53 protein-coding genes and 1 pseudogene (2 of these 54 only partly in view) are annotated in these 55322 nt (G+C 72.7%); 22 read left to right on the top strand and 32 right to left on the bottom strand.

The genetic code is table 11. From position 1 onward, the window contains the following. The 3 genes from AB0G20_RS18095 to AB0G20_RS18085 all read right to left on the bottom strand — a co-directional run. Positions 1-369 carry the 5' portion of a hypothetical protein gene (locus AB0G20_RS18095; protein WP_361303020.1) on the bottom strand. 231 nt of this gene lie to the left of the window's left edge, so the window shows 369 of its 600 coding nt (coding positions 1-369); it begins with the start codon at positions 367-369; its stop codon lies off the left edge, out of view. Positions 370-537: 168 nt separating this feature from the next. Beyond that, positions 538-2916, bottom strand: coding sequence for a serine/threonine-protein kinase (locus AB0G20_RS18090; protein WP_361303017.1), 2379 nt, complete (start codon positions 2914-2916; stop codon positions 538-540). Between the two features lie 192 nt (positions 2917-3108). After that, the gene (locus AB0G20_RS18085) at positions 3109-3831 is read right to left on the bottom strand and encodes a VOC family protein (RefSeq protein WP_248504193.1); all 723 of its coding nucleotides are present in this window, start codon (positions 3829-3831) and stop codon (positions 3109-3111) included. A 122-nt stretch (positions 3832-3953) separates the two neighbouring features. On the opposite strand from AB0G20_RS18085, the gene AB0G20_RS18080 reads away from it, so the two are divergent. After that, the gene (locus tag AB0G20_RS18080; protein WP_361303013.1) at positions 3954-4601 is read left to right on the top strand and encodes a TetR family transcriptional regulator; all 648 of its coding nucleotides are present in this window, start codon (positions 3954-3956) and stop codon (positions 4599-4601) included. Between the two features lie 83 nt (positions 4602-4684). Here AB0G20_RS18080 and AB0G20_RS18075 read toward each other — a convergent pair whose 3' ends face one another. Continuing rightward, positions 4685-5155, bottom strand: a complete 471-nt coding sequence (locus AB0G20_RS18075; RefSeq protein ID WP_361303010.1) for a nitroreductase family deazaflavin-dependent oxidoreductase — start codon at positions 5153-5155, stop codon at positions 4685-4687. Further along, positions 5152-6351, bottom strand: coding sequence for an acyl-CoA dehydrogenase family protein (locus tag AB0G20_RS18070; RefSeq protein WP_361303007.1), 1200 nt, complete (start codon positions 6349-6351; stop codon positions 5152-5154). Before AB0G20_RS18070 ends, AB0G20_RS18075 begins: the two co-directional genes overlap by 4 nt. A gap of 106 nt (positions 6352-6457) precedes the next feature. Between AB0G20_RS18070 and AB0G20_RS18065 the strand changes: the two genes are divergently transcribed. The 3 genes from AB0G20_RS18065 (at position 6458) to AB0G20_RS18055 (ending at position 9176) form a co-directional block, all read left to right on the top strand. Then, positions 6458-7627, top strand: coding sequence for an acetyl-CoA acetyltransferase (locus tag AB0G20_RS18065; protein WP_361303004.1), 1170 nt, complete (start codon positions 6458-6460; stop codon positions 7625-7627). Between the two features lie 111 nt (positions 7628-7738). Continuing rightward, positions 7739-8416 (top strand): pyridoxal 5'-phosphate synthase, encoded by a 678-nt coding sequence (locus AB0G20_RS18060; RefSeq protein ID WP_361303001.1) that lies wholly within the window; start codon positions 7739-7741, stop codon positions 8414-8416. Between the two features lie 133 nt (positions 8417-8549). Beyond that, the gene (locus AB0G20_RS18055) at positions 8550-9176 is read left to right on the top strand and encodes an NAD(P)-binding domain-containing protein (protein WP_361302998.1); all 627 of its coding nucleotides are present in this window, start codon (positions 8550-8552) and stop codon (positions 9174-9176) included. Here AB0G20_RS18055 and AB0G20_RS18050 read toward each other — a convergent pair. The 5 genes from AB0G20_RS18050 to AB0G20_RS18030 all read right to left on the bottom strand — a co-directional run bounded on the left by AB0G20_RS18050 (position 9173) and on the right by AB0G20_RS18030 (position 12213). Then, positions 9173-10087, bottom strand: a complete 915-nt coding sequence (locus AB0G20_RS18050; protein ID WP_361302995.1) for a GNAT family N-acetyltransferase — start codon at positions 10085-10087, stop codon at positions 9173-9175. The two genes, AB0G20_RS18055 and AB0G20_RS18050, sit on opposite strands and share 4 nt — an antisense overlap. A gap of 65 nt (positions 10088-10152) precedes the next feature. Continuing rightward, positions 10153-10365 carry a DUF4287 domain-containing protein gene (locus tag AB0G20_RS18045; RefSeq protein WP_361302992.1) on the bottom strand — a complete coding sequence of 71 codons (213 nt, stop codon included), beginning with the start codon at positions 10363-10365 and terminating at the stop codon, positions 10153-10155. Between the two features lie 151 nt (positions 10366-10516). After that, complete coding sequence (locus AB0G20_RS18040) at positions 10517-11119, bottom strand: GNAT family N-acetyltransferase (protein ID WP_361302989.1); 603 nt, start codon at positions 11117-11119, stop codon at positions 10517-10519. A 219-nt stretch (positions 11120-11338) separates the two neighbouring features. Continuing rightward, positions 11339-11764, bottom strand: a complete 426-nt coding sequence (locus AB0G20_RS18035; RefSeq protein WP_361302986.1) for a Zn-ribbon domain-containing OB-fold protein — start codon at positions 11762-11764, stop codon at positions 11339-11341. Then, a complete protein-coding gene (locus AB0G20_RS18030; RefSeq protein WP_361302983.1) occupies positions 11764-12213 on the bottom strand; it encodes a DoxX family protein in 450 nt (149 codons plus the stop codon). Before AB0G20_RS18030 ends, AB0G20_RS18035 begins: the two co-directional genes overlap by 1 nt. A gap of 394 nt (positions 12214-12607) precedes the next feature. Here AB0G20_RS18030 and AB0G20_RS18025 point away from each other — a divergent pair, with 394 nt between their 5' ends. From AB0G20_RS18025 to AB0G20_RS18005, 5 genes are all read left to right on the top strand, one after another. After that, positions 12608-13813, top strand: coding sequence for an NAD(P)/FAD-dependent oxidoreductase (locus AB0G20_RS18025; protein ID WP_361302980.1), 1206 nt, complete (start codon positions 12608-12610; stop codon positions 13811-13813). 140 nt (positions 13814-13953) lie between these two features. Next, complete coding sequence (locus tag AB0G20_RS18020; RefSeq protein WP_361302977.1) at positions 13954-16179, top strand: acetate--CoA ligase family protein; 2226 nt, start codon at positions 13954-13956, stop codon at positions 16177-16179. Continuing rightward, positions 16179-16970 (top strand): enoyl-CoA hydratase-related protein, encoded by a 792-nt coding sequence (locus tag AB0G20_RS18015; protein WP_361302974.1) that lies wholly within the window; start codon positions 16179-16181, stop codon positions 16968-16970. Before AB0G20_RS18020 ends, AB0G20_RS18015 begins: the two co-directional genes overlap by 1 nt. Positions 16971-17022: 52 nt before the next feature. Continuing rightward, positions 17023-17640 carry a flavin reductase family protein gene (locus tag AB0G20_RS18010; RefSeq protein WP_361302971.1) on the top strand — a complete coding sequence of 206 codons (618 nt, stop codon included), beginning with the start codon at positions 17023-17025 and terminating at the stop codon, positions 17638-17640. A gap of 193 nt (positions 17641-17833) precedes the next feature. Next, positions 17834-18301: a hypothetical protein gene (locus tag AB0G20_RS18005; protein WP_361302968.1), complete on the top strand. Its 468-nt coding sequence runs from the start codon at positions 17834-17836 to the stop codon at positions 18299-18301. Positions 18302-18321: 20 nt separating this feature from the next. On the opposite strand, the gene AB0G20_RS18000 is transcribed toward AB0G20_RS18005, so the two are convergent. Then, complete coding sequence (locus AB0G20_RS18000; RefSeq protein ID WP_361302965.1) at positions 18322-19623, bottom strand: MFS transporter; 1302 nt, start codon at positions 19621-19623, stop codon at positions 18322-18324. Positions 19624-19694: 71 nt separating this feature from the next. On the opposite strand from AB0G20_RS18000, the gene AB0G20_RS17995 reads away from it, so the two are divergent. Beyond that, positions 19695-20708, top strand: a complete 1014-nt coding sequence (locus tag AB0G20_RS17995; RefSeq protein WP_361302962.1) for a helix-turn-helix domain-containing protein — start codon at positions 19695-19697, stop codon at positions 20706-20708. On the opposite strand, the gene AB0G20_RS17990 is transcribed toward AB0G20_RS17995, so the two are convergent. The 3 genes from AB0G20_RS17990 to AB0G20_RS17980 form a co-directional block, all read right to left on the bottom strand. Further along, positions 20698-21747, bottom strand: coding sequence for a Zn-dependent alcohol dehydrogenase (locus AB0G20_RS17990; RefSeq protein ID WP_361302959.1), 1050 nt, complete (start codon positions 21745-21747; stop codon positions 20698-20700). The two genes, AB0G20_RS17995 and AB0G20_RS17990, sit on opposite strands and share 11 nt — an antisense overlap. After that, positions 21747-22895 (bottom strand): acyl-CoA dehydrogenase family protein, encoded by a 1149-nt coding sequence (locus tag AB0G20_RS17985; protein ID WP_361303845.1) that lies wholly within the window; start codon positions 22893-22895, stop codon positions 21747-21749. The genes AB0G20_RS17990 and AB0G20_RS17985 overlap by 1 nt, the downstream gene beginning before the upstream one ends. Positions 22896-23017: 122 nt before the next feature. Beyond that, positions 23018-23932 (bottom strand): SDR family oxidoreductase, encoded by a 915-nt coding sequence (locus AB0G20_RS17980; RefSeq protein WP_361302956.1) that lies wholly within the window; start codon positions 23930-23932, stop codon positions 23018-23020. A gap of 104 nt (positions 23933-24036) precedes the next feature. Here AB0G20_RS17980 and AB0G20_RS17975 point away from each other — a divergent pair, with 104 nt between their 5' ends. After that, complete coding sequence (locus AB0G20_RS17975; protein ID WP_361302953.1) at positions 24037-24963, top strand: cyclase family protein; 927 nt, start codon at positions 24037-24039, stop codon at positions 24961-24963. A gap of 427 nt (positions 24964-25390) precedes the next feature. Here the strand turns inward: AB0G20_RS17975 and AB0G20_RS17970 are convergent, their stop codons facing one another. The 5 genes and pseudogenes from AB0G20_RS17970 to AB0G20_RS17950 form a co-directional block, all read right to left on the bottom strand. Then, the gene (locus AB0G20_RS17970; protein WP_361303842.1) at positions 25391-25870 is read right to left on the bottom strand and encodes an ATP-binding protein; all 480 of its coding nucleotides are present in this window, start codon (positions 25868-25870) and stop codon (positions 25391-25393) included. 443 nt (positions 25871-26313) lie between these two features. After that, positions 26314-27150, bottom strand: coding sequence for an acyl-CoA dehydrogenase (locus AB0G20_RS17965; protein ID WP_361303839.1), 837 nt, complete (start codon positions 27148-27150; stop codon positions 26314-26316). Between the two features lie 285 nt (positions 27151-27435). Continuing rightward, positions 27436-27537: pseudogene (locus tag AB0G20_RS17960) on the bottom strand (acyl-CoA dehydrogenase); the annotation flags it as partial. Between the two features lie 6 nt (positions 27538-27543). Further along, on the bottom strand, positions 27544-28677 hold the full coding sequence (locus tag AB0G20_RS17955) for an acyl-CoA dehydrogenase (RefSeq protein WP_361302950.1): 1134 nt from the start codon (positions 28675-28677) through the stop codon (positions 27544-27546). Continuing rightward, a complete protein-coding gene (locus AB0G20_RS17950; RefSeq protein ID WP_361302947.1) occupies positions 28677-29879 on the bottom strand; it encodes an amidohydrolase family protein in 1203 nt (400 codons plus the stop codon). The genes AB0G20_RS17955 and AB0G20_RS17950 overlap by 1 nt, the downstream gene beginning before the upstream one ends. Before the next feature lie 89 nt (positions 29880-29968). Here AB0G20_RS17950 and AB0G20_RS17945 point away from each other — a divergent pair, with 89 nt between their 5' ends. Continuing rightward, complete coding sequence (locus AB0G20_RS17945) at positions 29969-31477, top strand: AMP-binding protein (RefSeq protein ID WP_361302944.1); 1509 nt, start codon at positions 29969-29971, stop codon at positions 31475-31477. On the opposite strand, the gene AB0G20_RS17940 is transcribed toward AB0G20_RS17945, so the two are convergent. Further along, the gene (locus tag AB0G20_RS17940) at positions 31456-31968 is read right to left on the bottom strand and encodes an EF-hand domain-containing protein (protein WP_361302941.1); all 513 of its coding nucleotides are present in this window, start codon (positions 31966-31968) and stop codon (positions 31456-31458) included. The two genes, AB0G20_RS17945 and AB0G20_RS17940, sit on opposite strands and share 22 nt — an antisense overlap. 168 nt (positions 31969-32136) lie before the next feature. Beyond that, complete coding sequence (locus AB0G20_RS17935) at positions 32137-32517, bottom strand: STAS domain-containing protein (protein ID WP_361302938.1); 381 nt, start codon at positions 32515-32517, stop codon at positions 32137-32139. Positions 32518-32879: 362 nt separating this feature from the next. On the opposite strand from AB0G20_RS17935, the gene AB0G20_RS17930 reads away from it, so the two are divergent. Together AB0G20_RS17930 and AB0G20_RS17925 are read left to right on the top strand one after the other, a co-directional pair. Further along, a complete protein-coding gene (locus AB0G20_RS17930) occupies positions 32880-33461 on the top strand; it encodes a sigma-70 family RNA polymerase sigma factor (RefSeq protein WP_361302935.1) in 582 nt (193 codons plus the stop codon). After that, positions 33458-34825 (top strand): zf-HC2 domain-containing protein, encoded by a 1368-nt coding sequence (locus AB0G20_RS17925; RefSeq protein ID WP_361302932.1) that lies wholly within the window; start codon positions 33458-33460, stop codon positions 34823-34825. The genes AB0G20_RS17930 and AB0G20_RS17925 overlap by 4 nt, the downstream gene beginning before the upstream one ends. A gap of 28 nt (positions 34826-34853) precedes the next feature. Here the strand turns inward: AB0G20_RS17925 and purU are convergent, their stop codons facing one another. Both purU and AB0G20_RS17915 read right to left on the bottom strand, forming a co-directional pair. Further along, positions 34854-35735 (bottom strand): formyltetrahydrofolate deformylase, encoded by an 882-nt coding sequence (purU, locus tag AB0G20_RS17920; protein WP_361302929.1) that lies wholly within the window; start codon positions 35733-35735, stop codon positions 34854-34856. A gap of 69 nt (positions 35736-35804) precedes the next feature. Next, the gene (locus tag AB0G20_RS17915; protein ID WP_361302926.1) at positions 35805-36305 is read right to left on the bottom strand and encodes a hypothetical protein; all 501 of its coding nucleotides are present in this window, start codon (positions 36303-36305) and stop codon (positions 35805-35807) included. 117 nt (positions 36306-36422) lie between these two features. On the opposite strand from AB0G20_RS17915, the gene AB0G20_RS17910 reads away from it, so the two are divergent. Continuing rightward, entirely contained in the window at positions 36423-37733 is a 1311-nt protein-coding gene (locus AB0G20_RS17910) for an ABC transporter substrate-binding protein (protein ID WP_361302923.1), read from the top strand. 55 nt (positions 37734-37788) lie between these two features. Here the strand turns inward: AB0G20_RS17910 and AB0G20_RS17905 are convergent, their stop codons facing one another. Next, positions 37789-39795, bottom strand: coding sequence for a hypothetical protein (locus tag AB0G20_RS17905; RefSeq protein ID WP_361303837.1), 2007 nt, complete (start codon positions 39793-39795; stop codon positions 37789-37791). A gap of 258 nt (positions 39796-40053) precedes the next feature. Continuing rightward, the gene (locus tag AB0G20_RS17900) at positions 40054-41439 is read right to left on the bottom strand and encodes a transcriptional regulator (protein ID WP_361302920.1); all 1386 of its coding nucleotides are present in this window, start codon (positions 41437-41439) and stop codon (positions 40054-40056) included. Positions 41440-41745: 306 nt separating this feature from the next. Here AB0G20_RS17900 and AB0G20_RS17895 point away from each other — a divergent pair, with 306 nt between their 5' ends. The 3 genes from AB0G20_RS17895 to AB0G20_RS17885 all read left to right on the top strand — a co-directional run bounded on the left by AB0G20_RS17895 (position 41746) and on the right by AB0G20_RS17885 (position 44893). Next, complete coding sequence (locus AB0G20_RS17895) at positions 41746-42408, top strand: bifunctional DNA primase/polymerase (protein ID WP_311681827.1); 663 nt, start codon at positions 41746-41748, stop codon at positions 42406-42408. Between the two features lie 104 nt (positions 42409-42512). Further along, the gene (locus AB0G20_RS17890; protein WP_361302917.1) at positions 42513-43304 is read left to right on the top strand and encodes an ABC transporter ATP-binding protein; all 792 of its coding nucleotides are present in this window, start codon (positions 42513-42515) and stop codon (positions 43302-43304) included. Continuing rightward, positions 43301-44893 carry a transporter gene (locus tag AB0G20_RS17885; protein ID WP_361302914.1) on the top strand — a complete coding sequence of 531 codons (1593 nt, stop codon included), beginning with the start codon at positions 43301-43303 and terminating at the stop codon, positions 44891-44893. Before AB0G20_RS17890 ends, AB0G20_RS17885 begins: the two co-directional genes overlap by 4 nt. Positions 44894-44937: 44 nt before the next feature. Here the strand turns inward: AB0G20_RS17885 and AB0G20_RS17880 are convergent, their stop codons facing one another. Together AB0G20_RS17880 and AB0G20_RS17875 are read right to left on the bottom strand one after the other, a co-directional pair. Further along, positions 44938-45837, bottom strand: coding sequence for an alpha/beta hydrolase (locus AB0G20_RS17880; RefSeq protein WP_361302911.1), 900 nt, complete (start codon positions 45835-45837; stop codon positions 44938-44940). A 588-nt stretch (positions 45838-46425) separates the two neighbouring features. Further along, positions 46426-47118 carry a metal-dependent transcriptional regulator gene (locus AB0G20_RS17875; protein WP_010035781.1) on the bottom strand — a complete coding sequence of 231 codons (693 nt, stop codon included), beginning with the start codon at positions 47116-47118 and terminating at the stop codon, positions 46426-46428. 271 nt (positions 47119-47389) lie between these two features. Between AB0G20_RS17875 and AB0G20_RS17870 the strand changes: the two genes are divergently transcribed. Beyond that, the gene (locus AB0G20_RS17870) at positions 47390-48145 is read left to right on the top strand and encodes an SIS domain-containing protein (RefSeq protein ID WP_361302908.1); all 756 of its coding nucleotides are present in this window, start codon (positions 47390-47392) and stop codon (positions 48143-48145) included. A gap of 235 nt (positions 48146-48380) precedes the next feature. Here the strand turns inward: AB0G20_RS17870 and AB0G20_RS17865 are convergent, their stop codons facing one another. Together AB0G20_RS17865 and AB0G20_RS17860 are read right to left on the bottom strand one after the other, a co-directional pair. Then, positions 48381-49838 carry a PAS domain-containing protein gene (locus AB0G20_RS17865; RefSeq protein ID WP_361302905.1) on the bottom strand — a complete coding sequence of 486 codons (1458 nt, stop codon included), beginning with the start codon at positions 49836-49838 and terminating at the stop codon, positions 48381-48383. A gap of 128 nt (positions 49839-49966) precedes the next feature. Further along, a complete protein-coding gene (locus tag AB0G20_RS17860) occupies positions 49967-50383 on the bottom strand; it encodes a RidA family protein (protein WP_361302902.1) in 417 nt (138 codons plus the stop codon). Positions 50384-50456: 73 nt separating this feature from the next. Between AB0G20_RS17860 and AB0G20_RS17855 the strand changes: the two genes are divergently transcribed. Beyond that, entirely contained in the window at positions 50457-51362 is a 906-nt protein-coding gene (locus AB0G20_RS17855; protein ID WP_361302899.1) for a LysR substrate-binding domain-containing protein, read from the top strand. 381 nt (positions 51363-51743) lie between these two features. Then, entirely contained in the window at positions 51744-52154 is a 411-nt protein-coding gene (locus tag AB0G20_RS17850) for a diadenosine tetraphosphate hydrolase (protein WP_361303834.1), read from the top strand. Positions 52155-52205: 51 nt separating this feature from the next. Here AB0G20_RS17850 and AB0G20_RS17845 read toward each other — a convergent pair whose 3' ends face one another. Next, a complete protein-coding gene (locus AB0G20_RS17845; protein WP_361302896.1) occupies positions 52206-53306 on the bottom strand; it encodes a citrate synthase 2 in 1101 nt (366 codons plus the stop codon). A gap of 281 nt (positions 53307-53587) precedes the next feature. On the opposite strand from AB0G20_RS17845, the gene pdxH reads away from it, so the two are divergent. Further along, positions 53588-54256, top strand: coding sequence for a pyridoxamine 5'-phosphate oxidase (gene pdxH / locus AB0G20_RS17840; RefSeq protein ID WP_361302893.1), 669 nt, complete (start codon positions 53588-53590; stop codon positions 54254-54256). 13 nt (positions 54257-54269) lie between these two features. Here the strand turns inward: pdxH and AB0G20_RS17835 are convergent, their stop codons facing one another. Together AB0G20_RS17835 and AB0G20_RS17830 are read right to left on the bottom strand one after the other, a co-directional pair. Beyond that, positions 54270-54827: a hypothetical protein gene (locus AB0G20_RS17835; RefSeq protein WP_361302890.1), complete on the bottom strand. Its 558-nt coding sequence runs from the start codon at positions 54825-54827 to the stop codon at positions 54270-54272. Between the two features lie 2 nt (positions 54828-54829). Then, positions 54830-55322, bottom strand: partial view of a TetR/AcrR family transcriptional regulator gene (locus tag AB0G20_RS17830; RefSeq protein ID WP_361302887.1) — the 3' portion only. It continues 119 nt past the right edge of the window; only the last 493 of its 612 coding nucleotides appear in the window; its start codon lies beyond the right edge, outside the window — the gene reads right to left on this strand; it ends in the stop codon at positions 54830-54832.

Below are 55322 nucleotides of genomic sequence, written 5' to 3'. Positions count from 1 at the left end.
CGGGGTCGCGCAGCTCACCAGCTTCGCCGTGCCGTCCTTCAGGGCCCTGCCGGAGCCGGAGGAGGAGGTCGGCGTGGAGCCGTGGTTCGGCCGGCGGGTGTACGAGCTGCCGCCGCTGCTCGCGTGGTCATCGTCGTCGGAGCCGTAGGAGCCGCCGCTCGAGCTGGTGGAGCCGCCGGAGCCGTACGAGCCGCCGCTCGACGTCGACGACCTCGAACTGTCGTGGTCCTGGCCGGCGCTGCTGCACCCGCCGCCTCCGCCGTGACCGTGGCTGCCGCCGCGGCCCCGGCCGGACGAGAAGCCGGTCAGTGCCAGTACCACCAGGACCAGCACCGCCGTGAACCTGAGCCTGCGCCCCCGTATCTGCATGGCGGAGAGCCTAGTGAGCGCCTGTCACTGCCATGTCACCGCGTGGCGACCGGTGCGTACCCGGCGTAGCGTCGTGGGTGGGAACGGTGAACGGGCCGCTTCCCCAGAAGCGACGGCCGCCGTCTGGAGCCCCTTCCGTAGCCCGGGTCGACGGCCGTCCCGGGCCGGTCAGGCGGTGCGCGCCGTGCCCGTGCCCTTCTCCGCGTCCAGTGCGTACACGCAGCGGTCCTTGCTGCACGCGTACACCACCCCGTCCCGGACGACCGGGGAGCCGGTGATCTCGCCGCCGGTGGCGAGTTTCCAGCGCAGCCTGCCGTCGTCGGCCTTCAGGGTGTAGAGCAGGTGGTCGGTGGAGCCGAAGTGGATCCGGCCCTCGGCCACCGAGGGGGCGCCCACGATGTCGCCGCCCGCCTGGAAGCGCCACTTGGGCGTGCCGGTGACCGCGTCGAGGGTGTAGAGGCCCTTGCCGCTGCCCACGTGGACATGGCCGGCCGCGACCAGGACGGGATCGACGGAGGAGCGGGACTCGGTGGCGATGCGCCAGCGGTCGCGTCCGTCGGTGGCGTCGAGGGCGTAGACCGTGCCGAGGTAGTCGGCGAGGTAGATGCCGCCGCCGGTGACGGCCGGGCCGGGCACGAAGGTGGGCGGGCTGAGGAACACGGCCGGGGCCTCGAAGTGCCACTTCACATGCCCGGCGGCCACGTCCAGGGCGAGGACGCGGGTGCCGGCGCAGACGTAGACGTAGCCGTCGGTCGCCTGGGTGAGCCGGATCGGGACGCCGCCGCAGGAGGCCGCGTCGCCGATCGGGTACGACCAGCGCTCGTCGCCGGTGCGGGCGTCCAGGGCGCGCAGCCGGGCGTCCTGCCACACGTAGACCGTGCCGTCGTGCAGGACGGGTCCGGCCTCGGGGGACTCGAAGTCGGACTGGCAGCCGGTGATCTCCCAGAGCTTCTGGCCGCCCGACGCCTCCCAGCCCTGGACGCCGCCGCCGCGGGTGCCGGTGACGACGGTGCCGCGGCCGGCCTTGAGCGAGTAGACCCAGGCGTCCGTCTGCAGGCGCCACAGGTCGGCGCCCTCACGGGCGTCCAGGGCGAACAGGGTGGGCCCGTCGGAGGCGTGGATACGGCCGTCCGCGACCGCCATGGACCAGGCGACGTCCCGGGTCTTGAAGCGGCGGCGGCCGGTGGCGACGTCCAGGGCGTGCACCTCGAAGGAGGTGACGTAGACCAGGTCGTCGGCGACCGAGGGCGTGCCCCAGACGTCGTTGGACATGCGGAAACGCCAGGGCCGCCAGCCGCCGGCCTGCTCCGGCGGCGCGGCCGGGGCCGGGGGTGCGGCGACGGCGGGGCCCACGGCGGGGTCCGTGCCGTTGACGCCGGGGCGGGGCTTGGACCAGGAGGCGGCGAGGGCGGCCTCCGGTGCCGGCGCCTTCACGGCGGCGGCGCGTACGTCGGCGACGCGCGGGCCCGGGCCGATGGGCACCTGGGCGCCGGCCAGCCGGACGGGGCCGGTGTCGGGACCGCCGACGGGCGCGGGGGCGGGCGACGGGACGACCGGGTCGTGCGAGGGCGGGGGCGGGACGGGCGCGGGGGCCGGGGCGGGGCGACCGCCGCCGCTGCGGCCGGCGCCGGGGGCGGGCTTGCCGGCCGGGCGGCCGTTGCGGCGGGACTCGATCAGGCCCACGGCCCGCTCGGGCAGCCAGGCGGAGGCCGTGCCGCTGTCGTCGGAGCCGGAGCCGAAGAGGTGGGGGGCCAGCTGGGCCTGGAGGTCGGCCGGGTTGGGGCGGGCCGTCGGGTCCATCTGCATACAGGACTCGATGAGCGGCCGCAGTTCGTCCGGGAGCCCTTCGAGGTCCGGGCCCTCGCGCAGCAGCATGAAGACCGTCTCGACCGGGTTGGCGCCGTGGAAGGGCGGGTGCCCGGTGGCGGCGAAGACCAGCATCGAGCCCAGGGAGAAGACGTCGCTGGCGCCGGTGACGCTGCGGGAGTCCTTGGCCTGCTCGGGCGACATGTAGGCGGGGGTGCCGACGGCGACGTTCGTCATCGTCAAACGTGTGTTCGACACGCCCGAGGCGATGCCGAAGTCGATCACCCGGGGGCCGTCCTCCACGACGAGGACGTTCGACGGCTTGAGGTCCCGGTGCACCAGACCGGCGCCGTGGATGGACTGGAGCGCCTCGGCAACACCCGCCGCCAGCCAGCGCACCGCCTGGGCCGGCATCGGGCCGCAGTCGTTCACTATCTCCTCGAGGGAGGGCGCGGGGACGTACGCGGTGGCCAGCCACGGCACGGCGGCGCGCGGGTCGGCGTCCACGACCGCGGCCGTGTAGAAGCCGGAGACGGCGCGGGCCGCCTCCACCTCACGCGTGAAGCGGACCCGGAACAGCTGGTCCTCGGCCAGCTCCGTCCGGACGGTCTTGATCGCCACACGCCGGCCGGACGCCGAACGCGCGAGATAGACCAGCCCCATGCCGCCGGCACCCAGCCGTCCCAGCACCTCGAACGGCCCGATCCGCCGCGGATCGTGCTGCGTCAGCTGATCCACCACTCTGCCTGCCACCTCCCCGTACGAGCCGCGCCAAGCCACATGTTCCACGCGACCCCGTGCAGCGTCTCACCACCGCACCGCCATGGCGGCACGCACCCTGATTCTTCCTGGCCCGAGCCCTGGTTGCGAACCCGGTGACAATTGGGATGTCTCGGCATGTAAGTGATCAAACGATGACCAAACAATGCCTGCTCAGCGGTGCAGCAACGCGAAGGACGCCCCCTGATTGTCCGTGACGACGGCGACCTCGCCGTACGAGGTCTCGAAGGGCGGGGCCTGGACCCGGCCACCGAGCCGCTTCACGTCCTCCAGCGCGGCCGGTACGTCCTCGACGGCGAAGTGCACGAGGAAGTGGGGCGGCATCCGGTCGGAGAACACGTCGGAGACGGGGGCGCGGCCGACATCGGGCTCGGCGTCCGGCCCGAACAGGGCCTCCTGGAAGAGTTCGCCGTAGAAGGCGTTGGCCGCCTCGGTGTCGCGGGCGTACAGCTCGGCCCAGGCGAAGGTGCCCGGCTCGTGCCGCTTGCCGAAGCCGGGGTGCTCCTCCGGCTGCCACAGGGCGAAGACGGCGCCCTCGGGGTCGGTGACGAGCGCGGTGACGCCCAGTTCCCCGGCCGGAACCGGGGCCGAGACGATCTGCCCGCCCGCGTCCCGGATGCGCCGGGCCAGGGCCGGCGCGTCCGGGGTCGCGAAGTACACCGTCCAGACGGTGGGCAGCCGGCCGTCCACCTTGCGGACCAGAGCGGCCACGGGTTCGCCGTCCTTCAGCGCCTGCGCGAAGGAGCCGAACCAGTCCTCGAAGGTCCACCCGAAAAGTTCACCGTAGAACCGCTTGCCCGCCTCGACGTCGGGAAGCTGCGCGTCCACCCAGCAGGGGACGCCCTCTCCGTACACCGATGCCCTGTTTTCGGCCATGCCGACAACGTAACCGCGACTGCCGCAACCCGCAGACCAGGCACACCAGCCTCCGCACTCCCTCGCACCCCATTTGCAGTCGGCCGAATCGCGCCCCGATCACGCCTCGGTAAGCTGACGGCATGACAGGACAAGTGCGTACCGTCGACGGCCGCGTGGCCGGTAGGCGTGGGCAGGCGACCCGGCAGAAGCTGCTCGACTGCCTCAGCGAGATGCTCAGCTCCTCCCCGTACCGGGACGTCAAAGTCATCGATGTGGCCCGGAAAGCGGGCACTTCGCCCGCGACCTTCTACCAGTACTTCCCGGACGTCGAGGGCGCCGTCCTGGAGATCGCCGAGCAAATGGCGACCGAGGGCGCCGCGTTGACGGAGCTCCTGGAGGGCCGCTCCTGGGCCGGCAAGGCCGGCTGGCAGACGGCGCAGGAACTCGTCGACGGCTTCCTGGAGTTCTGGCGCAAGAACGACGCCATCCTCCGGGTCGTCGATCTCGGCGCCGCCGAGGGCGACAAGCGCTTCTACAAACTCCGGATGAAGATCCTCAACTCGGTGAACAACTCCCTCGCGGACGCCGTCGCCGAGCTCCAGGCCAAGGGCAGGGTCGACAAGGACGTGAACCCGGCGGCCGTCGCCGGTTCGCTGGTCGCGATGCTCGCGGCCGTCGCCTCCCACCAGAAGGGCTTCTCCTCCTGGGGCGTGAAGCAGGCCGAACTCAAGCCGAACCTCGCCCTGTTGGTGCACCTGGGCATCACCGGCCGGAAGCCGACGAAGTAGCGCGGCGCAGCGGCCTCTTACGTACCCAAGTCCTGTCTGGCAGGCGGTGGTTCACCCAGGTGGACCGCCGCCTGTTGCGCTTTCTACCTCCGTACGAGCCGGAACACCCGGATCTCCCGCTCCACCCGCGCCTGGTACGCCGCGTACGGCGGCCAGAACGCCAGCAGCGCCTGCCACGCCGCCGCCCGCTCCTCCCCCGTCAGCAGCCGGGCCGTGACCGGGACGTCCCGGCCCTTCCAGCTGATCTCCGCGTCGGGATGCGCGAGCAGGTTGTGGCTCCAGGCGGGGTGCCCCGGCCGTCCGAAGTTGGATCCGACGAGGATCCAGCAGCGCCCTCCGTCCTCCGGCATGCAGGCCAGGGGCGTACGACGGGGCAGCCCGCTCCTCGCCCCGGTCGAGGTCAGCACCACCCCGGGCAGCAGTTGTGCGCTGAGCAGCACCTTTCCCCGGGTGAGCCGGTGGACGGCCCGGTCGAGGGCGGGCACCACGTGCGGCGCCACGCGCGCGAAGCCCCTGGTCGACGACACCTTCTGCACCACGCGCGCGCCCCTCATGTGCCGGCCTCCTCGAAGACATGTGCCGCGTCGGCCGCGTGCGCCCGCAGCCGGTGCACCGGCCCGAACAGCAGCTCGTCGCCGGCGGCACGCTTGAAGTACAGGTGAGCCTCGTGCTCCCAGGTGAACCCGATGCCGCCGTGCAACTGGATCCCCTCTGCGGCGGCTCGGCGCAGGGCTTCGAGCGCCTGGGCGAGGGCGAGAGAGCCGGCCGTCTCCCCCCGGGCGGGGGCGGTGGCTTCGGCGGCGGCCCAGGCCGCGTAGTACGCCGCCGAGCGGGCCGCCTGGACCTGGACGTACGCGTCGGCCAGCCGGTGCTTGACCGCCTGGAACGAGCCGACCGGCCGCCCGAACTGCTCGCGCTGCCCCACGTACTCGACGGTCCGCTCCAGCACCCTCCCGGCGGCCCCCACGGCCTCGGCGGCGAGGCAGGCGGCGGCGGTGTCGCCGAGCCGGGCGAGGGCGGGGAGGACGTCGGCGGCCTCGCTGCCCAGCAACTCGGCCGGTGTGTGTCGCAGTTGGACACGGCCCTGCGGACGGGTCGCGTCCAGGGCGGTCTGCCGTACGCGGGTGAGGCCGGCGGCGTCGGCGCGCACCAGGAAGAGCAGCACACGGGAGCGGGCGAACCCCCCGGTGTGCGCGGCGATCACGAGGAGCCGGGCGCTGTGGCCGTCGAGCACCTGGTCGACCTGCCCGTACAACTGCCAGCCGCCCTCCGTGCGCCGGGCCTGCACACCCCCGGCCCGTCCCCCGCCGGCCCACTGCCCGCGCCGGTCGTGGCCGGTGAGCGCGAGGGCGGTGGCGAGGGCGGGCCCCGGTACGGCGAGGGCGGCGGTGAGTCCGCCGGAGGCGAGGGCCGGCAGGAGCTCGGCGCGTTGGGCGCCGGTGCCGAGGGCGAGCAGCAGCGGGGCGGTGAGGACCGCGGTGGCGAGCAGGGGGGTGGGGGCGAGAGCCCGGCCCGTCTCCTCGCAGGCCAGGGCCAGTTCGGTCACCGTGCAGCCGACGCCGCCGTGGGTCTCGGGGAGGGCCAGTCCGGGCAGGCCGAGCTGTTCGGCGAGGGTGGTCCACAGGGCGGGGTCGTGTCCGGCCGGGGTGTCGACGGCGGCCCGCAGCTCCTCCGGTCCGCAGCGCTTGCCCAGCAGTTCGCGCAGGGTGCGGCGGATCTCGTCCTGTTCGTCGGTGAAGCGGGCGTCCATGGGGCACACCTCTCTCCGCATCTGACGGTGCGTCATATTAGGGCGACGGAACGGGGAAGCCCAGAGCCCTGCCGCGTCCGCGCACATCTGATGTACCGTCAGATTCATGGTTGCCCGGAGGAAAGTGGCCGTCGTCGGCGTGGCCCTCTCGGACTGCGGCCGCGTGGACGACGCGACCCCGTACGCCCTGCACGCCCAGGCCGCCCGACGGGCCCTGGCCGACGCGGGCCTGGACCGGTCGCTGGTCGACGGCTTCGCCTCGGCGGGCCTCGGCACCCTGGCGCCCGTCGAGGTCGCCGAGTACCTGGGCCTGCGCCCCACCTGGGTCGACTCCACCTCCGTGGGCGGCTCCACCTGGGAGGTCATGGCGGCCCACGCGGCGGACGCGATCGCGGCCGGGCACGCCCGCGCGGTGCTGCTCGTCTACGGCTCGACGGCCCGCGCGGACGTGAAGGCCCGCCGCCGCACCGGGACGCTGTCCTTCGGCACGCGGGGACCCCTGCAGTTCGAGGTCCCGTACGGCCACACCCTGATCGCCAAGTACGCCATGGCGGCCCGCCGCCACATGATCGAGTACGGCACGACGATCGAGCAGCTGGCGGAGGTGGCGGTGCAGGCCCGGGCCAACGCGGCCCTCAACCCGGAGGCGATGTTCCGCACCCCGATCACGGTCGACGAGGTCCTGGCCGGGCCCATGATCGCGGACCCCTTCACCAAGCTGCACTGCTGCGTCCGTTCCGACGGCGGGGCCGCGGTGCTGCTGGCGGCGGAGGAGTACGTACCGGACTGCCGCACCTCGCCGGTGTGGGTGCTGGGGACCGGGGAGTACGTCTCGCACGCGGCCATGTCCGAGTGGCCGGACTTCACGGTGTCGCCGGCGGCGGTGAGCGGGCGGCTGGCGTTCGAGCGGGCGGGGGTACGGCCGTCGGAGATCGACTTCGCCGAGATCTACGACGCGTTCACCTACATGACGCTGGTGACGCTGGAGGACCTCGGCTTCTGCGGGAAGGGCGAGGGCGGGGCGTTCGTGGAGAAGGGGCGGCTGCGGGTCGAGGGCGGTGAGCTGCCGGTGAACACCGACGGGGGCGGGCTGTCGGCCCAGCATCCCGGGATGCGTGGGCTGTTCCTGCTGGTGGAGGCGGTGCGGCAGCTGCGCGGGGACGGCGGGGAGCGGCAGGTGCGGCGGGGCGACGGCTCGCTGCCGCGACTGGCGGTGGCCTCGGGGACGGGGGGCTGGTTCTGCTCGTCGGGGACGGTGGTGCTGGGGGCGGGGTGAGGGGCCCTGCGCTCTCCCCCGCCGTGCGCGATCAGGTACGTGCCGGCCGAAGGGCCGGTCCTCGGCACGCCCCCGGCCCCCTCCCCGCGTGGAACCGGTGACAATCGAGGCATGGCAACCGATCTTCACGAGCTGCTGAGGTCACTGCGGGTCTGGGACCCGAAGGTCACGGACCTGCCCTCCTTCGAGCCGGCCACCGCTCCGGCCGCTCCCCTGCCCCTGTTCGCCGAGTGGTTCGCGGCGGCGGTGGCGGCCGGCCAGACCGAGCCGCACACCATGTCGCTGGCGACCTCGGACGAGTCGGGCCTGCCCGACGTACGGATCGTGATGCTGCACGGCGCGGACGCCGACGGCTGGTCCTTCGCGTCCCACGCCGGCAGCCGCAAGGGCCGGCACCTGGCCGGCCGCCCGTACGCCGCGCTCGGCTTCTACTGGCCGGTGCTGGGCCGCCAGGTGCGGGTGCGCGGCCCGGTGACGGCGGCCCCGTCCGAGGAGGCCCAGGGCGACCTGCACGCCCGCTCGACAGGCGCGCTGGCGGCGGCGCTGACCGGGAGGCAGAGCGAGGTCCTGCCCTCTCTGGACGACCTGGCCCGGGCCTCGGAGCAGGCGTGGGAGCGGGCGTCGCGGGAGCCGGAGGCGCCGGTGTCGTCCTGGACGCTGTACCGGCTGCGGCCCGATGAGGTGGAGTTCTTCCAGGGGGACGAGCGACGGCGACACGTCCGGCTCCGCTACCGGCGGGAAGGAGAGCAGGCCGGAGAGGTGTGGTCGCGGGAGCTGCTGTGGCCGTGAGGGGGCTGGGGCGCGGGGCTCACGACGGCCAATGGGCCTAGACCCAGGGCGGCTTGAGAACTAGGCCCCGGGTACCGGCCGGACAGGCCCGCGGTCCGATTCGCGGGGCTCCGGCGCCGGTTAGCGTCGCAGCATGCGTATAGGACTTCTCGGCACCGGAAACGTCGCCCGCGCCCTGGCCCACGGCTGGAGCGCGGCGGGACACGACGTCCTCCTCGGTTCACGCAAGCCCGGGGAACGAACGGACCTGACCCTGCCCGTGGCAGGCCTGAACGAGACGGCGGCCCATGCGGAGGCCCTGGTCAACGCCACCCCGGGAACCGTCTCCCTGGACCTGCTCCGCTCCCTCGGGGCCCCCGCGCTGGCCGGCACGCTGCTGATCGATGTCGGGGTCGGTCTCTCCGACGACTTCACCGAGCTCTCGCATCCCAACAGCAGCCTGGCCGAACAGCTCCAGGAGGCCTTCCCGCAGACCCCCGTCGTCAAGACGCTGTGCACCATGGACTCGACCGCGATGACCGCGCCGGACGGCCTGGCCGGCCCGACCACGGTCTTCCTCTCCGGCAACGACCCCCGGGCCAAGCGGACCACCGGCCACCTGCTCACCGACCTGGGCTGGCCCCCCTCGTCCCAACTGGACATCGGCGACATCACCACGGCCCGCGGCCAGGAGCACTTCGCCCTGCTCTTCATGGGCATCGCGAACGGCCTGGGGTCCCACACGTTCAACATCCGGGTGGTCCCCCGGGCGTCTGCCTAGCCGTCGCTCTCCGACGCGAAGTCGTACACCTCGAAGTCCGCCACCGGCCGGTATCCGATCCGCTGGTAGAGGCCGTTGCTGGTCGGGTTGGACAGGTCCGTGAAGAGGAGGACCTCCTCCGCGCCGGCGGCCAGGGCGGCGCGGCTGACCTCGGTCGTCGCCGCGCCCGCGTAGCCGCGGCCGCGCAGGTGGGGTGGGGTGTAGACCGAGGCGACGCGGACCTGGCCCGCGACCAGGGGGCTGGTGCCGGCCATGGCGGCGGGTGTGCCGTCGGGGGTCTCCCAGAAGATGATGTCGCCGCTGTCGATACGGGCGTCTGCCCACTCGGCGGAGTCGCGGACCGTGCCCAGGCCGACGGCTTCACTGAACTCGTCGTGCCAGCGCCGGAGTTGCTCGCGGTCCGCCTCGACGGCGACCCTGGGGCCGCCCGGCGGTACGGGTCCGGGCGCGGTCAGGGTGCCGAGCCGGTAGAGCCGCTGGCGCTGACGCAGGGTGGCCGTGGCGCCCGTGCGCAGCTGCCAGGCTTCGGCGAAGGCGGCCGCGGTGTCGCATTCCGCGTTCACTCCGGGCAGTCGCCGGCCGAGGGCGGCCAGTCGCGCGGCGAGGGCGTCGGCGTCCTCGGGGGTGAGGGCCGTGAGGTTCAGCCAGTGCGGTGGGGTGCGGAAGAAGGTCGCCCGGACCTCTCCCTCCCGTTCCAGTACGCCGAACTCCGGCGCCCCGTCGCCGTACACGCACCGGCCGCGCGTCCGCAGCGTCTCCGTGACCGTCAACGGCACGGTGTGCAGCGCCGGCCGGGAGCGGAGGAAGGCGCCCGCGCGGGTCAGGAAGTCGTCGAGGTCATGGGTGAGGTGCCAGCCACCCGTAGCGGTACCGGAGTCGGTCTCGGTCTCGGTCTCGGTCTCGGTGTCCATGGTTCATGGTGCCGCCTGCCGCCTTCCGGGCACTTCTGATTTTTCGGCGGGCCCCCCGCCTCGGCTCACTTGCCGCTGCCCTCCGCCAGCGTGTGCGCCACCAGCGCGTTGGCGTGGCCGTGCCCCAGGCCGTGTTCGGTCTTGAGCCAGTTGACGAGCTCCATGTGCCGGGTCAGCGGCGAGGTGCGGATGAGCTCCTGCCAGTCGGCGATCGGCCGTCCGTACTTCTTCTCGATGGAGGGGAAGTAGCTGGCGGGGCCCTTCACGGGTGCGGTCATCTCGGCCGGTCCCTCTCTTCTTCGCGGCTGGGCTGCGGTTGCGCCTCGGCTGCTCTTCGGTTGTCGGTTATGACCGGCGGGGCGGTACGGACTGATCGGTCAGCCGCAGTGACGCGCGTCACATCAGTGCGCTCTGCCCGCCCAGTCCTCCTCACGGGTCCGCCGGTTCCGGGTCCGTGGCCAGGCGTGCGTGCAGATGGGCGTCCCGGAACGCGTCGTGCCGCTCCTCCTGGAAGATCGCACCGCGCAGGGTGCCCTCGTACGAGAAACCGCATCTCTCGGCGATCCGGCACGACGCGTCGTGACCGACCGCATGATCCAACTCCAGCCGGTGCAGGCCGAGTTCCCTGAGCGCCCAGTCGGCGGTGAGCAGGAGGGCCCGGGTGGCGACGCCCTGGCCGCGGGCCTCGGGGAGGACCCAGTAGCCGACCCGGGCGACCTTCAGGTGGTACTTGATCTCGTTGACGCCGATGTGCCCCAGCGGGGCATCGCTGCGCGCGTCCGCGACCCGGAACGACACCGACGTCCCCTCCAGGGCACTCTGCGCCCGCGCGAGCAGCGACTCCCGCGCACTCGCCCGGTCCGTGACCAGCCGCAGCGGGGTGTTCCAGCGCCGGAACTCCGGATCACGCAGCCCTCGCAACCACGTGTCGACGTCGGCGCCGGACCCGGCGTCCCAGGGGCGCAGACGGAGGCCGTGGCCGTGGAGGTCCGGGTGGGGGCCGGTCGGGGACTGGTCACGTATGGGGGCCATGGGTCCCATTCAAACCCGTGGTGCGCGGTTCGGGGCGCCGTGCCGGAGAGAATGCGGTTGCCCTCGATCCGGCTCGCCCGGACGATCGGAGTGTGACTGCGGAGTTGTTCCTGATGGTCGGCCTTCCGGGGGCCGGAAAGACCACGAGAGCCCGGCCTCCCGGGTGGCCCGGCCGGCCGCAATGGGCCGCCGACCGGCGGCCGTCGCTCGTCCGACCGCTCAGGCCCTCGGCACCGTCCGGAACACCGGGACCCCTTCCCGGAACGCCACTTGCAGTTCCGTCCCGCCCGCCAGGTCCGGATCCCCGGCCGCGAGCGGTTCCAGCGCTTCTCCCGCCCCGACGATCTCCGTCATCATCCGCGGTCCCTCGGCGAGTTCGACCACAGCGGCGACGTACGGGACGCGTTCCGAGAACGGCGGCAGGTCGTTGCGGTGGACGACGGACCATGTGTAGAGCGTGGCGCGGCCGCTCGCCGGCTCCCACGTCACGTCCTCGCTCCAGCAGTGGGGGCAGAACTCGCGCGGGTAGTGGTGGGCCCGGCCGCAGGCCCCGCAGCGGCGGATCAGCAGCCTGCCCTCGGCGGCCGCGTCCCAGTATGTCCGGGTGAAGGCGTCGGTCTCGGGCAGGTCGTGGCGGCCGGCCATCAGAACAGCCCCAGCGCGCTGTCCAGCGACCACGACTGCCAGGACATCCCGAACAGCCCGACCACCGACATCAGCGCCATCATCGAGTTCTGCCCCTGCTCGGCGACGTCGTGGACCATGAGCGTGAAGTAGAGGGCGTTGAGGAGGAACCCGCCGATCAGGGCGATCGGGGTGAGGAAGCCGGTGATCAGGCCCAGTCCGAGCGCCAGTTCCGCGTAGACGACGACGTACGCCATCACGCGCGGGTGCGGTGCGACGGCCGTTTCAAAGCCCGAACGGACCGCGTTCCAGCGGTGCTCGGCGGCTATGCCGGCCGCCCACGCGATGCCGGTGCCCCGCTCGAACCAGGCCTTGCGGTCCTTGTGCCGCCAGCTCTCCAGCCACCACAGCCCGAGCCCGATCCGCAGCACGGCCAGCCATTCCGCTCCGGTGAGCCAGATGGTCTCCATGCGATCTGACGGTACGTCAGTTCTTCGGATGCGCAAGGCCCGGTGGGCGCCCGACTACTGGAACGAGGGCCACGGCGCGAACACCGACCCGGGCGACTTCATCCGGTGGATCGCCGAGGTCACCGGCCACCAGCGCGGCAAGGAGACCGCCGCGCGTCCGGCACGGCCTCCGGTCTCCCCCTCCGCCACCGGAGGGCCATGCCCGCCACCGGAGGGCCCTGCCCGTCACCAGGAGGGCCGTGCCCGCCACCCGCCAGAAACGATCACCACCCCGCCACAACCAGGCCGCTGCTCCACGAGCCCCACCCCCTCCCGCTACAGCCGTGATCAAAGCGAAACCAATTCCGGTCTTGACCGAGACCCATCAAGCGGTCCCGTGATTACGCTCCCGCTCATGGCCGACTCCACACCCCCCACACACGCCACCGCGCAGCCCCCACCCGACCGCCCCGTCTACGTCATCGGCGGCGGCCCCGGCGGGCTCTCCGCCGCGTACGCGCTGCGCGCCCGGGGCATACGTGCCATCGTCCTGGAGAAGTCCGACCATGTCGGTGCGTCCTGGCGCCGCCACTACGACCGGCTGCACCTGCACACCACCCGCCGCCTCTCGGCCCTGCCCGGGCTGCCGATGCCACGCAGGTTCGGGCGGTGGGTGTCCCGGGACAACGTGGTGCGGTACCTGGAGAAGTACGCCGAGCACCACCGCCTCGAGATCGTCACCGGCGTCGAGGTGTCCCGCATCGAGCGCTCCCCCGACGGCACGGGCTGGCTACTGCACGCCACCGGCGGCCGCGAACTGACCGGCGCGGCGGTGGTCGTCGCCACCGGCTACAACCACACCCCGCGCCTGCCGGACTGGCCCGGCCGCGCCACGTTCACCGGCGAGTTCCTGCACGCCGGTGAGTACCGCAGCGGCAAGCCCTACGCCGGCCGGGACGTCCTGGTCGTCGGGGTCGGCAACACCGGCGCCGAGATCGCCGCCGACCTGATGGAGAGCGGTGCCTCCCGGGTCCGGCTCGCCGTGCGCACCGTCCCCCACATCGTGCGCCGCTCGACCGCGGGCTGGGCCGCCCAGTACAGCGCCGTCCTGGTCCGCCGGCTGCCGGTCGGCCTGGTCGACCGGATCTCCCGGGTGCAGGCCAAGGTGGCCGTGCCCGACCTGTCGGCCCACGGGCTGCCGCGTCCCGACACCGGGCTGTACACGCGGGTGAAGCAGGGTGCCATCCCGGTGCAGGACGTCGGCCTGATCGACGCCGTGCGCAAGGGCACGGTGGAGATCGTGGCCGCCGTGGACAGCTTCGAGGACGGCGGCAAGATCGCCCTCGCCGACGGCACCCGGATCTCCCCGGACGTGGTGATCGCCGCCACCGGGTACGTCCGCGCCCTGGAGGACCTGGTCGGCCACCTCGGCGTGCTCGACGACCGAGGCAGGCCCGTCGCCCACGGCGCCCGCACCCCGGAGAGCGCCCCCGGGCTGTACTTCACCGGGTTCACCAACCCGATCAGCGGCAACCTCCGCGAGATGGCACTGGACGCGGTGAAGATCGCGAAGGCCGTCGCGAGGAAGGGCCCGGGGAGGGTGTCCCGCCTGCCGGTCTGAGCACCTGCCCGACGGCAAAGCGCCCATGAGTCGGTCCGGTCGGCAACTTCGCCCGTACACAGCCGTTCCTGACCTCGCGTCAGTTCAGTAATCTGACAGTGCGTCAGTTAGCGGCTGTCTCACAGGAGCGGGCGGAAACGATGCTTGGATCGACCCACGGCACCCTCACCACCGACTCCCGCCGGACTTGGGCCATCGCCTGTGGCGAGCGGTCCGGTCCCGCCGTGCACGGCAGGCCGGCCCAGGCGGGCGACCTGGACGTCAGCGGACGACCGCTGCACGCCGGCGTACCCGACCTCGACCGCTTCTTCCGCCCCCGGTCCGTCGCCGTGATCGGCGCCTCGGACGCGGAGGGGCGCCCCCGCACCGGTGTCACCCGGCAGCTGATCGACTGGGCGGAGCGGGTCGGCGCCCGGCTGTACCCGGTGCATCCCAGCCGGCCGTCCGTCTTCGGCGTCCCCTGCTCTCCGTCCGTCGCCGACCTGCCCGAACAGGTCGATCTGGCCGTGGTGCTGGTCGGCGACCCCCTCCCGGTGATCGAGGAACTGGCCGAGGCCAAGACGCGGTTCGCGGTCGTCTTCGCGTCCGGGTTCGCGGAGACCGGGCCGGAGGGCGAGGCCGCCCAGCGGCGACTGACCGCCGCCGTCGAACAGTCCGGGCTGCGGCTGCTGGGGCCCAACACCAACCTCAACGCCTTCGAGCGGTTCCGCGACGACCTGGAGGGTCCGGCGATCGCGTTGATCACCCAGTCCGGCCACCAGGGCCGCCCCGTCTTCGCCCTGCAGGAACTCGGCATCCGCCTCTCCCACTGGGCCCCCACCGGCAACGAGGCCGACCTGGAGACCGCCGACTTCCTCTCCTACTTCGCCGAGCAGCCCGAGGTCGGCGCCATCGCCTGCTACCTCGAAGGGCTCAAGGACGGCCGCTCCTTCCTGCTCGCCGCCGACCGGGCCGCGCGGCTCGGTGTGCCGGTGGTCGCCGTCAAGGTGGGCCGCACCGAGACAGGCTCCCGCACGGCCGCCTCCCACACCGGCAAACTGACCGGCGCGGACGCGGTGGTGGACGCGGCGCTGCGCCAGTTCGGCGTGATCCGGGTCGACGGGCTCGACGAACTCCAGGACACGGCCGCCCTGCTGGCCCGGGCCCGCCCGCCGCGCGCGGACGGGGTCGTCGTCTACTCGATCTCGGGCGGCACGGGCGCGCACGTCGCCGACCTGGCGACCGAGGCGGGCCTGAGCCTGCCGGTCCTGTCCGAGGCCAAGCAGGCCGAGCTGCACCAGTGGATACCCGAGTACCTGAACGTCGCCAACCCGGTCGACAACGGCGGGCACCCCGTCGGCGACTGGCGCGGCCGGAAGATCATCGACGCGATTCTCGCGGACCCCGGGGTGGGCGTGCTGATCTGCCCGGTCACCGGGCCGTTCCCGCCGCTCAGCGACCGGCTCGTACGGGACCTGGTGGACGCGGCCGAGGAGACCGACAAGCTCGTCTGCGTGGTGTGGGGTTCGCCCGTCGGCACCGAGCCGGCCTACCGCGAGGTCCTGCTCGGCTCCTCCCGCGTGGTCACCTTCCGCACGGTCGGCAACTGCCTCACCGCCGTCCGCGCCCACCTCGCCCACCACCGCTTCACGGCCGCCTACCGCTCCCCCTTCGACGAGGCCCCGCGCACCCTCTCGCCGTCCTACCGCAAGGCGCAGGCCCTGATGCAGCCCGGCCGGCAGCTGAGCGAGCACGCGGCGAAACAGCTGCTGCGGGCGTACGGCATCCGCGTACCGCGCGAGCAGCTGGTGACCAGCGCGGCGGCGGCCGTCCGCGCGGCCGGGCTCGTGGGCTACCCGGTGGTGATGAAGGCCTCCGGCGCCCGGATCGCCCACAAGACCGAGCTGGGCCTGGTGAAGATCGGGCTCACCTCGGCCAGCCAGGTCCGCGACGCCTACCGGGAGCTGACCGACATCGCCCGCTACGAGGACGTCGCCCTGGACGGCGTCCTGGTCTGCCAGATGGTGGAGCAGGGCGTCGAGATGGTCGTCGGTGTCGCCCACGACGACCTGTTCGGCCCGACCGTGACCGTCGGACTGGGCGGCGTGCTGGTCGAGGTGCTGCGCGACACCGCCGTAGGGGTGCCGCCCTTCGGGGAGGAGCAGGCGCGGGACATGCTCGCCGGGCTGCGCGGGCGGGCCCTGCTCGACGGGGTCCGGGGGCGGCCGGCGGCGGATCTGGACGCGCTGGTCGAGGTCGTCCTGCGCGTGCAGCGCATGGCCCTGGAACTGGGCGACCAGCTCGCGGAGCTCGACATCAATCCGCTGATGGTCCTGCCCCACGGCCAGGGCGCCGTGGCGCTGGACGCGCTGGCGGTGTGCCGCTGATGACGCGGGCCGCGCTGCTGCACACGACCGGCGACCACGTCCTCTCCCTCACCCTCAACCGGCCCGAGAGCCTCAACGCCCTCACGCCCGAACAGCGCGAGGACATCATCCGGTTGCTGTCGGAGGCCTCCGCCTCGGCGGAGGTGCGGGCTGTCGTGATCACGGGGACGGGACGCGGCTTCTGCGCCGGAGCGGACCTCCGGGCCGCCGGCACGGTCGGCGAACGCCTCGCGGGCGATGTCGCACGCGCCCTGCGCACCGGCGCCCAGCGCCTGATCGCCGCCGTACTCGACTGCGAGAAGCCGGTGATCGCGGCGGTGAACGGCACGGCGGCGGGTCTCGGCGCGCAGCTGGCGTTCGCCTGCGATCTGGTCCTCGCGGCCGAATCCGCCCGCTTCATCGAGGTGTTCGTACGCCGCGGGCTGGTCCCCGACGGCGGTGGGGCCTATCTCCTGCCCCGCCTGGTCGGCCCGCAGCGCGCGAAGGAGCTGATGTTCTTCGGCGACGCGCTCAGCGCGCCGGACGCCGAGCGCCTCGGGCTCGTCAACCGGGTCGTCAGGGACGAGGAGCTGGAGAAGACGGCGCGCGCATGGGCCGAGCGCCTGGCCTCCGGGCCGACCCGCGCCCTCGCCCTGACCAAGCAGCTCGTCAACGCCTCCCTCGACACCGACCGCGCCGCCGCCTTCGCCGCCGAGGCCGCGGCGCAGGAGATCAACATGACGACGGCGGACGCGCAGGAGGGCGTGCGGAGTTTCGTGGAGCGGCGCAGCCCGGAGTACAGGGGCCGCTGACCCTTCCCGCCTCTTCCTATCTGACGCTACGTCAGTTTCAATGCTGGATGTGATGGGACAAGCAGGAATGGCCGAAGCCGCCGTCCGCTACCTCAGGTCGGTCCGCACAGCCGCGGAGCCCGTCGAGGCCCTGCCGCGGCCCGACCTTCGGTGCGTCGGCGCCGACGAACGCGCCCCGCTCGACCCCCGGGAGTTCCGCCGGGTCCTGGGCAGCTTCGCGACGGGCGTGGCCGTGGTCACGGCCCCTGCCGCCACCGCCGGCGAACCTCCCGCCGGCTTCGCCTGCCAGTCCTTCACGTCCCTCTCCCTCGACCCGCCCCTGGTCGCCTTCATGGTCGGCCGGACGTCGACGACCTGGCCGCGGATCGCCCGCGCCGGGGTGTTCTGCGTGAACGTCCTGGGCTCCCGCCAGGGCGAGTTGTGCCGGGCTTTCGCGGTGAGCGGCGCGGACAAGTTCGCGGGCGTGGCCTACGACGCGGCTCCGGCGTCGGGCTCACCCCGCCTGACGGGCGCCGTGGCCTGGATCGACTGCGCGATCCACGCCGTCCACACCGGCGGCGACCACCTCGTCGTGGTCGGCCGGGTGAACGCCCTCGGCACGGAGGACGCCGCCGGGTCGGACGGACCGCTGCTCTTCCACCGGGGGCGCTTCGCACGGCTGGCGGACTGACTCCACCGTCACCGCCCGACATGTCCCGTGCGGTGTCGGGTCGGTGGGGCGGTCACGTGCAGAACGCGGGTCCGCGAGCAGGAGCGAGCTCCCCGCTCCCCCCAGAATGGGCCGGGCGGGGAGCCGGCCGCCGTCACCGGCGGCGGGGGCATCGGGTGATCCGGGTTCCGGCGGATCGGGAAGGCACAGCCACATGAACGCCGAAGACAGCGCGGGGGAGCCGGCCGAGCACGCTCGTTTCGCCGCCTACCTGGTCGAGCTGGAACAGGTCGCCGACGCGGACGAGATCGAGCTGGTCGGCGGCGTCCTCGCCGACCCGGATCCCGTGATGGCCCGGGCCGCCGTGGTGCGGCACCTCGACCGCCGGGCCGAGCGGCTCTGTCACGGACCTGCCTGGGAGGAGTGGGCCGAGGCCATGGCCCGGGCGGTGGTCCGCCATCCCTTCCTGGTCCGGCGCCTGCAGGAGTGGTCCCTGTTCCGCGCCGTCACGCTCCGGCTGCCCTGGAATCCCGGCGACCTCCTCGCGTCGTCCGACTGGCTCCAGCTCAGGACCGCGGCCGGATCGAGCCCCGAGGCCCTCGGGGTCCTCGCCGAGAGCGGCCGGACGAAGAGGATCCGCAACACCGCCCGGGCGAACCTCACGGGGCGGGTCAAGGGCTGAACCCCGGCGATTGGCCCGGTTCAGGCCACGGCCACCTCGCCCGCCGCCCTCCGCCGGATCACCAGCGCCATCAGCGCCGCCGCCGCGCACAGTGCCCCTGACGCGTACCACACCACGTCGTACGTGCCGAAGGTGTCGCGGGCGACGCCGCCCAGGAAGGCGACGAGGGCCGCCCCGATCTGGTGGGAGGCGAGGACCCAGCCGAAGACGATCGCGCTGTCCTCGCCGTACTGCTCACGGCACAGGGCGAGGGTGGGCGGGACGGTGGCGACCCAGTCGAGGCCGTAGAAGACGATGAAGAAGATCATCGGGGGGTGGACAGCGGGGCCCAGCAGGAGCGGGAGGAACATCAGCGAGACGCCCCGCAGCGCGTAGTACACCGCCAGCAGGCGGCGCGGCTCGAAGCGGTCCGTGAACCAGCCGGAGGCGATCGTGCCGACGACGTCGAAGACGCCGATGACCGCGAGCAGGGACGCGGCGGCTTGGAGGGGCATGTGGTGGTCGTGGGCCGCGGGGATGAAGTGGGTCTGGATCAGGCCGTTGGTGGAGGCGCCGCAGATCGCGAAGGTGCCGGCGAGCAGCCAGAACGGCCCGGTGCGTACGGCCGAGAGCAGGACGGTCACGGCCCGGCGCGCGGCGCCGCGCACGGGCGGCGGCTTCGGCACGAACTCGGCGGCGCCGTACGGCTTCTGCCCCACGTCCGCCGGGTGGTCGTGCAGCAGGAGCCACACGAACGGGACGACCGCGAGCGCGGCGAGCGCGACCGTCACGGCCGCCGGGCGCCAGTCGTAGCGGTCGATGATCCAGGACAGCAGGGGCAGGAAGATCAGCTGGCCGGAGGCCGAGGCGGCGGTGAGGATGCCGCTGACCAGCCCGCGCCGTTCGGTGAACCAGCGGTTGGTGACGGTCGCGGCGAAGGCCAGCGCCATGGAGCCGGAGCCGAGACCGACCAGCAGGCCCCAGCACAGCATCAGCTGCCAGGCCGCGGTCATCCACACGGTGAGCCAGGAGCCGGCCGCGATCACGGTGAGGGCGACCGCGACGACCCGGCGGATGCCGAAGCGGTCCATCAGGGCCGCCGCGAACGGGGCCGTCAGGCCGTACAGCGCGAGATTCACCGAGACAGCGGCACCGATCGTGCCGCGCGACCAGTCGAACTCGTCGTGCAACGGGTCGATGAGCAGGCCCGGCACGGAACGGAAGGCGGCGGCGCCGATGATCGTCACGAAGGTGACGGCGGCGACGAACCAGGCACGGTGCACCCGCGCACGAGTCGGCTTCGGCGACTGCTCCGCAGCCGCCGCTTCGGTTGTCTGGGTCACGACATAGAGCTTCCGATCTGTGAAGCACTCCATCGAGTGGCCCGAAGGACAGCATTCGTTAGGATCGGGCCATGAGCCGTGAGAGGGAGTTCCGCCCGCACCGCGTCGTCGTCCTCGCCCTCGACGGCCTGCTCCCCTTCGAACTGGGCATCCCGCACCGCATCTTCGGCCGCCCCAAGGACGCCGAGAGGCGCCCGCTGTACGACGTCGTCACCTGCTCGATCCGTCCGCCGGGCCCGGTGCAGACCGACGCCGACTTCGCCATCCAGGTCGAGCACGGCCCCGAGGCCCTGGCCACCGCCGACACCGTGATCGTCCCGGCGTCGTACGAACTCGGCCCGGTCTTCGAGCAGGGCGTGCTGACCGGCGAACTGGCCGCCGCCCTCGCCCGCATCCGCCCCGGCACCCGGCTCGCCTCCATCTGCACCGGCGTCTACGTCCTCGCCGCCGCCGGTCTCCTGGACGGCCGCCCCGCCACCACGCACTGGGCCGACGCCGAGCGCCTCCAGCGGCTGTTCCCGCAGATCAAGGTCGACCCGGGCGTCCTGTTCATCGACGACGGCGACGTCCTGACCTCCGCCGGCGTCGCGGCCGGCATCGACCTGTGCCTGCACATGGTGCGCCGCGACCACGGCACGGCGGTCGCCAACGACGTGGCCCGCCGCACGGTCGTACCGCCGCACCGCGACGGCGGTCAGGCGCAGTACATCCACCGGCCCGTGCCCGATCCGCAGCAGGCGACCACGACCTCGGCCCGCGCCTGGGCCCTGGGCCGTCTCCACGAGCCGATCCAGCTGCGCGACATGGCCGTCCAGGAGTCCATGTCGGTGCGCACCTTCACCCGCCGCTTCCGCGAGGAGACCGGCGTCAGCCCCGGCCAGTGGCTCACCCAGCAGCGCGTGGAGCGGGCCCGTCACCTGCTGGAGTCCACCGACCGCTCCGTCGACCAGGTGGCCCGGGACGCGGGCTTCGGCACGGCCCAGTCGATGCGCCAGCACCTCCAGGCGGCCCTCGGTGTCACGCCCACCGCCTACCGGCGGACGTTCCGGGCGGAGAACGACACCTCCGCCGTCCTCAGAAGGTGAGCACCGCCCGCGCCACCCGCCCCGCCTCCGCGTCCGCCGCCGCCTTCTCGAAGTCCTCGACCGGGTAGGTCCGGGTGACCAGTTCGTCGAGCAGGAGGCGCCCCTGGCGGTACAGCCCGGCGTACAGGGCGATGTCCCGCTGGGGGCGGGAGGAGCCGTAGCGGCAGCCCAGGACGGACTTGTCGAGGTACAGCGAGGAGACGCGGAAGGACGCCTCGGCCGTGGCGGGCGGTACCCCGAGGAGGACGGCCTGGCCGTGCCGGTCCAGGGCGTCGATCGCCTGCCGGATCAGCTCCACGCGGCCGACGCACTCGAAGGCGTGGTCCACGCCCGTGGGCAGGATGTCGCGCAGCCCTTCCGCCGACGTCAGGAAGTCGGTCGCGCCGAACCGGCGTGCCGCCTCCTCCTTCGCCGGGTTGGCGTCGACGGCCACGATCCGCCCGGCGCCCGCGAGCCGCGCGCCCTGGAGCACGTTCAGGCCGATGCCGCCCGTCCCGATGACCAGGACGCTGTCGCCGCGGTCCACCCGCGCCCGGTTCAGTACGGCGCCCACCCCGGTCAGCACCCCGCACCCGATGAGCGCCGCCGACGTCAGCGGGATGTCGTCGGGGATGCGGACGGCCTGTACGGCCTTGACGATCGTGCGCTCGGCGAACGCCGAGTTGGACGCGAACTGGTGCACCGGCGAGCCGTCGTGACCGAAGGGCCGGCCCGGGCGTCCTATGGCCTGGCGGCACATGGTCGGCCGGCCCCGGTCGCACTCCGCGCACGTACCGCAGTTCGCCAGCGTGGACAGCGCGACATGGTCACCGGGCGACACATGGGTGACGCCCCCGCCCACCGCCTCCACGACCCCGGCCCCCTCATGGCCCAGCACCACGGGAACGGGGAAGGGTATGGTCCCGTCCACCACCGACAGATCGCTGTGGCACAGCCCGGCCGCCGAGATCGCGACCCGCACCTCGCCCGGCCCCGGCTCCCGCACCTCCAGGTCCGTCACGACCCGGACCTGCTTCCCGTCGAAGATCACGCCTCGCATCACACGGCTCCCTTGGGCTCCCTGGGCAGGCCGAGCACGCGCTCGGCGATGATCGTGCGCTGGATCTGGTCCGAGCCGCCGTAGATGGTGTCGGCCCGGGAGAAGAGGAACAGGTGCTGCGCCGCGTCCAGTTCGTACGGCGACTGCGCCGACCAGTCGGCCGGTCCGACGCTCGCCGTGGCGCCCCGCACCTGCACCGCCAGCTCCCCGAGCCGCTGATGCCAGCCGGCCCACAGCAGCTTGGCCACGCTCGGGGCACCCGCGTCTCCGGAACCCCCCAGTGTGCGCAGGGCGTTCCAGCGCATCGTCCGCAGCTCCGCCCACTGCCGCACGAGCCGTTCCCGTACGACGGGATCCCGCACCGCGCCCGACGCCACGGCCGCCCGCACCACACCGTCCAGCTCCTGGGCGAACCCGATCTGCTGGGCCAGCGTGGACACACCCCGCTCGAAACCGAGCAGGCTCATGGCGACGCGCCAGCCGTTGCCCGCACCGCCGACGACGTGCTCCGCGTGCGCGCCGTCGAAGAAGACCTCGTTGAAGTCGCTGGTGCCCGTCATCTGGCGGATGGGGCGGACCTCGATCCGGCCGGGCTGGTCCATGGGGACGAGGAGGAAGGTCAGCCCGTGGTGCCGCACCGAGCCGGGTTCGGTCCTGGCCAGCACGAAACACCAGTCCGCCTCGTGCGCGAGCGACGTCCAGATCTTCTGCCCGGTCACGCGGTAGGCGCGGCCGCCCGGCTCGCGCACGGCCGCGGTACGGACACCGGCCAGGTCCGATCCGGCGCCGGGTTCGCTGTAGCCCTGGCACCAGAGTTCCTCACCGGCGGCGATCGGCGGGAGGAAGCGGGACTTCTGCTCGTCGCTGCCGTGGGCGATGAGCGTGGGGGCGAGCAGGTTCTCCCCGATGTGCCCGGAGCGCGGGGGCGCGGCCGACCGCGCGTACTCCTCGGCCCAGACGACCTGCCGGGTGAGGCCGGCGGTGCGATTGCCGTACCCGGAGGCGGACCATCCGAGCCCGATCCATCCGGCTGCGCCGAGGGTGCGTTCCCAACTACGCCGGTCGGTGGCGTCCTCGGCGTGCGCCGCCAGCCAGTCGCGCGCCTCGGCACGAAAGTCCTCGTCGTCTTGCCCGAACCCGAATTCCACGGTCACCGCCTCGGATTGGCCAGGTCCTTCACATGGGCAGTGGGGCAACTCCCCAGGGGCGCGGGGAACTGCGCGACAAGCCACAGCGCACCCGCACCCGCCACACCACGCCCGCCCCCGAACTACTGGGCGTTGGGCCGCTCCCCCTCAACCGCAGCCCTCTCCATCTCCCGCACCTTCTCCAGCATCGGCATCGGATCCACCCCCACCGACCCGGGCAGAAACTCCGCGATCCGTTCCGCGGTCCACCCGCCGGAGGCATACGCGGCCCGCAGTTCCCGCGGCTGTGCCCACACCGCGATCTTCGCCCCGGCCACCGTGTACACCTGCCCGGTCACCCCCTGCCCGGCGGCGGCATCGGACAGCAGGTACACCACCAGCGCGGCGACGTCCTCCGGCTCCCCGATCTCGGCCAGTTCCGTCGGCACCCCCGCCGACATCCGGGTCCGCGCGACCGGCGCCACCGCGTTCGCGGTCACCCCGTACTTGTGCAGCCCCAGCGCGGCGCTGCGCACCAGCGAGATGATCCCGCCCTTGGCGGCGCTGTAGTTGGCCTGCGAGACCGACCCCTGATGGTTGCCGCTGGTGAAGCCGATCAACGTCCCGGCCCGCTGCCTGCGCATCACCGCGGAGGCCGCCCGGAAGACCGTGAAGGTGCCCTTCAGGTGCGTCGCGACGACCGGGTCCCACTCCTCCTCGGTCATGTTGAACAGCATCCGCTCGCGCAGGATCCCGGCCACACAGACCACACCGTCCAGCCGCCCGTACGACGCCAGCGCCACGTCGACGACCCGCTGCCCGCCCGCCATCGTGGAGATGTCGTCGGCGACGGCCACCGCCTCCCCGCCCGCCGCCTCGATCTCCTTGACCACGGCCTCGGCGATCGCGCTGGTCGGTGAGGCGCCGTCGACCGAAACGCCGTAGTCGTTGACGACGACCTTCGCCCCCTCGGCCGCCGCCGCGAGCGCGACCGCCCGGCCGATGCCCCGCCCGGCGCCCGTGACGGCGACCACCTTGCCTGCCAAGAAGTTCCCCACGCCCGGCCCCTTCCCGTCCCGCGGTTTCTGACGGACCGTTAGATTCTCGATGCCTGGATTCTACGGCCCGTCAGATACGGGAAGACAAGCCCCGCGGAGGACTCATGTCGCTGCCGGACGCGTTCCACGACATCGCCAAGCGCGTGAACAACTGGGGGCGTTGGGGCTCCGACGACGAGATCGGCACGCTGAACCTGATCACCGACGAAGTCGTCAGGCAGGCCGCGGCGACCGTCCGCAGCGGCCGTCGGATCCCGCTCGCGCTGCCTCTCCAGCAGGACGGCGTACAGACCGGCATGATCCCCGGCCGCGTCAACCCCCTGCACGCCATGGTGCAGATCAACCAGGAGATCTTCGGCCCGGGCACGGTCGCGTGCAGCGACGACGTCGTGACCATGGGGCTCCAGGCGGCCACCCACTGGGACGCCCTGCCCCATGTCTCGCACTCGGGCCGGCTCTACAACGGCCGCCCGGCCCACACCGTCACGCCGCACGGCGGCGCCGAGTTCAGCGGCATCGGCACGGTCCGGCACGTCGTCTCACGCGGAGTGCTGCTGGACGTCGCCCGGGCCCGTGGCACGGACCGGCTCGACGGCGGGTACGCCGTCACACCCGAGGACCTGGACGCCGCCGAGGACCTGGCCGGCACGCGGGTGCGGTCGGGCGACATCGTGCTCGTACGGACCGGGCAGATCCAGGCGTGCCTGGCCGGCGACCGGCACGGTTACGCGTACCCGTCGCCGGGGCTGTCGATCCGGACTCCGGAGTGGTTCCACGCGCGCGATGTGGCGGCCGTCGCCAACGACACCCTGACCTTCGAGGTGTTCCCGCCGGAGGTGGAGGACCTCTGGCTGCCGGTGCACGCCCTCGACCTCGTGGAGATGGGCATGCCGCAGGGGCAGAACTGGAATCTCGAAAAGTTGTCCACAGCCTGTGGAGAAGTGAGCCGGTACGCGTTCCTGCTGACGGCGACCCCCGAGCCGTTCACCGGGGCGACCGGCTCACCGGTGGCACCCGTCGCCGTCCTGTAGGACGCCGGGCCGCCACCCGCTGGAGCTGGATGGCGGCGCCGCGCTGCTCGCCCCGAGCACGGCAGCGCGCGCCGCCACCCGACTCCGGCGCTCCCGCCCCGACTCCCTGGCCCCGAGGAAGCCGACGCCGAATCACGACTCACACTCGCCGAGGGCTGCCGTCCACCGAAGCCCTCGCCGTCCCCTCACGGTGAATCGCTGCCCACAAGCGTGAGCAAACGGTCACGACGCGTCAACACCTGTTCGGCGATATGTTGCTTATGCGGCTTTTGCCGCAGGCGCGCACGGAAGCACGTCCCGGCGCATCGCCGCATGCCCTGACGAAACCTGCCGGCCCGCCGTGCATCCGTGCCCCGGCCCCGCCGCACAAACCCGCGGCATGTGCCGCCGCACACCCGCCCGGCAGACACGGGCGGCGGGCGGCGCGTCACACCGCCTCGTACGCCAGCCCCTCGAAAGCCGCCCCGCCGTCGCACGCCACCACGCCGCCTCCGCACGACGCCGTGAGGTCGCGGGACTTCGCGCACCGGTCCAGTTCGCACCAGATGCGCTTCCCGGTGGCCTCGACGCTCCAGCCCCAACGGTCGGCGAGGCCGTCGACGAGAGCCAGGCCCCGGCCGCCGGTCGCCTCGTCGCCGGCGCACCGGGGCACGGGGGCCCGGCCGCTGCGGTCCGCGACCTCGAGACGGACGGTGGCCTCCTCGGTCACCACGTGCGGCAGGGACAGCCGCAGGACGGCGGGACGGCCGGTGTGCACCACGGCGTTGGTGACGAGCTCGGAGACGAGCAGGATCAGCGTCTCGGCGAGGGGTTCGTCGGCCTGTATGCCGGACCCGGCGAGGCGCGAGCGGGCCCACCGACGAGCTCGCCCCACTTCTGCGGGGTCGGGCCGGATCTCCAGCTGCACTTGAAGCACCTGCACCGCTCACACCATCCGAACCGGCGGACACTTAGGCTCGCGCCTCACGAGGGCCACGATCGTAGCCATTTTCTGCATGGCCAGAACAATGGCCGGGACAAGGATCACGGAACGTGAATCCCTTGTGGGACAGCATGGTTGACGTACAGTCACGCCAACAAGCGCTTCGGGCATATTCCAGCGCGAAGGAGTACCCGTGCGGCATACTGTGCGACGCTCGCCGCGGGCAGTCGAACAGGCGGCGCCACTGGGTCGCACTGCGCTCGGAGCCACTCGCATCTCACACAAGGTACCGGAGCGGGCAATCGACTCCAGGCCGTAACGAGTCACGCTGAGGACACAAGCCGATATCAACGCTCCGTAATTCCGGTATGCCACGATCCGCGACATCTCTGGGAGCGTGCACGGCGATACCGCAGCCAGACGGCCCGTCAGGCCGTTTCTGACACCAGAGCCGCAGCGAGCACCTCTTCACTCTGCGTTACACCGCCCGCACGCTGGGTTCGAACCCATGCGCGTTTCAGATGCAGATGGACCTCGGACTCCCAGGTGAAGCCCATGCCGCCGTGCACCTGGAGACAGTCGCGGGCGCCGCGCACGGCGGCCTCGTCGGCGAGGAGCCGGGCCGCTGCGATGTCGGCCGGGTCGGCGGTGACGGCGGCCGCGTACACCGCGGCGCGGGCCGTCTCCGCCCGGACCAAGATCCCCGCGCACAGATGCGCCACCGCCTGGAAGGCCCCGACGGGCCGTCCGAACTGTTCGCGTGCCCGGGCGTGTTGCGTCGCCAGTTCACAGACGCGGGTGGCGGTGCCGAGTTGCTCGGCGGCGGTGAGGAGGTTCGCGACGGGGTCGGGGCCGGGACGCTCGGCCGGTACGCGGTGCAGGGGCGTCAGCGGGTCGAGCGAGCGCAGGGGCACGGCCCCGGTGGCGTCCCCGCGTACGACGTCCGCCTCCGCCAGCCACTCCACGAGCCCGCCGTCCACGGCCGCCACGACCGTCTCCCCGGTGGCCGCGCCCGGTACGGCACCGGCCGCGAGGTGGGTGGCGACGAGCGGCCCGGGCAGCAGCACCCGTCCCGCCTCCTCGAACACCAACACCGCCTCCGGCAGCCCGAGTCCGACCCCACCGTCCGCCTCCGGCAGCCGCAGCGCGAAAACCCCGAGGTCACCGAGGACGCGCCACAACCCCCGATCAAGCCGCGACGGCCCGCCGCCCCGGCCCGCCCGCTCACCCTCCGTACCGCCCCCACCCGTCCCGGAACGCCCCACCGCCACACCGCCCGCCCCCGAACGACACGCCCCCTGGCCCCCGATACCGCCACCGGCCGCGACGGAACGGCCCGTCCCCACACCGCCCGTCTCGCCACCATCAGCCGCGGAGCAGCCCTCCGCCACACCGCCCGCACCGCCGCCGCCGCCCGGCACGTCAACACCCGCCTCGGAACGGCCCGACCACTCGCCGTCCGGCCCGGAACGACGCGCCCCGTCACCGCCCGCACCACCACCCCCGTCCCCGCCAGGACCCACCCCCTCACCCCTGATACCAGCGGCACCCTCCACGGCCCCCCGCAAGGCCTGGCCGTCGAAGCGTCGCGCCAGCGCCTCGCGCACCGCGTCCCGCAGTGCTCGCTGGTCGTCCGTCAGCCGGAACCGCACGGCATCTCACCGTCCCTTCGGCAGGCCGAGGATGCGCTCGGCGATGATGCTGTGCTGGATCTGCGAGGTGCCGGCCGCGATGGTGTACGACAGGGAGGACAGCCGGTCGAGGGTCCACGGCCGGTCCAGGTCGAGGCAGTCGGGGCCCAGTACCTCGGCGGCGGCGTCGTAGAGCTCCTGGCGGGCGTGCGAGTAGCGGAGCTTGAAGACCGAGCCGCCGGCTCCCGGTACCCCGCCCGAGGCCTCCGCCGCGCTCACGTTCCACTGCGTGAGCCGCCACAGCGCCCGGAACTCGGCGTTGAGTCTGCCCAGCCGGCGCCGCAGTGCCGGATCGTCCCAGCGGCCGTTCCTGCGGGCCTCGACGGCCAGTTCGCCCAGCACGCGCCGGCAGGTGACGACCTCACCGGCGAAGGCCGTGCCCCGCTCGAAGGACAGCGTCACCATGGTCACGCGCCAGCCGTCGTTCTCGTCGCCGACCCGGTTCGCCACCGGCACCCGCACCTCGTCGAGGAACACCTCGGCGAACTCGGCCGACCCGGCGAGCGTGCGCAGCGGCCGTACGGTGATGCCGGGCGCGTCCATGGGCAGGGCCAGCCAGGTGATGCCCCGGTGCTTGGGCGCCCCGGGGTCGGTGCGGACCAACAGCTCGCACCAGTCGGCGACTTCCGCGTGGGACGTCCAGATCTTGGAGCCGGTCACCACGTAGTCGTCGCCGTCACGCCACGCGCGCGTGCGCAGGGCCGCGAGGTCGGACCCGGCCTCCGGTTCGCTGAAGCCCTGGCACCAGACCTCCTCGCCACGCAGGATCGGCGGCAGCCAGCGCGCCCGCTGCTCCGCCGTGCCCTCGGCGGCGATGGTCGGCCCGGCGTGCAGCAGCCCCACGAAGTTGGCGCCCACATAGGGTGCGCCCGCCTTCTCGGTCTCCTCCAGGAAGATCAACCGCAGGGTCGGGGAGGCGTCCCAGTGGACATGGGCGTATCCGGCGTCATGGAGCCGGCGCTGCCAGCCGAGGTCGTACGCCCGCCGCCCCGGCCAGTCGCCGGGGGACGGCTTGGGCGGGAGAGCGGGGAGCACCGCCGCGAGCCAGTCCCGCAGCCGGGCCCGGAAGTCCTCCTCCTCGGGCGTGTACGACAGGTCCATCAGCGGTCGAGGTCCAGGTCCAGGTCCAGCATCCGGATGGCGTTGCCCCGCATCAGCTTGTACACCGTCTCGTCGTCGAGGCCCTGGACGTGGTCGAGGGCGACCTCCTTGGTGTGCGGGAAGGTCGAGTCGACGTGCGGGTAGTCGGTCTCGAAGGTGGCGTTGTCCCGGCCGACCACGTCCAGCGACGCCACGCCGTGCTTGTCGCGGAAGAAGCAGCAGAACATCTGCCGGTAGTAGTACGTGGACGGCGGCTCGGGGATCGTGTCGCGCACGCCGCCCCAGGCGCGGTGCTCCTCCCACACGTCGTCGGCGCGCTCCAGGGCGTACGGCACCCAGCCCATCTGGCCCTCGGAGTAGGCGAGTTTGAGGCGCGGGAAGCGCACCAGGACCCCGCTGAAGAGGAAGTCCATCATCGAGGCCATCGCGTTGTTGAAGCTGAGGGAGGCCTGCACGGCGGGCGGCGCGTCCGGGGAGGCGGCCGGCATCTGCGAGGACGAGCCGATGTGCATGTTGACGACCGTCCCGGTCTCCTGGCAGGCCGCGAAGAACGGGTCCCAGTAGCCGGAGTGGATGGACGGCAGCCCGAGGTGGGTGGGGATCTCGGAGAAGGTCACCGCCTTCACCCCGCGCGCGGCGTTGCGGCGGATCTCCTCGACCGCCAGACCGACGTCCCACAGCGGGATCAGGCACAGCGGGATGAGCCGCCCGCCGCTGTCGCCGCACCACTCCTCGACCATCCAGTCGTTGTAGGCGCGTACACAGGCGAGGGCGACCTCCTTGTCGTGCGCCTCCGCGAAGGTCTGGCCGCAGAACCGCGGGAAGCTCGGGAAGCAGAGGCTCGCCTCGACGTGGTTGAGGTCCATGTCCTTCAGGCGTTCCTTCGGGTCCCAGCAGCCGGGCCGCATCTCCTCGCGGGTGATGCCCTCCAGGGTCATCTCGTCGCGGTCGAAGCCGACGGCGGCGATGTTGCGCTTGTACGGAAACTTCAGATCCTCGTAGATCCACCAGTCGGTGGGCTGGCCGTCCGGGTCCATGGTGATCCGGTACTTGCCGCCGACGTAGGCGAGTTCGCCGATTCCGGCGGTCAGCGCCCTGGGGCCGCGCTCGCGGTACTTGGCCGGCAGCCAGGTGTCGAAGAGGTGGGCGGGCTCGATCACGTGGTCGTCGACGCTGATGATGCGGGGCAGTTCGGTCGCCATGGGTCCCCTCCGCCGGACGGTACTTATCTGATGCAGCGTCAGTTAGCATCCCACCTGACGACCCGTCAGCCAAGGAGCAGGGGGCAGTCGTGAACGAGACCCCGCACGCCCTGAGTTCGTCCCGCACCCTGTGGGACTTGGTCACCCGCCGCGCGGCGCTCACGCCCGACCGGCCGCTCTTCCGCCAGGACGGCCGCACACTCACCTTCGAGGCGCTGCGCGCGGGTGCCGAGCGGGTCGCGGCCGGCCTGTACGACATGGGCGTACGCCCCGGCACCGTGGTCGCCTGGCAACTGCCCACCCGTATCGAGACGGCCCTGCTGTCCTTCGCCCTGGCCCGCCTCGGCGCCGTGCAGACCCCGGTGATCCCCTTCTACCGGGACCGCGAGGTCGGCTTCGCGCTGCGCGAGTCGAAGGCGGAGTTCTTCGCCGTGCCGGGCACCTGGCGGGGCTTCGACCACACGGAGATGGCCCGGCGGCTGGGCGCGAAGGGGATCTTCGAGGCCTACGCCGACCTGCCCGACGGCGACCCCTCCGTGCTGCCTCCGCCGCCCTCCGACGGCACCGCCGTGCGCTGGATCTACTGGACGTCCGGCACGACCTCCGACCCCAAGGGCGTGCTGCACACGGACCGTTCACTGCTGGCGGGCGGCTCCTGCCTGGCGCACGCGCTGCGCCCCTCGGCGGACGACGTGGGCTCGATCGCGTTCCCGTACGCCCACATCGGCGGGCCCGACTACACGGTGATGCTGCTGCTGTACGGCTTCCCGGCGGTGCTGTTCGAGCAGTTCGCGCTGCCGGAGGCGCTGGAGGAGTACCGCGCGCACGAGGTGACGATGGCGGGCGGGTCGACGGCGTTCTACTCGATGTTCCTGGCGGAGCAGCGCAAGCAGCCGGGGACGCCCGTGGTGCCGACGCTGCGGCTGCTGGCGGGCGGCGGGGCGCCCAAGCCGCCGGAGCTGTACCACGCCGTCGTGCGCGAGATGGGCGTGCAGCTCACCCACGGGTACGGCATGACCGAGGTGCCGATGATCACCATGGGAGCGCCGGACGACAGCCCCGAGTCGCTGGCGACGACCGAGGGACGGCCACCGCAGGGCATGGAGATCCGGATCGTGGACGGGGAAGTGCGGCTGCGCGGGGAGGCCGTGTGCCGGGGGTACCTGGATCCGGGGCAGACGGCGCAGGCCTTCGACGAGGACGGCTTCCTGCGCACCGGCGACCTCGGGCGGCTCACGGAGACCGGGCACCTGGTCCTCACCGGCCGGCTGAAGGACGTGATCATCCGCAAGGGCGAGAACATCTCGGCCCAGGAGATCGAGGACCTGCTGCACCGGCATCCGGCGGTCGGGGACGTGGCGGTGATCGGCCTGCCGGACGCGGCGCGCGGCGAGTTGGTGTGCGCGGTGGTGGAACAGCCGCCGGGGGCCGAGACCTTGACGCTCGCGGGCCTGACCGCCTTCCTGCGCGCCGAGGGACTGTCCGTGCACAAGCTGCCGGAGCGGCTGGAGGTGGTGGACGCCCTTCCGCGGGGCGAGACCCTGCGGAAGGTGCTGAAGTACCGGCTCCGCGAGCGCTATTCGGGCACGGTGAAGTAGCGGGCGAAGGCCGGGACGACCTCGGCCTCGCCGACCTTGCCGTCTTCGTCCGCGTCGAGCGTGGCGGCGGCCGGCCCTGCGACGTCCTCGGGGACGCCGAGGCACTTCAGGACGCGGGCGGCCTCCTCGATCGTCGCCGCGCCGTCCCCGTCGGTGTCGGCGACGTCCAGGGCCGCGTGCAGGAAGGGGCGGGCGATCTCGGCGAACCGGTCGGGGTTGTCGCGCAGGCGCTTGACCGCGCCGTGAACGAACTCCTCGCGCGTGATGCGCTGGTCGCCGTCGCGGTCCGCTATCCCGGCCATGCCCTGCCAGAAGCCCTCGGCGCCGGTGTACAGCGCCTGCCCCTTGTCGGACCGGGCCGCCACGGCGAACTCCGTGAGCAGCGCCTTGGCCGCGCCGTAGAAGTCCTCGCGGTCGATGTAGCCGTTGCCGTCCTGGTCGAAGGTGGCGAACCGGGCGGCGATCTTGCGCTCGTACTCGCTGCTGACCATGTCTCTTTCGGGCCGCCTTACGTCGGATGGGGTGCGTCTCGGTCGGAGCGTACGACGGAGGGAGCGGTTCGGGCGCGGGAAAACGTCACTTGTGCCAAGACCGGGGGAATTCCGGGACAACAGCGTGTCGGAACGGCAACACTCGGCCTACCGTGCGTCATCGGGCCGTCACGCGGACAGGGGTTCGCCCTCGTCGCCGAGGGCCGCGTGCACATCGCCGTACACGTCGAACAGCCTGCGCACGCCCAGCGCGCCGAGGACCCGGTTGACGTGGGATCCGTCGGCCGCGCCCCGGGCGGGCAGCACGAGGCGCAGCCGGCCCTGGCAGGAGCGGATCAGCCTGCGGGCGGCGATGAGCACGCCGACGCCGCTGGAGTCGCAGAAGAACACGTCGGACAGGTCGAGGACAAGACAGTGGTGCCCCTCGGCCACTACGTCGTGCACGCGCTGACGCAGCACCGGCGAGGTCACCAGATCCAGTTCGCCGGACACCTGGAGCACGGCCCATTCGCCCTGCTCGCCGCCGGTCACTTTGAAGGTCACCACCACGCCCTTCGATCGCCAAAACGGAAGCAGTCCCTACGCTTCCTTGCAGCGCGGCTGCCCAGCGGCCGTTCCCTGAAACACAACCCGAAAAACGGATCCCCCGCGGAAGAGGCTTGTTTTAGTCGACTTCGATCCTGTTCGATCCTCTTCAGACAGGTCTGATCGGAGGGCGATGGGGTAGGCGCGGCACCAAAGGCACTCGGTGCGAGCTCCGGCGGTCCTCTACCACCTGCGGCCGGTCAGGGGGCGCACATTGCCACAAAGGGGCGTGCGTTACCGGACGTGCCGACTACATTCGAGGAGACGTCGGGCACAGGCTGGACAGAGCACGGGCGCGGGACACGAGCAGGGGGTGAGGGGGCCGCATGGCGAAAAAGGACGTACCGCCTCGCTGGGACCGCAAGATGCAGCAGCGGCTCGCCCGCGGAGAAGCCGCCGCCCTCGGTGAGCTCTACGACCGGTTCGCCTCCCTCGTGCACGGCCTCGCCCACCGGGTGCTCGGCGACGAGCGCGCCGCCGACCGCATCACCCGCGAGGTCTTCATCCACGTCTGGGAGCACCCCGACTCCTACGACCCCAAGCAGGGCCCGCTGCGCACCTGGGTCGCCACCCTGACCCACCGGCTGGCGGTGCAGCGGCTGCGCGCCACCGAGACCGCCGCCCTCGCCCGCGAAGGCTCCGGCACCGCGGAGGAACTGGAGCACAAGGTGCGCCGCGCCTCGGTCGCCGCCCGCGCCGACTACATCGTCCAGTCCATGCCGGCCCCGCTGCGCTCAGCCCTGGAACGGGCCTACTTCCAGCGCCGCGACTACCGCCAGACCGCCGCCGACCTCGGCATCACCGAGGACGAGGCCCGCCGCCGCCTGCGCCTGGGCCTGCAACTGCTGTCCACCGCCCACGACACCGAGGCACCGGGCGCACCGCCGGGATACGGGGGTGCGGTGTGAACGGGCCGGACCGGTTCGAGGCGCACGACGGCGACGAAGGGGAGAACGGCCGGGAAGAGAAGGGCGATACGCGGGACGAAAGCGGCATTCAGGATGAAAGCGTCGAGGGCGTGCACGCTACCGGTACCCCCTCAGGCCCGGGACACGGGCACCCGCCGCGCATACCCATGCCCCGGCCCTCCGTCGAGGACAGCGGGCTGCCGCTGCCCTCACCGGCGGACCTCGGCGACCTCGCACCGCCGCCCGCCCCGCCCGTCCTCGAACACCCCGTGCTGAAGGCCCTGCTCGGCGCCTGGGCGCTGGCCGCGTGCTCCGCCGAGGAGGCCACGGCCGTCGAGGAGCACCTCGGCGACTGCGGCTCCTGCGCCGACGAGGCCCGGCGGCTGCGCGAGGCGGTCGGGCTGCTGCAACGCCCCGAGAGCCTCGACCTGGACCCCGGGCTGCGCACCCGCGTCCTGGACACCTGCCTGGAGCGGCGCCCGCCGCGCATCCCGGTACCGGACTGGGCCGCCGCGTACGACGCCGAGACCGCCCGCCTGGACGCCCTGCTGCAGGACTTCGGCGACGCCGAGTGGCACGCGCCGGTACGGCTGCGCTGGTTCCGGTCCGACGAGCCGACGAGCCGACGCACCACCGTCGCCGGGGTCATCGCGCATCTGCTCAGCGTCGACGGCCTGGTGGCGGTCGCGCTCGGCCTGGACGACCCGCTCGGCGACGTCCCGTCCCGGCGCCCGACGCCTGCGGCCCGCACCGAGGCGTTCTGGCGCGCCTCCCACTTCCCGCCCACCCGGTTCGTCCGCGCGCCCTGGCGGGAGCAGAGCCACAGCCTCGTGCGCACGGTGTCCTTCACGGGCGGCGGCGCCGGGAAGATGCCGGTGCCGTACGGCGACTTCGAGCTGCCGCTGCACGATGCGATGCTCGACCGCGCCTTCGAGTGCTGGGTGCACGCGGAGGACATCGCCGACGCGGTGGACTACCCCTACGACCCGCCCTCGCCGCGCCATCTGCACCGCATGATCGACCTGGCGGCCCGGATGCTGCCGACGGCCCTGGCCCACCGCCGCCGGGCCGGCCTGGCCTCCCCGGCCCACCACCGCCACCTGGTCGCGGCGGGCGAACCGGGCCGCAGCCTCCGGCTGGAGATCGAGGGCTCGGGCGGCGGGGAGTGGCTGATCCCCCTCGACTCCCCCGCGGCGAAGGGCTCCGCCGAGCACGAGGTGGCCCACGTGGCCCTGGACGGCGTCGAGTTCTGCCGCCTGGCCGCCGGCCACGTGCCCCCGCAGGAGGCGGCGGCGGGCCAGGTGGGAGACCGGGAGGCGATCAGAGACGTCCTGTTCGCCGCCGCCTCGCTGAGCCGGATGTGAGCAGCCCTGGCTCCTAGGGCGACAGGCCCTAGGCGAAGATCACGGTCCGTCGGCCGTTGAGCAGGATCCGTCGCTCGGCATGCCACTTCACGCCCCTGGCCAGCGCCTGGCACTCCACGTCGCGCCCGATCGCGACCAGCCCCTCGGGCGTCACGTCGTGCCCGACCCGCTCGACTTCCTGCTCGATGATCGGCCCCTCGTCGAGATCGGCCGTCACGTAGTGCGCCGTCGCACCGATCAGCTTCACGCCCCGGGCATGAGCCTGGTGATACGGCTTCGCACCCTTGAAGCTGGGCAGGAACGAGTGGTGGATGTTGATGATCCGCCCGGAGAGCGCCTTGCACAGGTCGTCCGACAGCACCTGCATGTACCGGGCGAGCACGACCAGTTCGACGCCCTCTTCACGCACGATGTCGAGGAGCCGCCCCTCCGCCTCGGACTTCGTGTCCTTCGTCACCGGAATGTGGTGGAAGGGGATGTTGTACGACCCCACCAGCTCGGCGAAGTCCGTATGGTTCGACACCACTCCGGCGATCTCCACCGGCAGCGCCCCGGTCCGCGCCCGGAACAGCAGGTCGTTCAGGCAGTGCCCGAACTTGCTGACCATCAGCAGGATGCGCATCTTCTGGTCGGCCCGGTTGATCTGCCAGTCCATCTGGAACGAGTCGCCGATCGCCGCGAAGCTGGCCCGCAGCTTCTCGACGGTCACCGGCGCGTCCGCGGAGAAGTGCACCCGCATGAAGAACAGTCCCGTGTCGTGGTCGCCGAACTGCTGGCTGTCCTCGATGTTGCAACCGGTCATGAACAGATAGCTCGACACGGCGTGCACGATGCCCTTCCTGTCCGGGCAGGAAAGGGTGAGGACGTACTGGTCGGCCGGGACCGCGGCGCTGGTGGACTGCTCATTCATGCAGGACAGGTTCCCACAAGGAACGACACCACCGGCAATCGTCCCGCTGGGCGGACCGCCGGGAAACGGCTAGGCGGACCTGTTCATGATCTGCAGCACTTCCAGGCTGCGCGGCGCCGCGTCCGGCTCGTCGCCGTCACTCGCCGCGAGCCGCACATGGGCGTCCCGGGCCGCCTGGACCGCCTCCGGCCACGCCTCGTGTTCGAGGTACGCGGCGACCGGCGCGTCCGGCCCGACCTGGTGCATGATCCGCAGCACCCGCAGCACGGCGGTGTCGACGAGGGCCGCCTCCTGCGAGTCGCGGAAGATCGTGCCGACGTACTTCTCGGCGGACCAGTGGTCCAGCCAGGTGTCCTCGACCAGCCGGTACACCGCGTCGGTCACGTCGCCGTAGCCGTCCACGCCGGCCAGCCAGACGTCCCGCTGGAACCCGGGATCGGAGAGCATGTGCAGCGCCGAGCGCACGTTGCTGCGCCAGCGCCACCACGGCATGTCGTTGGCAGGCATGCCGCCCATGGTGGATGAGCGACGGCCACGACGGGAAGAGTTCTCCGAAGCTTGCACGGTCATCGATCGTACGTTCCCCTCCACATCGGTCACACCGGCCCCCGCTATTCACCTGTGCGTCACCAATTGTTGTCACCGGATCACTCACGGGTTAGCCGTGTGACGGAATCGTGCGGAACCATGACCGGTAGGCGACGCACCCGCAGCACATACCTCCCCGGCCTCCTCACCCGTCACGCCAGAAACGGCGTCCTCTCCGCGGGCACGGCGGTCGCGTGCGCGTCGCTCCTCGCCGGATGCGGGGTCGTCCCCGGCGCCACGGGGGGTGTCGGGGACGACACCATCACCGTCATGACCTGGGCTCCGCAGGACACCAAGGCCACCAACAAGCCCGGCATGCCCGCCTTCGCCCGCGCCTACGCCCGCTGGATCAACGCCAAGGGCGGGATCAACGGCCGCAAGCTCAACGTGCTGACCTGCAACGACCACAACGACAGCGTGGACGCCGCGAAGTGCGCCCGGCGGGCCGCCAAGGAGAACGCGGTCGCGGTCGTCGGATCCTACAGCCAGTACGCGGACTCCTTCTTCCCGTCGCTCGAGGGCGCGGGCATCCCCTACATAGGCGGCTACGGCATCACCAACGCCGAGTTCACCAGCCCCCTGTCCTACCCCGTCAACGGCGGCCAGCCCGCGCTGCTCGCCGGTCTCGGCAGCGCCCTCGCCGACTGCGGGCCCGTCGCGCTGATCCGGCCCGACACCATCGCGGGCGACCAGCTGCCCCCGCTGCTCGACTCCGGTCTGAAGGCGGGCAGGCACCGGGCCTCGAACGACCAGCGGGCGGCGGAGGACGCCACCGAGTACGACGGCCAGGCTGAGCGGGCCCTGCGCACGACGACGACCGGCGCAGCGGACGACGGGTGCGTGGTGCCCGCGCTGGGGGACCGCAACGGCACCTTCATGGACTCCTTCCGGCGGGCCCGCGAGGACTACCCGGAGGTGCGGACGGCCACCGTGCTGGGCAGCGTCGACCAGACGGTGATCGACGCGACCGGCGGGGCGTCGGGGCCCTACGAGGGCTCGTACATCACCGGCTGGTACCCGGTGGCGAGCGATCCGCGCTGGGACGAGATGAAGCGGGTGATCCGGGAGGAGGCCTTCGGCGACAACCGCATCGACCCCGCGGACGCCGGAGTGCAGACCACGTGGATCGCCTACACGGTGTTCCGGCAGGTCGTCGAGTCGCTCGGCGACGGCGAGGTGAGCGCCGACACGGTGGCGGGGGCCTTGGATGACGGCCTGAAGGTCAGCACGGGCGGGCTCACGCCGACGCTGCAGTGGCAGTTCCAGGACAAGCTCGCCGCCGTGGGCTTCCCGCGCCTGGTCAACGCGAACGTCACCCTTCAGGTGGTGCGGGAGGGGCGGCTGGTCTCGGCGCGCAAGGGCTTCGTCGACACCACCAGGACGCTGGAGAACGCCGACGTGAACTACTGAGCCCCCCGCTCAGCAGTTCACGTCCGGGCCGGATCTGCCCGACCTCCCAGATCCCTCAGAGCTGCGTCGGCTGGCGCTCGGTCAGGCCGTACTTCTTCGCGATCCCGTTCCACAGCCCGGCCGCCTTGGCCTTCTCGGTGCTGGCGACGCCGCTGGCCCTGTTGCCGGCCTGGGTCTGGCTGGTGGTGCGGGCCTGGCCCTTCTTGCAGCCCTTCTTGCCCGCGGTCTGGTCGGCCCAGGCCGCGTAGTGGTTGTCGGCCGAGGCGGAGGCCTGCCAGGCCTTGGTGAGGGCGGTGGTCAGCGCGGCGTGGTCGGGCAGCTTGTCGACCTCGATGCCGGAGAGCCGGGTGACCAGCTGGTTGCGCTGCTTGGCCGCGTCGCGCAGGTCCTTGGCGGCCTTGGGGAGGTTGTCGCAGCCCTTGACGTCGGCGACCGCCCTGATCACGGTGCTGCGGCTGTTGCCGCTGTCGGCGAGCAGCTTGTCCAGCTCGACCGCCTGGGCCCGGGCCGGGTCGGCCGACGGCGAGGCGGAACCGTCCGTCGCGGGTGCGGAGGCGGCCACGGTCTTGTTGTCGCCGCCGTCGTCGTCACCGTCGCCTCCGCCGGCGGCGAGCAGCGCGCCCGCGCCGACGCCGAGCACGGCGATGCCGATGCCGACGGCGGCGATGACGGGGACGCGCGAGCCGGTACGGCCGCCGCGCGAGCGGCCACCGGCGGGCGGGGTGCGGGAAGGCTGGGGGGCGCCGTACGCAGCCTGCGGCGTCGGCTGCTCGATGCGGGGCATCTGCTGGGTGGCCCCGGCCGGGCTCTCGGCGGGCTCACTGCGGAAGAGGTTGTCGAACTCGGCGGGCGGCTGTTTGTCCCCGCCGGGCACCGGCGCGATGTACTGGGTCGCCTCGGCGTCCGGATTCGAGGCGGGCGGCAGCGGTCCGGCTCCCGCTCCGGCCCGGGGCCCGGTCCCGAGGAACCGCGTCGCCTCCGGGTCCTCCCCGGAGGGCATCTCGGGCGGCAGCGCCCCCGGGCCCACCGGGGGTATGTACTGGGTCGCCCCCTCGTCGGCGGACGGCGCGACGGGCGGTATGTACTGCGTGGCCGCGTCCCCCGCGACGGGCGGTATGTACTGGGTCGCGCCCTCGTCGGCGGGCGGAGGCAGGGGGGCGCCTCCCGCGGCGTGCCCGTACGCCCCGGCACCCGGCGACTGCGGGGCTCCGCCCGGGGCGCCGTAGCCGTCGGCACCCTGCGGATACCCGTACCCGGAGCTCCCCTGCGGCGACTGCCCACCACCGGCTCCGCCACCATGCGCACCGGCCCCCGGCTGCGACTGCGGGGCTCCCCCGGCAGGGGCGCCGTAGCCGTCGGCACGCTGCGGATACCCGTACCCGGAGCCTCCCTGCGGCGATTGCCCACCACCGGCTCCGCCACCATGCGTACCGGCCCCCGGCTGCGACTGCGGGGCTCCCCCGGCAGCGGTGCCATAGGCGTCGGCACCCTGCGGATACCCGTACCCGGAGCCTCCCTGCGGCGACTGCCCACCACCGGCTCCGCCACCATGCGCACCGGCCCCCGGCTGCGACTGCGGGGCTCCGCCCGGGGCGCCGTAGCCGTCGGCACCCTGCGGATACCCGTACCCGGAGCCTCCCTGCGGCGACTGCCCACCGGCACCATGCGCTCCGGAGCCTTCCGGAGGCAGCGGGGCTCCCCCGCCGGGGGCGCCGTACGGGGCGTACCCGCCGGCGGCCGCGGGCGGCTGGGCCGTGCCGTACGGGTCGGGGTTCGGGGGCTGGGTGCCCTCCGGGGGGAGCGCGCCCGGGGCCTGGGCGTCCCACGCGGGCGGCTCCGGGGTGCTCCACTGCTGGGGCTGGGACTGCCAGGTCTGTCCCGGCGGCGGGGGCGGGGTCTGCTGCTGGTCGGGGCCCCACGGCTGGCCCCAGGTCTGGCCCTCCGCGGGAGCCGAGACCTGCGGCCCGCCCGGCGAAGGCGGGGCGGGCCGGCTGCCGGGGGCGTCACCGGGTCCGCCCGTCATGCCCGGCAGCAGGGGTTCGCCACCGTCGGAGGGCAGCACGATGCCTTCGCGCGCGGGGCGCGCCGAGGGCTCCTCGCCCTGTCCACTCTGCGTCACCGGGACTCCTACTAATGGGGGACCTTGTGAATCGTCGGGTCACGCTACCGGGTCCCCAGAGCCCCGTGCCACGCAGCACAGGGCCCGACCTCATGCCCTGTGAGCGCGGTTACACCAACGGATCACGGCACACCGCTCATGTCACCTCCTGCGCACCCAGCGGCCGTTTCCCGCACGTTCACGCATTCGCAGACCCTGTGTTCACGCCGCCGCCTGCAGGTCGAGCCGCGCCCCGAACTCCCTGACCACCGCCTCGTCCCGATACGGCTCCAGCCGCTGCTGGAAGTCCTCCAGGTACTCGGCGCCCCGGTTGGAGCGCAGCCCCTCCAGCAGTTCCACGGCCTTCATGCCGGTGGTGCACGCCTCTTCGATCTCGCGCTGCTGCACCTGCGCCGTGGCCAACAGCACATAGCCGATGGCCCGGCGGCGCGCCCGCGTCTCGGGATGCCCGGCCAGCGACTCCTGCGCGCACCGGGCCGCCGCCTCGGCCTGCCCGAGGTCCCGGTGGCAGTGGGCCAACTCGTCGGCCAGATACGCCTCGTCGAAGTGCGCGATCCACACCGGGTCGTCCCCGGCGGCCGGGTCGGCCGCCTCCAGGGCGCTCACGGCGCGCCCTGCCGCGGACTGGGCGGCGCGCACGTCGCCCATGAGGGCGTGCCCGCGCGCCTCCGCCGCGAGGAACATCGACTCCGCCCGCGGCGAGACGCGCCCCCGCGCCCCTTCCTGCGCCGCCCGCGCCAACTGCGCGATCTCCCGCGGGTTTCCGAGCTGGGCGGCGAGATGGCTCATGGAGGCCGCGAGGACGTACCCGCCGTAGCCGCGGTCCCCGGCGGCCTGCGCCAGTCGCAGGGCCTGGATGTAGTAGCGCTGGGCCAGGCCCGGTTGTCCCGTGTCGACGGCCATGTACCCGGCGAGCTCCGTCAGCCGGGCCACCGCGGCGAACAGGTCCCGCCCGACCGCCTCCCGGTACGACCCCGCCAGCAGCCCCGAGACCACGCTGTTGAGGTAGTGCACGACGACCGGCCGCACATGCCCGCTGCCGTACTGGTGGTCGAGATCCACCAGCGCCTGCGTCATGGCCTGGACCGCCTGCACGTCGGACTGCCCCACCCGCGGCCCCGCCGAGCGCGACACCTGCGAGTCCGGTGCGGAGATCAGCCAGTCCCGGCTGGGCTCGACCAGCGCGGACGCGGCGACGGAGGAGCCGGACAGGAAGTCCCGCCGCCCCACGTCACTGCGCCACAGCTCGCAGACCTGCTCGATGGCCCCCAGTACCGTCGGCGAGAACTGGAGACCCACGCCCGAGGCGAGGTTCTTGCCGTTGGCCATGCCGATCTCGTCGATCGTGACCGTACGGCCGAGTTTGCGGCCCAGGGCCTCGGCGATGATCGCCGGGGCCCGGCCCCGTGGCTGCTGTCCGCGCAGCCAGCGCGCCACCGACGTCTTGTCGTAGCGCAGGTCGAGGCCGTGCTCGGCACCGCACATGTTGACCCGGCGGGCCAGGCCGGCGTTGGAGCATCCGGCTTCCTGGATGAGCGCCTGGAGCCGTTCGTTCGGCTGCCTGGCGACGAGCGGCCTTGCGGCCATGGCGTACCCCCTGTGGCTGCGGTGCCTGCCCACGCACCGAGTTGACGTGTCTTCCGCGGCCGGACCCCTCACGTCCCAGCGAATGGATCCGGCCGTGAAGATCAATGCCCCGCCGACCAGGCGAAAATGCGAGGCATGTGAGGAATGCCGGGGTAACGGCTGTTGCCGGCCCCCCTCGTGGCTACCCAGCTCCGTCGAGGGATCCTCCTGCGCGCCCCCGCACATGCACCCATGCGCCCCGAGAACAGGGGCGATGCTCTCCCCCGCGCACGCGGGCGGGCGTAACCCCTGGTGACGACCAGAGTTGTGTTCATCGTGGAAGAGACGATCGCCGGCACCGAAGCCGCTCAGATCCCGAAGCAGCGCGGGGAATCGCTGCTGGAGACCGCTGTTCGCTACGCCGAGGAGCGCCACTGGGACGTGTTCCCGGGCACCTGGCTGGAAGCCGTCGACGGGAGCCAGCGCTGCTCCTGCGGTGACGCGGCGTGCCCGGCGCCCGGGTCGCACCCGGCGCGTCCGGACTGGGCGACGCAGGCGACGGGCAGTGCGACGGTCGCGCGACGGATGTGGCAGAAGCAGCCGACCGCGTCGATCCTGCTGCCGACGGGGCGGACCTTCGACGCGATCTCCGTGCCGGAGACCGCGGGGTTTCTCGCGCTGGCGCGGATGGAGCGGATGGAGCTGACGCTCGGGCCGGTGACGCTCACGCCGGACCGGCGGATGGAGTTCTTCGTGCTGCCGGGGGCCGCGGTGAAGGTGCCTGATCTGGTGCGGAAGCTGGGGTGGTCGGTGTCGTCGCTGGATCTGACGGTGCTGGGCGAGGGTGCGTATGTGGCTGCGCCGCCCACGCGGTTCGGGTCTCGGGGTGCTGTGCAGTGGGCCTGCCGGCCTACGCCCGCGAATCGGTGGCTGCCGGATGCGGAGGAGTTGATCTCGCCGTTGGCCTACGCGTGCGGGCGGGATCGGTAGCGCCTGATCATCTGCGTGGTTCCCCTTCGTCGGCGGCTGCGGGTTGTCGGTGGCTGATCGCGCAGTTCCCCGCGCCCCTTGAGAGCGCCACCGTAGGGTTCTCGGTGACGGAGGGAGGCGCGGTGGGATCCAGCGCTGTGCGTGTACAGGGGCTCTGGAAGCGGTTCGGGCAGCAGGTCGCTGTTGCCGGGATCGATCTCGAGTTGCCCGCGGGCAAGTTCATCGGGCTCGTCGGGCCGAACGGGGCCGGGAAGACCACCACCTTGTCGATGGTGACCGGGCTGCTGCGGCCCGACCACGGGACCGTCGAGGTGGTCGGGCACGACGTGTGGCGGGACCCCGTCGAGGTGAAGGCGCGGATCGGGGTGCTGCCGGAGGGGCTACGGCTGTTCGAGCGGCTGTCGGGGCGGGAACTGCTGGCGTATTCCGGGCGGTTGCGCGGACTTCCCGGTGCCGAGGTCGACAAGAGGGCCACGCAGCTCCTCGACGTCCTCGATCTGGCCGGGGCCCAGCACAAGCTGGTCGTCGACTACTCGACCGGCATGCGCAAGAAGATCGGGCTCGCCGCCGCTCTCCTCCACAATCCCGAAGTGCTGTTCCTGGACGAGCCGTTCGAGGGGGTCGACCCCGTCTCCGCCCAGACCATCCGGGGCGTCCTGGAGCGGTACACGGCCTCGGGCGCCACGGTCGTGTTCTCTTCCCACGTCATGGAGCTCGTCGAGTCGCTGTGCGACTGGGTCGCCGTCATGGCCGCCGGGCGGATCCGCGCCACCGGCACCCTCGCCGAGGTGCGCGGCGACGCGCCCTCGCTGCAGCGGGCGTTCCTCGAACTCGTCGGCGCACAGAGCCGGGACGCCGGGTCCGACCTCGACTGGCTGGGCGGCGGGGCGCGGTGAGCGCCCCCGCGATCACCCCCGTCTTCGTACGGCTGAAGCTGTCGCTGCTGCGCAACGGACTGCGGCAGTCCGGCGGGCGGAAAGCCGCCTACATCACGTCGGCCGTCTTCGCCCTGCTGTTCGCCGCACTGCAGTTGATCGGCCTGATCGCGCTGCGCGGGCACGCGCACGCCGAGTCGGTGGTCGTGCTGGCGGTGGCGGTGCTGGGGCTCGGGTGGGCCGTGATGCCGCTGTTCTTCCCCAGCGGCGACGAGACCCTCGACCCGACCCGGCTGGTGATGCTGCCGCTGCGGCCCCGGCCACTGGTGCGGGCGCTGCTCACGGCCTCGCTGGTCGGGATCGGGCCGTTGTTCACCCTGTGCCTGCTGGTCGGGTCCGTGGTCGCGGTGGCGCGGGGCGGGGCGGCGTTCGCGGTGGGGGTCGTGGCCGTCGCCCTGGCGCTGCTGGTGTGCGTGGCCCTCGCGCGGGCCGTCGCCGCCGCCAACGTGCGGCTGCTGACCAGTCGCAAGGGGCGGGACCTCGCGGTGCTCAGCGGCCTCGTCATCGCGATCGGGGCGCAGATCGTCAACTTCGGCGCGCAGCGGCTCGGGGCGTCGGGACTGGGCGAACTCGACCCGGCGGCCGAGGTGCTCCAGTGGGTGCCGCCCGCGTCGGCGGTCGGGGCCGTGCACGCGGTGAGCGAGGGCTCGTACGGCATCGCCGTCGCCCAACTGGCGCTGACGGCGGGTGCGCTGGTGGCGCTGCTCGCGCTCTGGTCGCGGCATCTGACCCGGCTGATGACCTCACCCGACGGGTCCACCCTGCCGAGCGCCGAGTCGGCCGCCCGGGAGCGCTCGTCGACCGGCCTGGGGCGGCTGCTGCCGGCGGGCCGTACGGGCACGGTCATGGAGCGCAGCCTGCGGTACGTGTGGCGCGACCCGAAGACCAAGGCCGCCTGGGTGACGTCGCTGGCCATCGGGCTGATCGTGCCGGTGTTCAACGCCTGGCAGGGCACCGGCTCCGTGTACTTCGCGTGCTTCGCCGCCGGGATGCTCGGCATCCAGATGTACAACCAGTTCGGGCAGGACACCTCCGCGTTCTGGATGGTCGCGATGACGATCTCCTCGACGCGTGACGCCTACGTCGAGCTGCGCGCCCGGGCGTACGCCCTGCTGCTGATCACCCTGCCGTACGCCACGCTCGTGACGGTCCTGACGACGGCCATGCTCGGCGACTGGCGGCGGCTGCCCGAGGCGCTGGGGCTGTCCTTCGCGCTGCTCGGCGCGATGCTCGCGACCGGGGCGTGGACCTCCGCCCGCTTCCCGTACTCCATCCCGCAGGAGGGCTACAAGAACGTGGCCCCCGGGCAGACCGGGCTCGCCTGGATCTCCATCTTCGGCGGGATGGTGGCGGCCGCCCTGCTGTGCGCGCCCGTCATCGCGCTCACGATCTGGCTGAACGTGAGCGCCGACGGCGACGACTGGACGTGGCTGCTGCTGCCGGTGAGCACGGTGTACGGGGCGGCGCTCACGGCGGCGGGGCTGAAACTGGCCGCTCCGCGGACGGCCCGGCGGCTGCCGGAGATCCTGACGGCGGTCAGCAAGGGGTGAGCGTCGGCGAGGAGTGACGCGGCACGCCGCGACGGGGAGCGCCGTCAGCCGTCGCCCAGCGAGTCCAGGAACGGCTCGATGGCGGCGCGCCAGGCATCCGGCTGGTCGTAGTGCACCAGGTGGCCGGCGTCGGCGACCTCCGCGTACTGGCCGCGGGGCAGGACCCGGACCATCTCCTGGGCCTCGGCGCGGCCCAGCTCGCCGTCCAGACCCCGCACGACCAGGGCGGGGCAGCGGACCTGGGCCAGCTCCTCCCAGTGCGCGTCGTACACCCACGTCTCGCGGGAGCGGAGCATCTGCTCCGGTTCGAAGACCGGGCGCCAGCCGTCCGGGGACTCGGCCATCACCTCGGCGTAGAACTCGCCACGGGCCGGATTGGGCCGCTCCACCCAGGGGTCGTCCTCGCCGAACCACTTGCGGACGTCGGCGAGCGTGGCGAAGGGCAGCGGCCAGGACTTGAACCACTGGCCCCACTCGCGCTGCGAGGCGGCGCCGAGCGCGGAGGCCCGCATGTCGCAGACGATCAGCCCGCGGACCAGGTCGGGACGCTTGGCGGCGAGCTGCCAGGCGGTCAGCGCGCCCATGGCGTGGCCGATCAGGACGACCGGGGCGAGGCCGAGCTGCTCCAGGGCGGCCTCGACGTCGTCGACATAGGCGTCACGCGTGAAGGAGCCCTGCGGGGGTTTGTCGCTGCGGCCGTGGCCGCGCTGGTCGAGGGCGACCGCGCGGTAGCGCGCGGAAAGCCAGCGGGCGGTGGACGCCCAGTGCGAGGCGCGGCCCATGAGGCCGTGCAGTAACAGCACGCCGGGCGAGCCCTCCGGAGCGGTGTGCCCGTCGTGCGCCCCCTGCGCGTCCTGCGCCGGATCGGTCTTGGGCGGGTCGCCGAACTCCCAGGCCGCCAGGCGTACGCCGCCCGTCCCGGTCACGTCGATGCGTCGCGCCATGTCCTGGCACCCCCCAAGCTTCGCGCGGACCGCGGCTCCCTCGAGCCGGCCGGTCCTGTGAACCGTGTTCTGCCTGCTGTGCCTTCTGCCGTACTGGTTGCCGTACCCGTCGGTGCAAGTGTGCCGTGCGCCGCCCGCAGACTATCGAATGCGCATTCGAGAATCGGGTTCTCGCGGGCAACACCCCTCGTTCGAGTGACCGCCCCCGGGGATTGATCGCCGCTGCCGAGGGGAGATCTTCAGCGGGAGGCGGACCGCTCGGGGAAACCGGTCCGAGGGGAATGACCCTGAGAGCTCGGGGCTCCGGGTCAGCACAGGGGAGGACAGGCCCCGGCGCCACAAGGCGCCGGGGCCCTCACCGTCTCCACGGCACATCTTCCCGCCCCCTCCCCGGCCGGGTGACATCGCTGTCGAACCGCGGCCCAGAGCCCCTCAGGTCATATGCCCCACGCGACAGCGTCGCACGGGAAGCGTACGAGCGCTGCCATTCGACGGACTGGGTCCCGGATTCGGTCCGGATCACGCCAACGCCACAACAACCTCATGCGCCACGGGAGTTGTCCGGCGCCGCCGGGCCGGCCGGTCGGATCAGGGCTTGGCGACGAACACGTGGGAGGCGACGTCCGACTCCAGCTCGGCCGCCTCGCCGCCGCTGCCCACCAGCACCCCGCCGGCCGACTCGGTCACACTCACCACCGAGCCGGGCTGCACGCCCGCCCGCCGCAGCGTGTACATCAGCTGCGCGTCCGTCTGGATCGGCTCGCCGATCCGGCGCACCACGACCGTCTTGCCCTCGGCGCCCGGGTCGAGACTGGCCAGCGACACCATGCCCTCGTCCAGGAACGGGTCGGCGCCGTCCTTCTCGCCGAGCTCCTCCAGACCCGGGATGGGGTTGCCGTACGGCGACTCCGTCGGGTGCCGCAGCAGCTCCAGGACGCGGCGCTCCACGGCCTCGCTCATCACGTGCTCCCAGCGGCACGCCTCGGCGTGGACCTGCTCCCACTCCAGACCGATCACGTCGACGAGCAGACACTCGGCGAGGCGGTGCTTGCGCATCACGCGCGTGGCCAGCCGGCGGCCCTCGTCGGTCAGCTCCAGATGCCGGTCGCTGGCGACGGACACCAGGCCGTCGCGCTCCATCCGCGCCACGGTCTGGCTGACGGTGGGCCCGCTCTGGTCCAATCGCTCGGCGATACGGGCGCGCATGGGGACCACACCCTCTTCCTCCAGCTCGAGGATGGTGCGGAGATACATCTCCGTGGTGTCGATCAGTCCGGACATACGTGCCCCTCGAATGAGATCTGCCGGAGGCTGGACGGCTCACCGGCGTGTGCGCTGGCCCTGCACCCAATTCTGCCGGATACCACCGACAACCGTGCCGTGGGAGGGAAAGCCGGGGATTAACGGGCCGGGCGCAAGGGTACGGACTTTCGCTCTGGGACTTCCCGGCGCCCGGCGCGCGGGCACTCATGGCCGTATTGACACCGCACTGGTCCAGACCGCACCGTGATGCGCGACACAAGCCGCCGAGGCCAGCCCGAAGGGACCCCGTATGAGCGACCGCGCGCCGGCCGGCCAGTTCCTCGACGCCGCGATCGGCCTGTTGCGGCAGCTCCGCGACGAGGAGACCGACAGCATCACGGCGGCCGGGACGCTGCTCGCCGACACCGTCGCGGGCGGCGGCCGGCTCTTCGCCTTCGGCGCCGGACACTCCTCCCTCGCCGCGCAGGACCTCGTCTACCGCGCCGGCGGTCTGGCGCTGATGAACCTGCTCGCCGTGCCGGGTGTCGTCGGCGTCGACGTCATGCCCGCGCCGCTCGGCTCCGCCCTGGAACGCGTCGACGGCCTCGCGAGCGCCGTCCTCGACAGCTCCCCGCTCCGCGAGGGCGACGCCCTGCTGATCATCTCGCTGTCGGGGCGCAACGCCCTGCCTGTGGAGATGGCCATGAGCGCGCGCGCCCTGGGCGTCAAGGTCATCGGCGTGACGTCGGTGGCCTACGCCGCGGAGACGAAGTCCCGGCACGCCTCCGGGACGTATCTGAAGGACCACTGCGACCTCGTGCTCGACTCGAAGATCGCGGTCGGCGACGCGGAACTCACCCACGACGACATCCCGGCCCCCTTCGCCCCCGCCTCGACGGTGGTCACCTCGGCCCTCCTCCAGGCCGTCATGGCGACGACGGCCACCGCCCTCGCCGACCGCGGCATCGAACCGCCCCTGCTGCGCTCCGGCAACGTCGACGGCGGCCACGACTGGAACGCCCGGGTGATGGAGCAGTACCGCGACCGGATCTTCTACCGGTACTGAGGGGGCTGGGCGGACGCCTCTCACTCCGGGCCCGCCCACCCCGTCCGGTACCGGGGCCGCAGCCGCCACCGTCGCCGCTCGGCCGCCGGCAGGGCCCGTCCCAGCCCGGCAAGCGGACCACGGCCCGCGCCCCCGGCTCCGGGCCGACCACCCCCGCCCGGCACAAAGGGGCCACGACCGGCCACCTTCACCGCTGGTCCGACAGCCCAGCCCGGCAGACCGCGGCCGACGCGTCTCACTCCCCGTCCGGCAACCCCGCCAGATCCAGCGCCGCCGCGATCCGCAGCGCCACGTCCTCCGCGTACATCGCGTCGGAGCGCTCGAAGGCGCTGCGGCCCGCGCCCCGCAGGAACGTCAGGACGCCCAAGGTCCGGCCCCGGCTGCGCAGCACCGCGCACAGGGCGTGGACCGCGTCCGGGGGCCACTGGCGGGCCAGGGCCCACTCACGGGCCGCCTCGGGCGGGGCGGCGCCCGCGCTCGCGCGCAGGGCTCCCGCGCGCTCCACGGATTGCAGGGCCGGGTGCCCCTCGGCGTAGCGGACGGGCAGGCCCGCACGGCCGGCCAGCTTGCTCGGGCCCGGCGCTCCGGAGGGTGTGGCGGCGACCCGGACCAGCCGGACGGGCCCCTCGGCCTCCACGTCGGTGAGCGCTCCGCCGGCGACCCGGTCGATCAGCGCGTGGTCGGCGAACCCGGCCAGGGCGAAGTCCAGATGGATCGTCGCCGCCTCCGCCGGGTCCTCGCACTCGGCCGCGGCCCGCGACGCCCGGTGCAGCTGCTGCGCACGGAACCGCAGCAGGGATGCCTCCTGCTCGGCCTGCTTGGCTTCCGTCACGTCCTGGAACAGCCAGCCCACACCCAGCGGAACCGGCTCCTCCGCGAGCGGTGAGGCCAGCCGCAGGAAGCCGCTGCGCCAGCACCGGCGCTTCTCGCCCTCCGAGGCGCGCACACTCACCCACACCTCGGCGGGCGCGGGCGGGGCGCCCTCCGCCAGCACATGCTGCAGCGCGCTCTCCAGCTCCTCCACGCCCTGCGACAGCAGCTCCCCGAGCGGCCGTCCCAGCACCGACGTGCGCCCCGTGCCCAGCGCCCGGGCCGCGTGCGCGTTCACCACGGCCGGCCGCAGGTCCACGTCCACCAGGACGACACCCCAGCTGGCGTCCTCGAACAGCGCCTCGCTCAGCGCGATCGACCGCTCCAGATCGATCTGTGCGTGCACCTCGCTGAACGCGCAGTACACACCCGCCGGCTTTCCGTCGGGCCCGCGCACCGCGGCCGACTGCGTCCGGACGAGCACCCGCCCGCCGTCCTTCGTCAGCAGGGCGAACTCGTGCACCTGCCGCCCGGGCGCGTGCATGACCGACAGCAGCCGCCCCTCGACCTCCTCGGCGTCCGCGGTGCGCACGGCCCACCCGGCCAGTCCACGCCGCCCGACGGCCTCGTCCGCGCTCCACCCCAGGATCCGCTCGGCTTCGCGGTTCCAGTGCGTCACGACGCCGTCGGCGTCGAACGCGCACAGCGCCGCGTCCATCCCGTCCAGCAAAGCGGCAAGCAGATCCGAACCATCCGAGTTCTCGCGCTCGGGCTCGTCCGGCCCCAGCTCGTCGGTGGTCCCACTACGCCGGGAAGCACTCACCTGGACCCCCTGCAGGCTGCGTCCGCACGTACGGCACGTCGGTTCGCTCCTTGCAATCATTCAACTGGAACGTGACCCAGCGCACACCGAGTTCCCACAACATTGAAGGAATCGTTGTACGGCGGCAATCCCCACGTCAACGCCACGGAGGCCGCCCGGCCGCCCACGTCGACAGCCGATCGACGCCGTCAGTCGATCAACGGCACGGCCGCGGCGCCGCTCCCCCGCCGCGCGTACACCTCGATCTCGATCTTCATACGGGGGTCCGCCAGCCCGCACACCACCATCGTGGCGGCGGGCCGCACCTCACCGAAGCACGCGCGGAGCACCGGCCAGCACGGCTCGAAGTCCTCCCGCTCCGGCAGCAGGTACCGCACCCGCACGACGTCCGCGAACGAGGACCCGGCCTCCGCCAGCGCGGCCCCGATGTTCCGCAGACACTGCTCGGCCTGCTCCACCACGTCCTCGGAGATCGTCATGTCCACGTAGTCGAACCCGGTCGTCCCCGACACGTGCACCCGGTCCCCGTCCACGACGGCCCGGGCGTAGCCGATCCGCTCCTCGAACACCGAACCACTGAGAATCGCCTGCCGCCGCTCCGTCATGCACCGCACGCTAGGCAGGAGATCGCTCATACGTCTAATACGAGACGAGGGACGTCCTGATATCCCTGACGTTATGGAACGGCGCCCGGAACTGCTCCCCCTCCCGCAACTGCACGCCTTCGTCGTCCTCGCCGAGGAACTGCACTTCGGCCACGCGGCCGACCGGCTCGGCATCGCCCAGCCCCCGCTGAGCCAGCAGATCCGCCGCCTCGAGGACAAGGTCGGGCACGCCCTGTTCACCCGGCCCCCGGGGCGCGTCGCCCTCACCCCCGCCGGACGGGAACTGCTGCCCGCCGCCCGCCACGCCCTCACCGGCCTCGCGGACGGTCTGGCCGCCGCCCGTGCCGTCGGCAGCGGCCGCACCGGCCGCCTGCGCATCGGCTTCGCCGCGTCCCTCGCCCTCACCGTTCTGCCCGGCCTGCTCCGCACCCACCGCGAGCGCTATCCGGGCGTCGACCTCGACATCCGCGAGATGACCACGGCCCCGCAACTCGTCGCGCTGCGCGACGGCACGATCGACGTCGGCCTGCTGCGGGAGCCTCCGGAGGGCGACCCCGAGCTGGCCTTCCGCACGCTCCTGACCGAACCGTTCGTCGCCGTGCTCCCCACCTCCCACCCCCTCGCGGCCCACCGCACAGTCGCCCTGGCCGACCTGGCGGACTCCCCCTTCGTCCTCCTGCCCCGCGAAGCGGGCCCGGGCCTCCACGACCGCATCACCGCCCTCTGCGCCACCGCCGGCTTCACCCCCCGGGTCACCCAGCAGGCCGTCGAATGGCAGACGGTCTGCGCCCTGGTCGAAACGGGCCTCGGCGTCTCGTTGGCACCGGCGGCGATCCGCCGCATCCGCCTCGGAGGGGTGGCGTTCCGCCCCCTGACCCCGGGCGACGCGAGGACCCGCGTGTCGGTCGGCCGGCGCAGAGTGGACCAGAGGCCGCTGGTGGCGAATCTGCTGGAGACGATCGCCGTCGGGCCGGCCTGAGGGGCCGTCCCCAGGTCCCGCGTCAACATCTCGGAAAAACAGTTGAGCCGCCCGCGGGGGGCTGCCTAGGGTGGCAAGCACTTCAGAAGGGAGGTGGTTCGGCAGATGTATGGATACCGGACGGAAGAGGTGGCTGCGGGCTGACGGCCCGACACCACATTCAGTGCGGTGCCGAGCCAGCGCGTGAGCGCACGTGCAGCCGGCCCAATCTCAAGCAGTCACCCGACCCGCGAGTCGCCGGTACGTCCGGCCGGCTCCTCCTCAGGAGGAACCAGACTCGCGGGTCGCCTGCGTTTACTGCGCTTCTCGGGGGCGACGACGGTGGATACGTGGCGCGACGATCGGATCGGCAGCGCCCTGCGGGGTGAGAACCCGGCCGTGATGCGGAGGCTGGACTCCGGGTTCGCGGCGATCGGGGATGTGCAGTTCCTGCCCGGCTACTCGGTGTTGCTGACCGACGATCCGGCGGTGCAGCGGTTGTCCGAACTGCCGCGGAGCGGGCGGCTCGCGTTCCTGGCCGACATGGACCGGCTGGGGGAAGCCGTCGAGCGGGCCTGCCGTCGGGCGGGGCCGGGGTTCCGGCGGGTCAATCTGGAGATTCTCGGGAACGCGGACGGGTTCCTGCACGCGCATGTGTGGCCGCGGTACGACTGGGAGCCCGCGGAGCTCGTTCGGCTGCCCGTGTGGCTCTACCCGCGGGAGATGTGGAGCGAGGAGCGGTACGCGCTCGGTCCGGCGCACGACCCGCTGCGGGAGGCCATCGGCGCGGAGCTGGATCGCCTCGCGGGGTGAGACACACGGACGGCCTCACCCGGAGGTGGGTGAGGCCGTGAGCGGGGCGGATCAGTGGGCGATGTCCTCGTAGCCCTCGATCTCGCGGGGGTTGCGGGTGCCCGGGCCGGTGTAGCGGGCCGAGGGGCGGACCAGGCGGCCGGTGCGCTTCTGCTCCAGGATGTGGGCGGACCAGCCGGCCGTGCGCGCGCAGGTGAACATGGACGTGAACATGTGGGCCGGGACCTCGGCGAAGTCCAGGACGATCGCCGCCCAGAACTCGACGTTCGTGGCGAGGACGCGGTCGGGGCGGCGGGCGTGGAGCTCCGCGAGGGCGGCCTTCTCCAGGGCCTCGGCGACCTCGAAGCGGGGCGCTCCCAGCTCGCGGGCCGTGCGGCGCAGGACCCTCGCCCTCGGGTCCTCGGCGCGGTAGACGCGGTGGCCGAAGCCCATGAGGCGCTCACCCTTGTCCAGGGTCTGCTTGACGTAGGCCTCGGCGTCGCCCGTCCGCTCGATCTCCTCGATCATGTGCAGCACGCGGGAGGGGGCGCCGCCGTGGAGCGGGCCGGACATCGCGCCCACCGCGCCGGAGAGCGCCGCCGCCACGTCCGCGCCGGTCGAGGCGATGACCCTGGCCGTGAACGTGGACGCGTTCATGCCGTGCTCGGCGGCGCTCGTCCAGTACGCGTCCACCGCCGCCACGTGCTTGGGGTCCGGCTCGCCCCGCCAGCGGATCATGAAGCGCTCGACGACGGACTGGGCCTTGTCGATCTCCCGCTGCGGAACCATCGGCAGGCCTTGGCCGCGGGCCGACTGGGCGACGTACGAGAGCGCCATGACGGCCGCTCGGGCCAGGTCCTCGCGGGCCTCTTCGGCGTCGATGTCGAGGAGGGGCTTGAGGCCCCAGACGGGCGCCAGCATGGCCAGGGCGGACTGGACGTCGACGCGGATGTCGCCGGAGTGCACGGGGATGGGGAACGGCTCGGCGGGCGGCAGACCGGGATTGAAGGCGCCGTCGACGAGCAGGCCCCAGACGTTGCCGAACGAGACATGGCCGACGAGGTCCTCGATGTCGACGCCCCGGTACCGGAGTGCGCCGCCCTCCTTATCCGGTTCGGCGATCTCCGTCTCGAACGCGACGACTCCCTCGAGCCCGGGTACGAAGTCGGACATCAGGCGGCTCCTCGTGATGTATGTGACAGATGGTGTGATGTGGGGTGGAACGAACCATGTGTCAGTCAGCTGGCGAAGCGGGCGGCCGCCCAGTGGATCCACGGTCGCCCACGCGACTCGCGGTCCTGGCCGGTCTCCCCCTGTGATGCCCCGAACGGCTGGCGGTCACCCAACCGCAACGGCACGGAAACGATATCCCCGAGTGCCACCGTTGGGGAGGGGTCACGGCACTCAGTGCCACGCAGTGACGAAGGACACCGTCCATACGGCAAGATGACCGGGTGACCGACCGCGACGACGTCCCCTTCGATCTGGCCTCGATGCGCAAGCAGTACCGGGCCGAGGGGCTCTCCGAGACCGAGCTGGCCGCCACGCCCGTCGAGCAGTTCGCGCGCTGGTTCAAACAGGCCGCGACGGACGGCGGGCTGTTCGAACCGAACGCCATGATCGTCTCGACGGCCGACGCCGAGGGGCGGACGAGCTCCCGTACGGTGCTGCTCAAGCACTTCGACGAACAGGGCTTCGTCTTCTACACGAACTACGACTCCCGCAAGGCACGTGACCTGGCGGAGAACCCGTACGTCTCGCTGCTGTTCCCCTGGCACCCCATGGCCCGGCAGGTCATCGTGACCGGGGTCGCCCGGCGCACCGGCCGGGACGAGACGGCGGCGTACTTCCGCACCCGGCCGCACGGCTCACAGCTGGGGGCGTGGGCCAGCGCCCAGTCCTCGGTGATCTCCACCCGCGCCGACATCGACGGCGCGTACGCCGAGCTGGCCGCCCGCTACCCGGAGGGCGAGCAGGTGCCCGTGCCCCCGCACTGGGGCGGTTTCCGGGTGGCCCCGCAGGCGGTGGAGTTCTGGCAGGGCCGCGAGAACCGGCTGCACGACCGGTTGCGGTACGTGGAGCGGCCGGACGGGAGCTGGCGGGTGGAGCGGCTCAGCCCCTGAGGCTTCCTCGGGTTCAGATCGCTCCCCACACGTACGCCGTGCGGTGGCCGTCGAGCAGGGCGGCCAGGCGGGTGCGGAAGTCCTCGGTGAGGTCGGGCCAGTTCCAGAACTCGAAGCCGAGGTGGCCGAAGGCCAGGGGGCACTCGTCCCAGGCCCAGTCCGGGACGGCGACGGCCGCCGTGCAGGCGGGGCAGGGGACGGACGCGCTGCCGGTCTCGTACCAGGTCTGCATCGCGGTGCTGAAGCGCGGCCATACGGCGTCGTCCAGCGCGGTGACCGCCCGGCAGTGCGGGCAGACGGCCGCCCCCGGCATGTCCGCGCCGCTGGTGAAGCCCGTGCGGCCGGTGTGGACGGCGAGGCCGTCCCAGGGCTCGTGGTCCCAGTCGTCGGTCACGGCCCGTTCCCAGTGGGGGCCGGGGGGATGGCCGAGTGGTTGTCCGAGGACGCAGTTCGTGCGGTCGGCGAGGACGACGCCCTCCGCCACGAGCCACTCCACGACCCGGTGTGCCAGGGCTTCGGCGTCCGCCGTGCCGGCGTCGAGGTCGACGATCGTCTGGAACCGGTCCCCCATGGTCAGCCCAGCGTCTCGTCCAGCAGCCCCGCCCACTGGGCCACCACCCGTTCCCGGCGGGCCGCGTCGTCCGTGAGGAGGTTGGCGAGGCCCAGGCCGCGGGCCATGTCGAGTAGGCCTTGGACCGTTTCGCGGACGCCGGGGACGGATTCGTCGGCGGCGAGAAGGTCGACGGCTATGCGGTGGGTCTCACGGCCGACGCGGGATTCGAGCTCGGTGACGCGGGGCCGGAGCTGCTCCTCGTCGGAGGCGGCGACCCAGAGGTGGAGGGCCGCGCGGAACAGCGGCCCCGTGTAGAGGTCGACCAGGGCGGCGACGACGGCGTGCCGGTCTCCGGCCGCGCCCTCGGGGAACAGGGCGCGCAGGGCCGTGGAGCGTTCCTCGGCGACGTACTCGACGGCGGCCGTGAAGAGGTCCTCGCGCGTCGGGAAGTGGTGCTGGGCGGCGCCGCGGGAGACGCCGGCGCGTTCGGCGACCACGGAGACGGTGGATCCT

The organism is Streptomyces sp. NPDC024017 (assembly GCF_040638895.1).
Lineage (GTDB): Bacteria > Actinomycetota > Actinomycetes > Streptomycetales > Streptomycetaceae > Streptomyces.
This window is presented reverse-complemented; position numbering and strand designations above follow the sequence as displayed.

Coding starts and splice junctions, on each gene's coding strand:
- AB0G20_RS18085 (WP_248504193.1), bottom strand. CDS start 3,831: ATGGCCGAAAACAGGGCATCGGTGTACGGAGAGGGCGTCCCCTGCTGG.
- AB0G20_RS18080 (WP_361303013.1), top strand. CDS start 3,954: ATGACAGGACAAGTGCGTACCGTCGACGGCCGCGTGGCCGGTAGGCGT.
- AB0G20_RS18075 (WP_361303010.1), bottom strand. CDS start 5,155: ATGAGGGGCGCGCGCGTGGTGCAGAAGGTGTCGTCGACCAGGGGCTTC.
- AB0G20_RS18070 (WP_361303007.1), bottom strand. CDS start 6,351: ATGGACGCCCGCTTCACCGACGAACAGGACGAGATCCGCCGCACCCTG.
- AB0G20_RS18065 (WP_361303004.1), top strand. CDS start 6,458: ATGGTTGCCCGGAGGAAAGTGGCCGTCGTCGGCGTGGCCCTCTCGGAC.
- AB0G20_RS18060 (WP_361303001.1), top strand. CDS start 7,739: ATGGCAACCGATCTTCACGAGCTGCTGAGGTCACTGCGGGTCTGGGAC.
- AB0G20_RS18055 (WP_361302998.1), top strand. CDS start 8,550: ATGCGTATAGGACTTCTCGGCACCGGAAACGTCGCCCGCGCCCTGGCC.
- AB0G20_RS18050 (WP_361302995.1), bottom strand. CDS start 10,087: ATGGACACCGAGACCGAGACCGAGACCGAGACCGACTCCGGTACCGCT.
- AB0G20_RS18045 (WP_361302992.1), bottom strand. CDS start 10,365: ATGACCGCACCCGTGAAGGGCCCCGCCAGCTACTTCCCCTCCATCGAG.
- AB0G20_RS18040 (WP_361302989.1), bottom strand. CDS start 11,119: ATGGCCCCCATACGTGACCAGTCCCCGACCGGCCCCCACCCGGACCTC.
- AB0G20_RS18035 (WP_361302986.1), bottom strand. CDS start 11,764: ATGGCCGGCCGCCACGACCTGCCCGAGACCGACGCCTTCACCCGGACA.
- AB0G20_RS18030 (WP_361302983.1), bottom strand. CDS start 12,213: ATGGAGACCATCTGGCTCACCGGAGCGGAATGGCTGGCCGTGCTGCGG.
- AB0G20_RS18025 (WP_361302980.1), top strand. CDS start 12,608: ATGGCCGACTCCACACCCCCCACACACGCCACCGCGCAGCCCCCACCC.
- AB0G20_RS18020 (WP_361302977.1), top strand. CDS start 13,954: ATGCTTGGATCGACCCACGGCACCCTCACCACCGACTCCCGCCGGACT.
- AB0G20_RS18015 (WP_361302974.1), top strand. CDS start 16,179: ATGACGCGGGCCGCGCTGCTGCACACGACCGGCGACCACGTCCTCTCC.
- AB0G20_RS18010 (WP_361302971.1), top strand. CDS start 17,023: ATGGGACAAGCAGGAATGGCCGAAGCCGCCGTCCGCTACCTCAGGTCG.
- AB0G20_RS18005 (WP_361302968.1), top strand. CDS start 17,834: ATGAACGCCGAAGACAGCGCGGGGGAGCCGGCCGAGCACGCTCGTTTC.
- AB0G20_RS17995 (WP_361302962.1), top strand. CDS start 19,695: ATGAGCCGTGAGAGGGAGTTCCGCCCGCACCGCGTCGTCGTCCTCGCC.
- AB0G20_RS17990 (WP_361302959.1), bottom strand. CDS start 21,747: ATGCGAGGCGTGATCTTCGACGGGAAGCAGGTCCGGGTCGTGACGGAC.
- AB0G20_RS17975 (WP_361302953.1), top strand. CDS start 24,037: ATGTCGCTGCCGGACGCGTTCCACGACATCGCCAAGCGCGTGAACAAC.
- AB0G20_RS17955 (WP_361302950.1), bottom strand. CDS start 28,677: ATGGACCTGTCGTACACGCCCGAGGAGGAGGACTTCCGGGCCCGGCTG.
- AB0G20_RS17950 (WP_361302947.1), bottom strand. CDS start 29,879: ATGGCGACCGAACTGCCCCGCATCATCAGCGTCGACGACCACGTGATC.
- AB0G20_RS17940 (WP_361302941.1), bottom strand. CDS start 31,968: ATGGTCAGCAGCGAGTACGAGCGCAAGATCGCCGCCCGGTTCGCCACC.
- AB0G20_RS17930 (WP_361302935.1), top strand. CDS start 32,880: ATGGCGAAAAAGGACGTACCGCCTCGCTGGGACCGCAAGATGCAGCAG.
- purU (WP_361302929.1), bottom strand. CDS start 35,735: ATGAATGAGCAGTCCACCAGCGCCGCGGTCCCGGCCGACCAGTACGTC.
- AB0G20_RS17915 (WP_361302926.1), bottom strand. CDS start 36,305: ATGACCGTGCAAGCTTCGGAGAACTCTTCCCGTCGTGGCCGTCGCTCA.
- AB0G20_RS17910 (WP_361302923.1), top strand. CDS start 36,423: ATGACCGGTAGGCGACGCACCCGCAGCACATACCTCCCCGGCCTCCTC.
- AB0G20_RS17900 (WP_361302920.1), bottom strand. CDS start 41,439: ATGGCCGCAAGGCCGCTCGTCGCCAGGCAGCCGAACGAACGGCTCCAG.
- AB0G20_RS17880 (WP_361302911.1), bottom strand. CDS start 45,837: ATGGCGCGACGCATCGACGTGACCGGGACGGGCGGCGTACGCCTGGCG.
- AB0G20_RS17875 (WP_010035781.1), bottom strand. CDS start 47,118: ATGTCCGGACTGATCGACACCACGGAGATGTATCTCCGCACCATCCTC.
- AB0G20_RS17870 (WP_361302908.1), top strand. CDS start 47,390: ATGAGCGACCGCGCGCCGGCCGGCCAGTTCCTCGACGCCGCGATCGGC.
- AB0G20_RS17865 (WP_361302905.1), bottom strand. CDS start 49,838: ATGATTGCAAGGAGCGAACCGACGTGCCGTACGTGCGGACGCAGCCTG.
- AB0G20_RS17860 (WP_361302902.1), bottom strand. CDS start 50,383: ATGACGGAGCGGCGGCAGGCGATTCTCAGTGGTTCGGTGTTCGAGGAG.
- AB0G20_RS17855 (WP_361302899.1), top strand. CDS start 50,457: ATGGAACGGCGCCCGGAACTGCTCCCCCTCCCGCAACTGCACGCCTTC.
- AB0G20_RS17850 (WP_361303834.1), top strand. CDS start 51,744: ATGCGGAGGCTGGACTCCGGGTTCGCGGCGATCGGGGATGTGCAGTTC.
- AB0G20_RS17845 (WP_361302896.1), bottom strand. CDS start 53,306: ATGTCCGACTTCGTACCCGGGCTCGAGGGAGTCGTCGCGTTCGAGACG.
- AB0G20_RS17835 (WP_361302890.1), bottom strand. CDS start 54,827: ATGGGGGACCGGTTCCAGACGATCGTCGACCTCGACGCCGGCACGGCG.